This window comes from Confluentibacter lentus, from assembly GCF_002806995.1.
Classification (GTDB): Bacteria; Bacteroidota; Bacteroidia; order Flavobacteriales; family Flavobacteriaceae; genus Confluentibacter; species Confluentibacter lentus.
Map to the genome: position 1 here is coordinate 1 of NZ_NIHE01000003.1, position 57,671 is coordinate 57,671.

At 35.5% G+C, this 57,671-nt stretch carries 56 protein-coding genes and 1 tRNA gene (1 of these 57 running past the window's edge); 26 read left to right on the forward strand and 31 right to left on the reverse strand.

The window, feature by feature from the left end; genetic code table 11:
• Positions 1 to 305 precede the first annotated feature (305 nt).
• The 6 genes from CDH50_RS06850 (at position 306) to CDH50_RS06875 (ending at position 5,299) form a co-directional block, all read left to right on the forward strand.
• On the forward strand, positions 306 to 1,019 hold the full coding sequence (locus CDH50_RS06850; RefSeq protein ID WP_100611285.1) for a membrane or secreted protein: 714 nt from the start codon (positions 306 to 308) through the stop codon (positions 1,017 to 1,019).
• Between the two features lie 201 nt (positions 1,020 to 1,220).
• On the forward strand, positions 1,221 to 1,733 hold the full coding sequence (locus CDH50_RS06855) for a DinB family protein (protein ID WP_100611286.1): 513 nt from the start codon (positions 1,221 to 1,223) through the stop codon (positions 1,731 to 1,733).
• Between the two features lie 134 nt (positions 1,734 to 1,867).
• Positions 1,868 to 2,971, forward strand: coding sequence for a DUF2891 domain-containing protein (locus CDH50_RS06860; protein ID WP_100611287.1), 1,104 nt, complete (start codon positions 1,868 to 1,870; stop codon positions 2,969 to 2,971).
• 11 nt (positions 2,972 to 2,982) lie between these two features.
• Complete coding sequence (pxpA, locus tag CDH50_RS06865; protein WP_100611288.1) at positions 2,983 to 3,723, forward strand: 5-oxoprolinase subunit PxpA; 741 nt, start codon at positions 2,983 to 2,985, stop codon at positions 3,721 to 3,723.
• A gap of 6 nt (positions 3,724 to 3,729) precedes the next feature.
• Positions 3,730 to 4,461, forward strand: a complete 732-nt coding sequence (gene pxpB / locus CDH50_RS06870) for a 5-oxoprolinase subunit PxpB (RefSeq protein ID WP_100611289.1) — start codon at positions 3,730 to 3,732, stop codon at positions 4,459 to 4,461.
• Positions 4,454 to 5,299, forward strand: coding sequence for a 5-oxoprolinase subunit C family protein (locus CDH50_RS06875; RefSeq protein ID WP_100611290.1), 846 nt, complete (start codon positions 4,454 to 4,456; stop codon positions 5,297 to 5,299). Before pxpB ends, CDH50_RS06875 begins: the two co-directional genes overlap by 8 nt.
• Here CDH50_RS06875 and deoC read toward each other — a convergent pair.
• Positions 5,296 to 5,961 carry a deoxyribose-phosphate aldolase gene (gene deoC, locus CDH50_RS06880; protein ID WP_100611683.1) on the reverse strand — a complete coding sequence of 222 codons (666 nt, stop codon included), beginning with the start codon at positions 5,959 to 5,961 and terminating at the stop codon, positions 5,296 to 5,298. The two genes, CDH50_RS06875 and deoC, sit on opposite strands and share 4 nt — an antisense overlap.
• A gap of 473 nt (positions 5,962 to 6,434) precedes the next feature.
• Positions 6,435 to 9,044: an ATP-dependent chaperone ClpB gene (clpB, locus tag CDH50_RS06885; protein WP_100611291.1), complete on the reverse strand. Its 2,610-nt coding sequence runs from the start codon at positions 9,042 to 9,044 to the stop codon at positions 6,435 to 6,437.
• Between the two features lie 257 nt (positions 9,045 to 9,301).
• On the opposite strand from clpB, the gene ytxJ reads away from it, so the two are divergent.
• The 4 genes from ytxJ to CDH50_RS06905 all read left to right on the forward strand — a co-directional run bounded on the left by ytxJ (position 9,302) and on the right by CDH50_RS06905 (position 13,066).
• A complete protein-coding gene (ytxJ, locus tag CDH50_RS06890) occupies positions 9,302 to 9,691 on the forward strand; it encodes a bacillithiol system redox-active protein YtxJ (protein ID WP_100611292.1) in 390 nt (129 codons plus the stop codon).
• A 5-nt stretch (positions 9,692 to 9,696) separates the two neighbouring features.
• Complete coding sequence (locus CDH50_RS06895) at positions 9,697 to 10,089, forward strand: gamma-glutamylcyclotransferase family protein (RefSeq protein ID WP_100611293.1); 393 nt, start codon at positions 9,697 to 9,699, stop codon at positions 10,087 to 10,089.
• Between the two features lie 148 nt (positions 10,090 to 10,237).
• The gene (locus tag CDH50_RS06900) at positions 10,238 to 11,428 is read left to right on the forward strand and encodes an endo-1,4-beta-xylanase (RefSeq protein ID WP_100611294.1); all 1,191 of its coding nucleotides are present in this window, start codon (positions 10,238 to 10,240) and stop codon (positions 11,426 to 11,428) included.
• Between the two features lie 111 nt (positions 11,429 to 11,539).
• Positions 11,540 to 13,066 carry a carbon-nitrogen hydrolase family protein gene (locus CDH50_RS06905; protein ID WP_100611295.1) on the forward strand — a complete coding sequence of 509 codons (1,527 nt, stop codon included), beginning with the start codon at positions 11,540 to 11,542 and terminating at the stop codon, positions 13,064 to 13,066.
• 43 nt (positions 13,067 to 13,109) lie between these two features.
• On the opposite strand, the gene CDH50_RS06910 is transcribed toward CDH50_RS06905, so the two are convergent.
• A complete protein-coding gene (locus tag CDH50_RS06910; protein WP_100611296.1) occupies positions 13,110 to 14,291 on the reverse strand; it encodes a hypothetical protein in 1,182 nt (393 codons plus the stop codon).
• A 124-nt stretch (positions 14,292 to 14,415) separates the two neighbouring features.
• Positions 14,416 to 15,699: a fumarylacetoacetase gene (fahA, locus tag CDH50_RS06915; RefSeq protein WP_100611297.1), complete on the reverse strand. Its 1,284-nt coding sequence runs from the start codon at positions 15,697 to 15,699 to the stop codon at positions 14,416 to 14,418.
• Between the two features lie 200 nt (positions 15,700 to 15,899).
• Here fahA and glyA point away from each other — a divergent pair, with 200 nt between their 5' ends.
• The gene (glyA, locus tag CDH50_RS06920) at positions 15,900 to 17,174 is read left to right on the forward strand and encodes a serine hydroxymethyltransferase (RefSeq protein ID WP_100611298.1); all 1,275 of its coding nucleotides are present in this window, start codon (positions 15,900 to 15,902) and stop codon (positions 17,172 to 17,174) included.
• 167 nt (positions 17,175 to 17,341) lie between these two features.
• Here the strand turns inward: glyA and CDH50_RS06925 are convergent, their stop codons facing one another.
• The 6 genes from CDH50_RS06925 to CDH50_RS06950 form a co-directional block, all read right to left on the reverse strand.
• A complete protein-coding gene (locus CDH50_RS06925; protein ID WP_100611299.1) occupies positions 17,342 to 17,704 on the reverse strand; it encodes a VOC family protein in 363 nt (120 codons plus the stop codon).
• 80 nt (positions 17,705 to 17,784) lie between these two features.
• A complete protein-coding gene (locus CDH50_RS06930) occupies positions 17,785 to 18,354 on the reverse strand; it encodes a Crp/Fnr family transcriptional regulator (RefSeq protein ID WP_100611300.1) in 570 nt (189 codons plus the stop codon).
• Positions 18,355 to 18,467: 113 nt separating this feature from the next.
• Positions 18,468 to 19,724, reverse strand: a complete 1,257-nt coding sequence (locus CDH50_RS06935; protein WP_100611301.1) for a tetratricopeptide repeat protein — start codon at positions 19,722 to 19,724, stop codon at positions 18,468 to 18,470.
• A 1-nt stretch (position 19,725) separates the two neighbouring features.
• Complete coding sequence (locus CDH50_RS06940) at positions 19,726 to 21,033, reverse strand: ATP-binding protein (RefSeq protein ID WP_100611302.1); 1,308 nt, start codon at positions 21,031 to 21,033, stop codon at positions 19,726 to 19,728.
• A gap of 132 nt (positions 21,034 to 21,165) precedes the next feature.
• Positions 21,166 to 22,731: a hypothetical protein gene (locus CDH50_RS06945; protein WP_100611303.1), complete on the reverse strand. Its 1,566-nt coding sequence runs from the start codon at positions 22,729 to 22,731 to the stop codon at positions 21,166 to 21,168.
• A 270-nt stretch (positions 22,732 to 23,001) separates the two neighbouring features.
• Positions 23,002 to 23,391 carry an acyl-CoA thioesterase gene (locus tag CDH50_RS06950; RefSeq protein ID WP_100611304.1) on the reverse strand — a complete coding sequence of 130 codons (390 nt, stop codon included), beginning with the start codon at positions 23,389 to 23,391 and terminating at the stop codon, positions 23,002 to 23,004.
• A gap of 148 nt (positions 23,392 to 23,539) precedes the next feature.
• Here CDH50_RS06950 and CDH50_RS06955 point away from each other — a divergent pair, with 148 nt between their 5' ends.
• Positions 23,540 to 23,863, forward strand: a complete 324-nt coding sequence (locus CDH50_RS06955; RefSeq protein ID WP_100611684.1) for a hypothetical protein — start codon at positions 23,540 to 23,542, stop codon at positions 23,861 to 23,863.
• A gap of 47 nt (positions 23,864 to 23,910) precedes the next feature.
• On the opposite strand, the gene galK is transcribed toward CDH50_RS06955, so the two are convergent.
• The 4 genes from galK to CDH50_RS06975 are packed head-to-tail and all read right to left on the reverse strand — an operon-like array spanning position 23,911 to position 28,324.
• Entirely contained in the window at positions 23,911 to 25,059 is a 1,149-nt protein-coding gene (gene galK, locus CDH50_RS06960) for a galactokinase (protein WP_100611305.1), read from the reverse strand.
• A 25-nt stretch (positions 25,060 to 25,084) separates the two neighbouring features.
• Positions 25,085 to 25,753, reverse strand: coding sequence for a 3'-5' exonuclease (locus tag CDH50_RS06965; RefSeq protein ID WP_100611306.1), 669 nt, complete (start codon positions 25,751 to 25,753; stop codon positions 25,085 to 25,087).
• 3 nt (positions 25,754 to 25,756) lie between these two features.
• Positions 25,757 to 27,673, reverse strand: a complete 1,917-nt coding sequence (locus tag CDH50_RS06970; RefSeq protein ID WP_100611307.1) for a DUF294 nucleotidyltransferase-like domain-containing protein — start codon at positions 27,671 to 27,673, stop codon at positions 25,757 to 25,759.
• A gap of 36 nt (positions 27,674 to 27,709) precedes the next feature.
• Positions 27,710 to 28,324: a fumarylacetoacetate hydrolase family protein gene (locus CDH50_RS06975; RefSeq protein ID WP_100611685.1), complete on the reverse strand. Its 615-nt coding sequence runs from the start codon at positions 28,322 to 28,324 to the stop codon at positions 27,710 to 27,712.
• Between the two features lie 376 nt (positions 28,325 to 28,700).
• Between CDH50_RS06975 and CDH50_RS06980 the strand changes: the two genes are divergently transcribed.
• The gene (locus CDH50_RS06980; RefSeq protein WP_100611308.1) at positions 28,701 to 29,699 is read left to right on the forward strand and encodes an SMP-30/gluconolactonase/LRE family protein; all 999 of its coding nucleotides are present in this window, start codon (positions 28,701 to 28,703) and stop codon (positions 29,697 to 29,699) included.
• Between the two features lie 159 nt (positions 29,700 to 29,858).
• Positions 29,859 to 31,178, forward strand: coding sequence for a serine hydrolase domain-containing protein (locus CDH50_RS06985; RefSeq protein WP_100611309.1), 1,320 nt, complete (start codon positions 29,859 to 29,861; stop codon positions 31,176 to 31,178).
• A 72-nt stretch (positions 31,179 to 31,250) separates the two neighbouring features.
• Here the strand turns inward: CDH50_RS06985 and CDH50_RS06990 are convergent, their stop codons facing one another.
• Positions 31,251 to 31,676, reverse strand: coding sequence for a hypothetical protein (locus CDH50_RS06990; RefSeq protein WP_157804946.1), 426 nt, complete (start codon positions 31,674 to 31,676; stop codon positions 31,251 to 31,253).
• A 171-nt stretch (positions 31,677 to 31,847) separates the two neighbouring features.
• Between CDH50_RS06990 and CDH50_RS06995 the strand changes: the two genes are divergently transcribed.
• The 7 genes from CDH50_RS06995 to CDH50_RS07025 all read left to right on the forward strand — a co-directional run bounded on the left by CDH50_RS06995 (position 31,848) and on the right by CDH50_RS07025 (position 41,786).
• Positions 31,848 to 33,614: an ABC transporter ATP-binding protein gene (locus tag CDH50_RS06995; RefSeq protein ID WP_100611311.1), complete on the forward strand. Its 1,767-nt coding sequence runs from the start codon at positions 31,848 to 31,850 to the stop codon at positions 33,612 to 33,614.
• Between the two features lie 6 nt (positions 33,615 to 33,620).
• A complete protein-coding gene (locus CDH50_RS07000) occupies positions 33,621 to 34,139 on the forward strand; it encodes a DinB family protein (protein ID WP_100611312.1) in 519 nt (172 codons plus the stop codon).
• A 6-nt stretch (positions 34,140 to 34,145) separates the two neighbouring features.
• Entirely contained in the window at positions 34,146 to 34,724 is a 579-nt protein-coding gene (locus CDH50_RS07005) for a Crp/Fnr family transcriptional regulator (protein ID WP_100611687.1), read from the forward strand.
• 175 nt (positions 34,725 to 34,899) lie between these two features.
• Positions 34,900 to 35,478 (forward strand): YceI family protein, encoded by a 579-nt coding sequence (locus tag CDH50_RS07010; RefSeq protein ID WP_100611689.1) that lies wholly within the window; start codon positions 34,900 to 34,902, stop codon positions 35,476 to 35,478.
• 170 nt (positions 35,479 to 35,648) lie between these two features.
• Positions 35,649 to 36,275 (forward strand): DEAD/DEAH box helicase, encoded by a 627-nt coding sequence (locus CDH50_RS07015; protein WP_100611313.1) that lies wholly within the window; start codon positions 35,649 to 35,651, stop codon positions 36,273 to 36,275.
• Positions 36,276 to 37,088: 813 nt separating this feature from the next.
• Entirely contained in the window at positions 37,089 to 40,232 is a 3,144-nt protein-coding gene (locus CDH50_RS07020; RefSeq protein ID WP_157804947.1) for a SusC/RagA family TonB-linked outer membrane protein, read from the forward strand.
• A 15-nt stretch (positions 40,233 to 40,247) separates the two neighbouring features.
• Positions 40,248 to 41,786, forward strand: coding sequence for a SusD/RagB family nutrient-binding outer membrane lipoprotein (locus CDH50_RS07025; RefSeq protein WP_100611315.1), 1,539 nt, complete (start codon positions 40,248 to 40,250; stop codon positions 41,784 to 41,786).
• Positions 41,787 to 41,939: 153 nt separating this feature from the next.
• On the opposite strand, the gene CDH50_RS07030 is transcribed toward CDH50_RS07025, so the two are convergent.
• Positions 41,940 to 42,013, reverse strand: a tRNA-Met gene (locus tag CDH50_RS07030).
• Positions 42,014 to 42,144: 131 nt separating this feature from the next.
• Between CDH50_RS07030 and CDH50_RS07035 the strand changes: the two genes are divergently transcribed.
• Together CDH50_RS07035 and CDH50_RS07040 are read left to right on the forward strand one after the other, a co-directional pair.
• Entirely contained in the window at positions 42,145 to 42,534 is a 390-nt protein-coding gene (locus CDH50_RS07035) for an START-like domain-containing protein (RefSeq protein ID WP_100611316.1), read from the forward strand.
• Positions 42,535 to 42,604: 70 nt separating this feature from the next.
• Positions 42,605 to 43,441, forward strand: coding sequence for an aminotransferase class IV (locus CDH50_RS07040; RefSeq protein WP_100611317.1), 837 nt, complete (start codon positions 42,605 to 42,607; stop codon positions 43,439 to 43,441).
• A gap of 1 nt (position 43,442) precedes the next feature.
• On the opposite strand, the gene CDH50_RS07045 is transcribed toward CDH50_RS07040, so the two are convergent.
• The 5 genes from CDH50_RS07045 to CDH50_RS07065 all read right to left on the reverse strand — a co-directional run bounded on the left by CDH50_RS07045 (position 43,443) and on the right by CDH50_RS07065 (position 48,067).
• Positions 43,443 to 44,003 carry a YqgE/AlgH family protein gene (locus CDH50_RS07045; RefSeq protein WP_100611318.1) on the reverse strand — a complete coding sequence of 187 codons (561 nt, stop codon included), beginning with the start codon at positions 44,001 to 44,003 and terminating at the stop codon, positions 43,443 to 43,445.
• Positions 44,004 to 44,126: 123 nt separating this feature from the next.
• Positions 44,127 to 44,399 (reverse strand): HU family DNA-binding protein, encoded by a 273-nt coding sequence (locus CDH50_RS07050; RefSeq protein ID WP_100611319.1) that lies wholly within the window; start codon positions 44,397 to 44,399, stop codon positions 44,127 to 44,129.
• Between the two features lie 187 nt (positions 44,400 to 44,586).
• Positions 44,587 to 45,534, reverse strand: a complete 948-nt coding sequence (gene fmt / locus CDH50_RS07055) for a methionyl-tRNA formyltransferase (RefSeq protein WP_100611691.1) — start codon at positions 45,532 to 45,534, stop codon at positions 44,587 to 44,589.
• A gap of 86 nt (positions 45,535 to 45,620) precedes the next feature.
• Entirely contained in the window at positions 45,621 to 47,525 is a 1,905-nt protein-coding gene (locus CDH50_RS07060; RefSeq protein ID WP_100611320.1) for a RecQ family ATP-dependent DNA helicase, read from the reverse strand.
• Entirely contained in the window at positions 47,525 to 48,067 is a 543-nt protein-coding gene (locus CDH50_RS07065) for an AAA family ATPase (protein WP_100611321.1), read from the reverse strand. The genes CDH50_RS07060 and CDH50_RS07065 overlap by 1 nt, the downstream gene beginning before the upstream one ends.
• A 133-nt stretch (positions 48,068 to 48,200) precedes the next feature.
• Between CDH50_RS07065 and CDH50_RS07070 the strand changes: the two genes are divergently transcribed.
• The 3 genes from CDH50_RS07070 (at position 48,201) to murA (ending at position 50,547) form a co-directional block, all read left to right on the forward strand.
• Entirely contained in the window at positions 48,201 to 48,494 is a 294-nt protein-coding gene (locus CDH50_RS07070; RefSeq protein WP_100611322.1) for a DUF493 family protein, read from the forward strand.
• A gap of 70 nt (positions 48,495 to 48,564) precedes the next feature.
• A complete protein-coding gene (locus CDH50_RS07075) occupies positions 48,565 to 49,227 on the forward strand; it encodes a DUF4290 domain-containing protein (RefSeq protein WP_100611323.1) in 663 nt (220 codons plus the stop codon).
• 9 nt (positions 49,228 to 49,236) lie between these two features.
• Positions 49,237 to 50,547 carry a UDP-N-acetylglucosamine 1-carboxyvinyltransferase gene (gene murA / locus CDH50_RS07080; RefSeq protein ID WP_100611324.1) on the forward strand — a complete coding sequence of 437 codons (1,311 nt, stop codon included), beginning with the start codon at positions 49,237 to 49,239 and terminating at the stop codon, positions 50,545 to 50,547.
• A gap of 180 nt (positions 50,548 to 50,727) precedes the next feature.
• Here murA and CDH50_RS07090 read toward each other — a convergent pair whose 3' ends face one another.
• The 10 genes from CDH50_RS07090 to CDH50_RS07135 all read right to left on the reverse strand — a co-directional run.
• Positions 50,728 to 51,642 carry a S1 family peptidase gene (locus CDH50_RS07090; protein WP_100611325.1) on the reverse strand — a complete coding sequence of 305 codons (915 nt, stop codon included), beginning with the start codon at positions 51,640 to 51,642 and terminating at the stop codon, positions 50,728 to 50,730.
• A gap of 487 nt (positions 51,643 to 52,129) precedes the next feature.
• A complete protein-coding gene (locus tag CDH50_RS07095; RefSeq protein WP_100611326.1) occupies positions 52,130 to 52,423 on the reverse strand; it encodes a GIY-YIG nuclease family protein in 294 nt (97 codons plus the stop codon).
• Positions 52,424 to 52,782: 359 nt separating this feature from the next.
• On the reverse strand, positions 52,783 to 53,829 hold the full coding sequence (arsB, locus tag CDH50_RS07100) for an ACR3 family arsenite efflux transporter (RefSeq protein ID WP_100611327.1): 1,047 nt from the start codon (positions 53,827 to 53,829) through the stop codon (positions 52,783 to 52,785).
• Between the two features lie 2 nt (positions 53,830 to 53,831).
• Entirely contained in the window at positions 53,832 to 54,449 is a 618-nt protein-coding gene (locus CDH50_RS07105; RefSeq protein ID WP_100611328.1) for an arsenate-mycothiol transferase ArsC, read from the reverse strand.
• A gap of 29 nt (positions 54,450 to 54,478) precedes the next feature.
• Entirely contained in the window at positions 54,479 to 54,946 is a 468-nt protein-coding gene (locus tag CDH50_RS07110; RefSeq protein WP_100611329.1) for a DUF6428 family protein, read from the reverse strand.
• 72 nt (positions 54,947 to 55,018) lie between these two features.
• Positions 55,019 to 55,348, reverse strand: a complete 330-nt coding sequence (locus tag CDH50_RS07115; RefSeq protein ID WP_100611330.1) for an ArsR/SmtB family transcription factor — start codon at positions 55,346 to 55,348, stop codon at positions 55,019 to 55,021.
• Between the two features lie 86 nt (positions 55,349 to 55,434).
• Positions 55,435 to 56,739 carry a cryptochrome/photolyase family protein gene (locus tag CDH50_RS07120; protein WP_100611331.1) on the reverse strand — a complete coding sequence of 435 codons (1,305 nt, stop codon included), beginning with the start codon at positions 56,737 to 56,739 and terminating at the stop codon, positions 55,435 to 55,437.
• A 3-nt stretch (positions 56,740 to 56,742) separates the two neighbouring features.
• Entirely contained in the window at positions 56,743 to 57,204 is a 462-nt protein-coding gene (locus CDH50_RS07125; protein WP_100611332.1) for an SRPBCC family protein, read from the reverse strand.
• Positions 57,204 to 57,665 carry a TspO/MBR family protein gene (locus tag CDH50_RS07130; RefSeq protein ID WP_100611333.1) on the reverse strand — a complete coding sequence of 154 codons (462 nt, stop codon included), beginning with the start codon at positions 57,663 to 57,665 and terminating at the stop codon, positions 57,204 to 57,206. The genes CDH50_RS07125 and CDH50_RS07130 overlap by 1 nt, the downstream gene beginning before the upstream one ends.
• Positions 57,662 to 57,671, reverse strand: partial view of a glutathione peroxidase gene (locus CDH50_RS07135; RefSeq protein ID WP_100611334.1) — the final stretch only. 530 nt of this gene lie beyond the right edge of the window; 10 of the gene's 540 nt are visible here — the last part of the coding sequence; the start codon falls outside the window, past its right edge — the gene reads right to left on this strand; it ends in the stop codon at positions 57,662 to 57,664. Before CDH50_RS07135 ends, CDH50_RS07130 begins: the two co-directional genes overlap by 4 nt.

Genomic DNA, 57,671 nt, shown 5'->3' on the forward strand with positions numbered 1-57,671 from the left:
GTGCTTTTTCGTATTCCCTGCACCAGCTAAAGAAAGTATTTTATCCATACTAAAAATTTTGAAAACGAATATAACCATAATAAATTTAAATTCCATTATAGGGATAGGTGCGTAATATTATATACAATAAAAAAGATTTTGTAAAAATTGAGATGTCTAAGATTCATTATAATCAATAGCAATATAGACTATATCACGCCATCGTAAGCCTCCTGCTCAGTAAGACAAAATTTGCTATCGCAATATTTTTCAAACCAAAAAAACTCTATTTTAGCACTAAACAATTCATCATAAACGATTTAGACATGAAACATATATTTATTTTACTGGTTTGTACTTTGTTGTCCGTTGCGGTTAAAGCACAAAGTTTTATTGGCGCTTGGGAAATGTACCATACCACACCGTTGGGCGAAAAACTAAAAAGCGTGGTGATATTTGCCGATGGCTATCAAGTAATAACAACCTATGAAGCAGAAACTGGTAAGTTTATGGGCACGAATGGCGGCACATGGAAACTGGAAGGCGATACCATGACCGAAAAAGTAGAGTTTGATACCGATAATCCAGAGCGGGTGGGGAGTGAAGTGAGTTTTAAAGTCACAAATGATGGCAAGGTGTTTTCTATCGTTGGTCAAGATGTGGAAATGAAACGTATTGATGATGGCACACCGGGCGCATTACAAGGCGCGTGGCTCATGTCTGGACGCATGAGGGATGGTCAAGAAGAAACCCGAGATACTAGTGGTCCAAGAAAAACCATGAAAATACTATCTGGAACCCGATTTCAATGGATTGCCTATAACACCGAAACAAAACAGTTTTCGGGAACTGGCGGAGGCACTTACACCACTATAGATGGAAAATATACCGAAAATATAGAATTCTTTTCAAGGGATAATTCTAGGGTTGGAGCGAGTTTACCATTCGATTATGAATTAGTAAATGGTAAATGGCATCACAAAGGGCTGTCCAGTGCTGGCGCGCCTATTCATGAGATTTGGAGTATCAGAGAGGAATAATTCAATTTTAAACTAGTTCTCGATGCTATTCGCTTATGGCGACTCACTCGAACTGACAGATGAATGAACTATAAATATAGTAAACTACCTAAATGTCACTTCGAGTGATTTTCGAAGTATGAGAAAATTTTATCGAGAAGCCATGTAATCAATTTGGTGTATTGGAGACAATAATAATTCAACAACCTTAATTTATAATATATGAAACATCTAGTAACCCTTTTTTTATTTATGAGTACACTTGTGGTCTCTGCGCAAGACCAAATAGTACAATCTAGTCTCAAAGGACTATTGAGTAACAATCAAAATCAAATCAGTTCTTTGGCAGATGCTTTTTCTGAAGAACAATTCGAATGGCGGCCTGCCGAAGGCGTTAGGTCTGTAAGAGAAGCCGTTTTACATACGGCAGCGGCAAACTATTTTCTGGCATCAAAATTAGGGTTTGCACCACCAGAAGATGTAGATATGATGGGCATGGAAAAAATAATGGGAAAAGCCAATGTTTTGGATGCGTTAAATAAATCGTTTGTGTTTATTTTGGATAAAATAGACCAAATTAATGCTGATAGTTTTGGTAAAGAAGTTGATTTGGGATTTGCTAAACTCAATACCTTATCAACATTGTTAGTTATTTTAGACCATTCAGGCGAGCATAAAGGGCAATTAATTGCTTACGCCAGAGCTAATGGTATTGCGCCACCATGGAGTAATTAGACATTCAATTTAAAGTAAAACGAAAAGTCTTTAACCAAATGCGTTAAAGACTTTTCGTTTAAATATAAGCAACTGTTATTTTTTGCATAAATTAGGGTGTTGGTTTTAGAACTTCAGATAAATTTTTAACTTTTATGAAATACTACGCGCTCTTACTAGGTGTTTTGCTGTTCAGTTGCAACAATTCACCTAAGGAAACCCCATCCGCCAAACCAGAAATCAAACAAGTACCCGTGCCAGTTTTAAATCTGCAAGAAGCCAATCGGTTGGCACAATTGCCCTTGCATTGCATGGATACCGAATATCCCAATAGATTATCGCAAACCTTGGGGGGCGATGTCGATTTGAAATCTCCTAAGATTTTACATCCTGCGTTTTATGGGTGTTTCGATTGGCATTCGTCCGTTCACGGCCATTGGAGCTTGGTGAGTCTGTTAAAGCAGTTTCCGGATATTGATCATGCCGAAGCCATTAAAGAAAAGTTACTTCAAAATATGTCCGAAGCAAACATCAACACCGAAGTCGCTTACTTTTTTGGAGAACACAACAAATCCTACGAACGCACCTATGGTTGGGCATGGTTACTAAAACTATCCGAGGAATTACATACTTGGGATGACGAAACCGCAAGACAGCTAGAAAAGAATCTGCAACCTTTAACCGATTTAATTGTTGGTAAATACATCGAGTTTTTGCCAAAGCTACAATACCCCATCCGTGTTGGCGAACACCCCAATACGGCATTCGGATTGAGTTTTGCTTGGGATTATGCTAATACTGTAAATAATATGGTTCTGAAATCCACTATCGAACAGCGCGCCAAAGATTTTTATTTGAATGACAAAGAATGTCCGATGACCTGGGAGCCCAGCGGCACCGATTTTTTATCACCGTGTTTAGAAGAAGCCGCTTTAATGAAACGTGTGCTTGCTAAAGATGAATTTAAACCTTGGTTAGATACCTTTTTACCACGGTTAAAAGAGGAACATTTTACCTTAGAACCAGGCATAGTATCAGACAGGACCGATGGTCATTTGGTGCATTTAGACGGTGTGAATTTCTCAAGAGCGTGGAGTTTGAATAAAATTGCAGAAGACTTGCCAGAATACGCCCATCTTAAAAATATAGCCAATCGGCATATCAATTATTCCTTACCAAGCATTGTGGATGGAAATTATGAAGGCGGTCATTGGTTAGGTAGTTTTGCGCTGTATGCTTTGAATTCTACTTCAGAATAGTTATATTGTCGATGATGCCATATACAATTGACATAAATGCCGATGTGGGTGAAGGCGTGGGCAACGAGCCAGCATTAATGCCTTACCTATCGTCGTGTAACATTGCCTGTGGCGGTCATGCCGGAACTCCTGAAACCATGCGCACTGTAGTGACATTAGCAAAACAGTATGGTGTTAAGATTGGCGCACATCCATCGTTTCCAGATATCGAAAATTTTGGAAGAGAGCCCATGGATCTATCTTGTGCGGCGTTGTTTCTAGCTATAAAAAACCAGATAGAAAGTTTAGAGGTTATACTACGAGACGAGCAGGTAAATCTAAATCATGTGAAGCCACACGGCGCGCTTTATAACATGGCTGCTGTGGATGAAAAAACAGCGATGGTTATTATTGAAGTTATGAAACGATTTATACTTCCTGTTAAATTATATGTGCCTTACAAGTCCATTATAGCGGATTTGGCCATCCAAAATAACATTCCCATAGTGTATGAGGTTTTTGCGGATAGACAATATAATGCCGACTTAACATTGGTGTCCCGTAGAGAAAAAAATGCTTTAATTCATGAACCCAATATGTTGGTTGACCATGTTTATAACATGGTGGTAAACCAAAAAGTGAGAACCATTAGCGGGGAAGAAGTGCCTATAAAAGCAGAAACGTGTTGTGTGCATGGCGACCATCCAGATGCTATAAATTTGCTTAAAAATTTGAGGCAATATTTGGAAGAAAAAGGCATAGGTATTTTATAAAAATAAATGACATTTAATCTAACATATAAACCCTTTGGAGCGCGTGCTATTTTAGTAGAATGGCCATCAAAAATCGATGTCCTTATATTAAAGGATATCATCAGATTTAAAAACACTATTCAAGAAAATAATATTAAATCTATTGTTGAATTAAAATCCGCATATAACTCGTTATTAATAATTTATGATACTATTTGTAGGAATTTTGAAAACGAGATAAATCTATTAAAAACCATATATAATTCCCATGGTTTGCAATATGACAGTTTGTCAACACTGTGGAAAATTCCCGTGTGCTATGATGTGTGTTTTGGGATTGATTTGGAAGCTGTGTCGGTAGAAAAAAACCTTTCAAAAGATGAGATTATTAAGCGACATTTCCAAGCCATTTACACGGTTTATTTTATTGGTTTTTTACCTGGATTTTTATACTTGGGAGGCTTAGATGAGGTGCTTCATATCCCAAGAAAATCGACCCCAAGATTAAAAATTGAAAAAGGTTCAGTGGCAATTGGTGGTAACCAAACGGGAGTATATCCCATCGAAAGTCCCGGTGGTTGGAACATCATCGGGAATTCGCCAATAACGTTTTTCAATCCTAAAAGTAATCCACCTTGTTTCGCAAAAGCAGGTGATAAGATCAGTTTTAAGCCCATATCGCTTAGCGACTACCATGATATTAAAACCTTGTCGGCTGCAGGCGTTTACCAATTGGAAAGTGAGGTGATTCGTGATTAAGGTTTTAAAGCCCGGATTTTATTCTACCATCCAGGATATGGGGCGTTTTGGATTTCAGGGTTACGGTGTGCCCTATGCCGGCGTGATGGATACGTATGCTGCTTCTGTGGCCAATATGGTGCTTGGCAATGATGAAAGCGCTGCTGTTTTAGAAATGACCATGATGGGACCAGTCTTACAATTTGATAGTGAGACCATCATTTGTTTGTCTGGTGCAGATATGTCTCCTATGCTAAACAATGAGCCTGTTGAAAATAATCGAGCCATTCATGTTGCTAAAAATGCGGTCTTGTCATTTGGAAAATTGAACAGTGGCTTTAGAGGTTATCTGTCGGTTTCAGGTGGGTTTAAAACGAATAAGGTTATGGGGAGTAGGAGTATGTTTAAAGCTATAACGGGGAGCTTCATCCTTGCAAAAGGTGATGAATTACTAATTGATGATCATGTTGAAGCCATACTTAAAAAAAATGCTTCTATTAAAATGAATTACAAATATTTATATTCAAATATAATAGAAGTTTATAAAGGTCCAGAATTCGAGAGGCTTTCAAAAAATCAACAGGATATGCTATGGTCACAAGAGTTCATTATTTCAAAAGATAACAACCGTATGGCGTACCAATTGGAGCAGCTTTTGGATAACGATTTAGAGCCCATTATCACCTCTTTGGTGCTTCCGGGGACTGTGCAATTAACACCTTCAGGAAAGCTCATTGTTTTAATGCGCGATTGCCAAACCACGGGAGGTTATCCAAGGGTATTGCAATTAAAAGAAAGTGCCATGAATATCATGGCACAAAAATTTATGGGAAATAAAATACGCTTTAAACTGATTTAATAGGTGCTGGCATTGGATAATGACATATTAAGAATATCGACCCCAGAAGACGTTCCAATTCTATCGGCACCTGCTTCAATATATTTTAGCGCCATATCATAATCTTTTATACCTCCAGATGCTTTTATTTTAGCATTGTCCCGAACGGTCTTCTTGATGATTTTTACAGCTGTTAATGTGGCGCCACTTTTGGAATAGCCTGTAGATGTTTTTATGAATTCAGCTTTAGCGTCCATGCAAATTTCACAAATTTTAATTACTTCGTTTTTATTTAATTCTGAAATTTCAATAATGACTTTCAAAGGCGTTCTTCCAATAGCTAATTTTACATCTCTAATATCTTTAAATACTAGCACATAGTTTTTGCTTTTAAGATAGCCTAAGTTGATAACCATGTCTATTTCATCAGCACCATCTTCTTTAGCTTTTTTTGCTTCAAACACTTTGGCTTCAGTGGACATGCCTCCCAATGGGAATCCCACGACCGAACATACTTTAATATCTGTGTCATGCAATAATTGCTTTGCCAATGCCACATAGCAGCTATTGACGCAAACAGCATAAAAATTATTTTCAATGGCTTCTTGGCAAAGATTTATGATTTCTCGTTCTGTTGCAGTAGGTTTTAAAAGCGTATGCTCTATGTATTTAGATATACTCATTGCTATAAGTAGGGTTTTTAGTTTGTTCATTATCTTAATTGTAAAGAAAATGACAAAGGGTTTTTAATAAATTATTAATATCTAGGTTGGGGGCTAGTAGTTATGCAAATTTACGAAAAAAAGCAAAAAACGGATTATGATATTTTGTATTTCATCGAATTTAACTAAAAAAAATGCATATTTCATAATAACGCATTCATTATAAATAAATTGGGTAGTGGGTTAAATTTAGTTGTTTTTTAACAAATGAATTGATCTTTATGAAAAATAATTATAATTAGCTATTCAGTAAAATTCATTTAGAATAGCGGGCTATTTGGCGGCTTTGGTAGGTTTTGCCTGCGTTCTAACTGACAATTAATTTATTAAATAAAAAAGCAACGATTGTTTTCAACAAAATGATTTGTATCCAACGCTCGTTGCTTCACTAACCAACCAATAATAAGACTTCAATTTTTATAAATTGTTACAACTTAAATGTTCTTTGTTATCAGGTCACTTTGGTTTCTAAAAACCAATTCATCATCAAAAGCATCGAGTAAAATAATGCTATCGGTTGTTACTTTTCCTGATAAAATCTCTTTGCTCAAGGCATTCAGCACTTCTTTCTGGATTACACGTTTTACTGGGCGCGCCCCATATTCTGGATGATAGCCTTTGTTGGCTAAGTATGCTACCGCCTCTGGTGTTGCATCAAAGGTAATACCTTGTTTGGCAATCATTTTGGTGATGTTTTTAAGCTGTAAACGAACAATGCTTATAATATTATCCTTTGTTAAGGGCGTGAACATAATAATGTCGTCAATCCTATTTAAAAACTCAGGCCGTACACTTTGTTTCAATAAAGCAAGCACATCCAATTTGGCAACTTCAATAGCGGCATCAATGTCTTTTGTGGCTTCAAACCGCTCCTGTATGATATGACTACCAATGTTGGACGTCATGATAATGATCGTATTCTTAAAGTCCGCCACACGTCCTTTGTTATCCGTCAAATGGCCTTCATCCAATACTTGCAATAAAATATTAAACGTATCAGGATGCGCTTTTTCAATTTCATCTAACAGTACAACAGAGTATGGTTTTCTTCTCACGGCTTCGGTTAATTGCCCACCTTCGTCATAACCCACATACCCTGGAGGCGCACCAACCAATCGGCTCACGGCATGGCGTTCTTGGTATTCGCTCATATCTATTCTGGTCATGGCATTTTCATCATCAAACAAATATTCCGCTAAGGCTTTCGCTAACTCCGTTTTCCCAACACCAGTCGTTCCTAAAAATAGGAAGGTGCCGATGGGCTTTTGCGGATTTTGCAGTCCCGCGCGACTTCTCCTAACCGCATCACTCACGGCAATAATAGCTTCTTGCTGACCCACAACACGTTTATGCAATTGATCTTCTAGTTTTAATAATTTTTCACGCTCACTCTGTATCATTTTAGAAACCGGAATGCCAGTCCATTTGGCAACCACTTCAGCGATATCTTCATAAGTCACTTCTTCTTTAATCAAAGAGTTTTCAGATTGATTTTCGTGTAACTCCTTTTGAAGTTTTTCCAATTGTTCTTGGGCCTCTTTGATTTTTCCATAACGCAATTCGGCTACTTTTCCATAATCGCCATCACGCTCAGCACGTTCAGCTTCCAGTTTAAAGTTTTCTATATTCAGTTTAATAGTCTGAATATTATCAACGACTTCTTTTTCGCTTTTCCACTTCGCATTGAGTTCGTTACGTTGCTCTTTTAAATTGGCTAAATCGGAACGTAAAGATTTTAATTTAGATTCGTCTTTCTCACGTTTAATAGCCTCAATTTCAATTTCCAACTGCATGATTTTTCTATCCAACACATCCAATTCTTCGGGTTTTGAGTTGATTTCCATGCGTAATTTAGAAGCTGCTTCATCCATCAAGTCAATCGCCTTATCGGGCAAGAAACGGTTGGTGATGTAGCGTTGCGATAATTCCACGGCCGCTATGATGGCCTCGTCTTTAATGCGCACTTTATGGTGCGTTTCATATTTTTCCTTGATGCCTCTAAGTATGGAAATGGCACTTTCGGTATCAGGCTCATCTACCATCACTTTTTGGAAACGACGTTCCAGAGCTTTATCCTTTTCAAAGTATTTTTGATACTCATCTAAGGTCGTTGCTCCGATAGCACGTAACTCACCACGAGCCAAAGCAGGTTTTAAAATATTGGCAGCATCCATGGCACCTTGTCCGCCACCAGCCCCCACCAGAGTGTGGATTTCGTCTATAAACAGGACGATATCGCCTTCGCTTTCGGTGACTTCTTTGATGACGGCTTTTAGTCGCTCTTCAAATTCACCTTTGTATTTCGCGCCTGCAATAAGTGCGCCCATATCTAGGGCGAAGATTTGTTTGTCTTTTAAGTTATCGGGCACGTCGCCATCAATAATCCTGTGCGCCAAACCTTCGGCAATGGCGGTTTTACCGGTACCGGGTTCACCAACGAGAATCGGATTGTTTTTGGTTCTACGTGATAAAATTTGAAGAATTCTTCGTATTTCCTCATCACGTCCAATCACGGGATCCAATTTTCCATCTTTGGCTAACTGATTTAAATTTTTAGCGTATTTGTTTAGCGAATTATAGGTTTCTTCCTGACTTTGCGAAGTCACTCTATCGCCTTTGCGTAATTCGGTAATACCAGCGCTTAATGCTTTTTCTGTAACACCTTGGTCTTTTAACATTTGCGCTATTTTGCTATTTGATTTAAAAATGGCGATGATTAAATGCTCTACAGACACATAATCATCATTCATTTTTTTAGCAATAATAGCCGCCTCGTTAAGCGTTTTTCCCGCTTCCCGGGATAATAGGAGTTCGCCGCCAGATACTTTAGCAAAACTTTCCAATTGTTTGTCTAAAGCTTGTTCCAAAACAATGATGTTTACATTCAATTTTTTTAAAAGGAATGGTAACACGTTTTCATCAACCTCAAAAATACCTTTGAACAGGTGTTCATTTTCTATTTGTTGATGTCCATAACTTTGCGCAATCTGTTGCGCTTGCTGTATGGCTTCTTGCGATTTTATGGTATAATTATTTAAGTTCATAATGATTTAGTTTTGCATTCCTGCGTAAGCAGGAATCTCATTAATTATATCTTTACTTTTTTTGTTATTTCTATGTAAACAGGAATCTATTATGTAAACAGCAATCTATATTGTACTTTTACAAAGTGATTCAGTCAATAATCTTACCAGTTCATTTTACAGGACAAAATGGCGTTTAAAACCTTATAAATACTGACTTTTAGTCAGTTGTAAGATTGTAAAAACTAAAGAGACTAACCACGTATAAGATACAAAATATGGGATTATTTAACAAGCTATTTAGCAATTCAGTTGAACACAAAGAAGAAAAAACTCTACCCTGGGTAGATTTAAACACAATTAATCAGTTACAAGCCATTAAAGATAAATCTAGCACAAAACCACAGGTGATTTTTAAACATTCTACACGATGCGGTATTAGCCGGATGGTTATGAAACAATTTGTTGAAGATTATGGATTTTCTAAAAATCAACTCGATTTATACTATCTGGATTTAATCACTTACCGAGAAGTTTCCAACGCGGTTTCGAATACATTTAATGTTGTTCACGAATCGCCACAATTGTTGGTCATTAAAAATGGAAACGTAGTCATGCATGAAAGCCATGGCGGTATCAACGATTTGGATTTAAACCGTTTTATTTAAAGTATATGGACTATCTATTTGTTTATGGCACTTTGATGAAAACCGTAAGTAATGGTATGTCCCGCTTTTTACATTCCAATTCCGAGTTTATAGGGAACGCCTATATACATGGGAAACTTTATGATTTGGAGGGTTATCCTGGAGCTGTTGTAAGTGATGATCCTTCCGAACGTGTGTACGGTAACATCTTCAAAATTAAAGATACTCAAGTTGTTTTTAAAGTGTTGGATGATTATGAAGGCATTGGCGATGGCAATCCAATCGATTATGAATATTTACGTACCCAAGTAGTGGCATATTTGGAAGATGGTGCTGAAGTGGCCACTTGGTTTTATGCTTATAACTTTCCAACGGAACATTTGCGCTTAATTCCTTCGGGAATGTATTTCAGCATTTAGTTTTATTGAAGTAATATAAAATACCTAAAAATTAGCAATGCGTAAACCTATAAGTTTCGTTAAATTCTCCACAAAACACCTTTATATACCTGAAAAAAAGTATATTTAAAGTCACAAAATATACAACAAAAACTAAAGAAACAACATCATGATTACCAAACATTTAATTACAAGTTTTATCCTGACTGCAGCACTAGGTATCAGTGTTTACGGTCAGAACACATCCCAAAAAACGTTAAAAGAAGCTTATGCCGGTAAATTCCTTATAGGGACTGCAACCGATATGAGAGGACTTTCTGATGCGGAGTTTGCAAACGTTAAAGCGCAATACGACATCAATACACCAGAGAATTGCATGAAACCGCAGCCCATCCATCCTTCGGAGGACAAGTACAATTTTGAAACGCCCGATGCCATGATTGCATGGAGTAAGGAGAATGGTTTACAAACTTGGGGACATACCTTGGTATGGCATTCACAAACTGCTCCTTGGTTTTTTCAAGCAGTCAATCCAAAGGTTGAAGAAGGTGCCGAACCGGTAAGAGCTCCTAGAGGCCCTAGAGACCCTAACGCACCTCGCCCTTCTATGAGTGAGATGTGGCGTAACAGCATTCAAGGTGAAATGGCAACCAAAGAGGTGGCTCTTGCACGTCTTAAAGACCATATCATGACCGTTGCCGGACGCTACAAAGGAAGCGTTATTGGATGGGATGTTGTGAATGAATCTATTGAAGATGGTGGTGATGGTACTACAGAAAACCTTCGTGATTGGAGTTGGTATAAAGTTGTTGGGCCTCAGGTGTTAAACTTGGCTTTCAAATGGGCAAGAGAAGCTGATCCTAATGCTCAGCTTTACTACAACGATTACAATATAGAGCAAGGCGCTGTTGAAAATAAAGGAAAACACGCCAGTTCTATGTTATTATTAAAACGTCTTATTGCTGAAGGGGCACCTATTACAGGTGTGGGTATCCAAGGGCATTGGCATTTAGATACCAATCTGGCTGATGTTGAAAAAGCCATTGAAAACTATAAATCTCTTGGTTTGAGAGTAGCTATAACAGAATTGGACGTTACTGCCACTGGTAATAATAGTGGTGCTTTTGGTGTGAACCAAGGTGATAGAACCATACCAGCAGGGAATTATGAAAAACAAGCGGAGGTTTACAAAAAACTGTTCGAGATTTTTCAGCGCCATGCAGATGTGATTGACCGTGTTACTTTCTGGGGCATTAGCGATACCAGATCATGGAGAAGAGGGCAAGATGCTCTAGTGTTTGATGGACAATTGCAACCAAAACCAGCATTTAAAGCTATTATTGAGGCTAGTTCAAAATAAATAAACATCCTTACGGTAATTATACACATAAAAACTCCTGAAAGCCATATCGGGAGTTTTTTGTTTTAAAAGCCTTAACTTTGCATGATTGCTAATAGAAAATAAAAAAACATGATAAATAGTATTGAAAACATAGAACTAGCATTTTTAACGCTTAACGATTACCAAGAGCTTAAAAACGCCATGTTGGAAGCGTATTCGTCAAACTTCCCAGATTCTTATTGGGATGAAGCGCACATCAAACTATTAATCGATAAATTTCCACAAGGGCAAATAGTTATTAAAGTCAATAATGAATTGGCAGGTTGTGCCTTGTCCATTATTGTAGATTATGATGATTTTGACGAACACCATACCTACAAGGAGATAACAGGTAATTATACATTTGATACCCACAAGCCACAAGGTGATGTGCTGTATGGCATTGATGTGTTTATTAAAACGGAATACAGGGGTTTGCGCTTGGGACGTCGGTTATACGATTACAGAAAGGATTTATGCGAAAAACTGAATTTAAGAGGGATTGCTTTTGGAGGCAGAATGCCCAATTATAATCAGTACGCCGATAAAATATCGCCTAAGGAATATATTGAAAAAGTGAAGAGAAAGGAAATCCATGACCCGGTATTAAATTTTCAAATCTCCAATGACTTTCACCCAACCAAGATTTTAAAAGGCTATTTAGCTGGTGATGAAGCGTCCAATGAATTTGCGGTGTTGATGGAATGGGACAATATTTATTATGAAAAGCAGTCTAAAAAAGCGGTCAATAATAAAAAGGTCATACGTCTCGGACTCATCCAATGGCAAATGCGTTTGTATAAGGATTTAACCGAACTTATGGAGCAGGCGGAGTATTTTATAGACGCCGTGTCTGCCTATCGTTCAGATTTTGCCTTGTTCCCTGAGTTTTTTAATGCACCGTTAATGGCAGATAATAACCATTTACCAGAAGCGGAAGCCATTAGGGAATTGGCAAAGCATACACCAGAGATTGTACAGCAGTTTTCAAAATTGGCCATTTCGTATAATATTAATGTCATTACAGGCAGTATGCCCGAAATGCGAGATGGGTTATTGTATAACGTTGGGTATTTATGCAAACGTGATGGTACCACCGAGCGTTATGAAAAACTACACGTTACACCAGATGAAGCAAAGGTTTGGGGCATGCAAGGCGGCAAGGAATTGCGCACGTATGACACCGATTGTGGAAAAATCGGCATTTTAATTTGTTATGATTCCGAATTCCCAGAGTTGAGCCGATTGTTGGCCGATGAAGGCATGGATATATTGTTTATTCCGTTTTTAACCGATACCCAAAACGGGTATTCCCGTGTGCGCCATTGTGCCCAAGCCCGTGCCATAGAAAATGAATGTTATGTGGCGATTGCTGGTAGTGTGGGGAATTTACCAAAGGTGAACAATATGGACATTCAATTTGCGCAATCGATGGTATTCACGCCTTGCGATTTCTCATTTCCCGCCAACGGCATCAAAGCCGAAGCGACCACGAATACCGAAATGATTTTAATTGCTGATGTAGACATTGATTTACTGCGCGAACTGAACCAATTTGGTAGTGTGCGTAATTTAAAAGATAGGAGGAAAGATATTTTTGAGTTGCGGAAACGGTAAATATAAATAATAGAAAAAGCTCCCAATTTTGGGAGCTTCTTGTTTATCGTCTAATCGTATAACTATTTATAATGCGTTTTAATTGGGCTTTTAGATCTTCGCCAGTATCATAAATCATTTGCTCTTCCGTAGGGAAGGGAACACTTCTTCGGTCTAAAAACGGCAATAAATCGGTGTCCAAGGCACGTTTGTCACCTCTATAAGTCGCGTAAACATGTTCAAAAACAAACTCGCTGGTTACAGGAAAGGCATCTTCCAATTGTTTGGTGTTTAGGTTAACATATTCCACATTGCCTGTGACTTGCACCGATTTAAATTGACGGAATTCATAATACTCGCAACGCACGGTTTTCATATTATCAACCTGAATGGTTTTGCCTAGGCTATCTTTAACCACGTTCCCCTTATTGTCCAATAAATTCTTTTTGCCATCCACAATTTGTCTTTCCTTAATAATCTGACGTTCTTTTACTTGCTCGGGCGAGATGTTGATTTGCCTTAAATTCACCAACATATTATAATCATATTTCACATCATTTGTTGGCGTGTTGTGGTAAACCGTCCAAAGATTGTTAAGTCCGTAGGTACTGAAATTCAATAAATCCGCTTCCAATCGGTTAGGAATCACTTTCTGGGTATCGTTTCTCATATCAACAATAACGAAGTCCGTTCCTTTTTGATGGGCAACTTCCATAAGTTGTCTAACATCCTTGAAATTGGGATTGATATTTTCTATCTCTTGAAATTCATCATAGGCATATCTAAAATCCATTTTGTTATTAGATTTTAAAAGAGCCGATGCGTTATTATAAAGATGTTGGGAAGCTTTGTCTTTATTGGCGATGATCTGATTGGAGTAATCTTTCATATCCAATCGCACCTCTCTGTTGTTTATATACAATGGGAGTAAGGGTTTTATGCGTTCTTGACGGTTATCAAGCCCCACATACATATCGTATATTTTCAAGTAATTTTCAGGATTATTGTCTTTATTCAAATAGTCAATCGTGTTCAAGTCACGTTCGGTAGCTTTATTGAAAGCATCTTCCAGCATGACGATGAATTCCGCTTTACTTTTTTTGTCTTTGTTAGTTCGTAATTTACTAATGGCATCGCTAATAGCTTGGTCGTAATTACCCGAACTCACGGCTTTTTCAATCTGTTTGCTGGTACTACAGGAAATGATAAGGATGATGATGATTGCAGAAAGTAATGATTTTTTCATACACTTAATAAATTTGGTTGTTTGATTTGGTTGCCAAATATAGTGCCAAAATATTTAAAATATAGACAAAATACGAATAAATCCGTTTAAATGTATTTTATCTATATAATATATAAGTTTATTCTTATTTTTTAGTAAAAACAGGAAGTAACTGAGAAGACACTTCACCAAAACCAATACGTGTACCATCTTTTTCACAATACCCACGCATAATCACCGTATCGTTGTCATTGATGAATGTACGTTCGCTACCGTCTTTCATTTTTATGGGTTTTTCGCCGCCCCAAGTCAGTTCCAACATAGAGCCATAACTATCTGGCGTTGGTCCAGAAATAGTGCCGCTACCCATTAAATCGCCAGCATTAATGGGGCAACCATTGATGGTGTGATGTGCTAATTGTTGCGACATGTTCCAATACATGTGCTTAAAATTGGTCTTGGTCACGATGGTTTCCTTGGCATTTTTTGGCTGAATGGCAACCTCTAAATTGATATCGAAACTCTTTTTGCCCGTAAAATGTAAATAAGACAATTGCGGTTTGATGGGTTTAGGCCCTTCAACCCTAAAAGGTTCTAGAGCATCTAAAGTCACAATCCAAGGGGAAATAGAAGACGCAAAGTTTTTGGATAAAAACGGCCCTAAAGGCAAGTATTCCCATTTTTGGATATCGCGTGCGCTCCAATCGTTCAACAGGACCAAGCCAAAAATATATTCTTCTGTTTCATCTGCAGGAATGGGTTCTCCCAAATCGTTGGCAACCGTTGTTATAAAGGCCATTTCCAATTCAAAATCAACTGCTTTTGAAGGTCCGAAAACAGGTTCAGTAGCACCATCTGGAAAGGTTTGCCCTTGTGGTCTGTGAACTGAAATCCCCGAAGGAATGATGGAAGAACTTCTACCGTGGTATGCTACAGGTATGTGCAACCAATTGGGCAATAAAGCATTATCAAAATCTCTGACCATAGCGCCAATATTGGTGGCATGGTCTATACTGGAATGAAAATCGGTATAATCACCAATTTGAACCGGCAATTGCATTTCTATCTCATCTAAACGAAATAGTACGATTTCCTTATGTTTTACATTGTTTTTTAAAGTCTTGTTTTCTGCATCAAAAATTTGGGCAATCTTGTTTCTTACTGCACGCCATGTTTTTCTGCCATCAGCAATAAAATCATTCAAGGTGTCTTGAAGAAAAATATCATCGGTTAATGGAATGTCATCAAAATAGCCCAATTGATGCAAGGCACCAAGGTCGATGGCGGTATCACCAATCCGCGTCCCAATGGTAATGATATCATCACGTGTTAGGAATACGCCAAAAGGAATATTCTGAATGGGGAAATCAGAATTCTTATCTACGTGCAACCACGATTTTCTATCCGGATTGTTAGCTGAAAATGGCATAACTTAAATTTAATTAGTGATATTTATTCTACCCAAACCTACATATTTTTTTCTTTACTATTGATAAAAAAATGTAAAATATGATTTAATTTAAAGGTTGATAACCTCGTTAAAAACTTATAAGTAAATATATGTTTTTTCGCGTATTTAACTAATCTATTTGTTATTTTTGCCGAATATTTAAACTAGAATTTAATTTTATGCAACGCGACGAACAAATTTTTGAACTTATACAAGCTGAAAAAGAACGCCAACTACATGGTATTGAACTTATTGCCTCAGAGAATTTTGTAAGTGACCAAGTGATGGAAGCTGCTGGCTCTGTGTTAACCAATAAGTATGCAGAAGGCTACCCAGGCAAACGTTATTATGGCGGTTGCGAGGTGGTTGATGAAGTAGAGCAAATAGCGATCGATAGAGCAAAAACATTGTTTGGAGCTGAGTATGTGAACGTACAACCACATTCTGGAAGTCAGGCAAATTCAGCGGTTTATCATGCGTGTTTAAACCCTGGTGATAAAATTTTAGGATTCGATTTATCTCACGGAGGCCATTTAACACACGGCTCGCCAGTAAATTTTTCAGGTAAATTATACAATCCCGTATTTTATGGGGTAGAGCAGGAGACAGGCGTTTTGAACTATGATAAAATTCAAGAGATAGCGACTAAGGAACAACCAAAATTAATCATTGCTGGTGCATCAGCCTATTCCCGTGATATTGATTTTAAACGTTTTAGAGTCATTGCAGATAGCGTGGGAGCTATTTTAATGGCGGACATTTCGCATCCTGCGGGATTGATTGCTAAAGGGATTTTAAACGACCCGATTCCTCATTGTCATATTGTGACCACCACCACCCATAAAACCCTTAGAGGGCCAAGAGGAGGTATTATTATGATGGGTAAGGATTTTGATAACCCATTCGGAATTACATTAAAAGATGGTAGTTTGCGTAAAATGTCTTCGTTATTGGATTCTGCGGTGTTCCCAGGGAATCAAGGAGGCCCATTAGAACATATTATTGCAGCGAAGGCAATTGCTTTTGGCGAAGCCTTAACCGATTCGTTTTTAGAATATCAATTACAGGTAAAACTAAATGCAGCTACTATGGCAAAAGCTTTAGTTGGTAAAGGCTATAATATTATTTCTGGTGGTACTGATAACCACTGTATGTTGATTGATTTACGTAACAAGGACGTGTCTGGTAAAGATGCCGAACAAGCCTTAGTAAAAGCTGATATTACCGTAAATAAAAACATGGTACCTTTTGATACTCGCTCACCGTTTGTAACATCGGGTATTCGTGTGGGAACTGCTGCGGTGACGACGAGAGGTTTGAAAGAAGCTGATATGATTGCGATTGTGGATTTGATTGATGAAGTGATTATGAACCATCAAGATGAAGCGGTTTTAGAAGCCGTAAAAGATAAAGTAAATGCGATGATGGCTGGCAGACCTTTGTTTGTGGCTTAATTGGCTTGTCATTGCAAAGAGAGCAGCGATGAAGCAATCTGTTTAATTTAGTTCTACATCATGAGATTACTTCGTCATACTTCCTCGCAATGACAAATAACATAAAAACAAAAAATCCCGCTTTTAAAGCGGGATTTTTTGTTTCGTTTCATATTCTTTCAAAATAGTTACCATTGCTGAATAATGATACAAACTTGGTGATCCCGAAGTGCAAATTCTTTTGCTCCCCAAGGACGAAGCGTGACTTTATTAAGATTTGGATGCAGAAATTCGGGATGTGATGCACTTACTTTTTTGTAAATGTCATCTATACTATTTGTTACAAGTCTAAATTCAGGATTATGTTCCTTTGCTAGATCTTTATGCTCAAAAAGGAACATTTGTAAGCCGTTCTTTTCTATCACACAAAACGGATTTTTTGACTTCAATTCTTCGTGCCCCATATTAAATTCAAGACAATCCATAAATAGTTTTAATCCGTCATTAATATCTTGATAATAGACATTAGGAATTAATTTGGTAAAATTCATAATTGATTAAATTTTTGATTGATTTATGAATACAAAGTTATCCTTTATTTTATTTCTTGTGCTTGATTACAATCAAGAAATTACTTGATTCTGGCTCTTACTCTGCTTAATGTTTCAGGTGTCATTCCTAAGTATGAAGCAATTAGCATTTGAGGAAAGCGATTTATCCATTGTGGGTGTTTCAATAAGAGTTCTTGATATCTTTCGTCTGGGCTTTTAGAATTGATTGTTGCTATATATGATGTAGAAATTGTCAAGTCGGTCAATAAAGCATTTAGCATACGAAAACAAGGATGAATGTCCATAAGCCTGTGAATGTCTATTAAATTAATTGAAGCAATTTCTGAATCCTCAATGGCCTCTATATAATTTTTGGAAGGTTGTTGATTTAATAAGCTTTCAAGGTCTGCAATCCAATTGTTTTCTACAAAAAACTTGATAGTCAATTCACCTTCGTCAATTTTTTTAAAGAACCGAAAACTGCCAGTAAGAATAAAAGTGATACCGTCTGAAACTTCATTTTCTTTTAAAAGGAAGTCCTTCTTTTTAAGATTTTTATAAATAAGTTTATCAGTAAAGAGACTTAGCTGTTCTTCTGAAAAAGGGTGAATTTTAGAAAGAGATTTTTTTATCTCGGAAACACCTGTCATATTTTATACATTGAATTTAATAATATAAAATTGTTTGAATGTTTTATATCAGACGGTACTTTATTGACAAATGAGCAGGGTCTTAAATATTGACACTAGCTTTTCTTTCCCTTTTATTGGTTGTCTTCCTTGATTAACATATAGTTTGCAACCCATTGGAATGCAACAAATCCAAAAATGAATATTACTGTCATTAAGTTGAACATTTCACCTATCGAAAATGTCAGCCCGATTGCAAGTAAACCCACAACCGCTAGAGCAGTTGTATAAATTAAAAGTCCATACTTGTTTTTTGATGGAGAAAACATAGCCCCTAGCGGTAACATCATTGCAAAGCCATAAACAGCAATAATTAGCATTTTTTCGTCAGACAATACAAAGTATAATAGCAGTTCAATAAAAAACAAACCCAAACTTACAGCAACAAAGTTTGAACTCATTTTTTCTTTTTTATCAAGAAGCAGTTGTCCGTATTTATTAAACCTAAGGAATAGATTGCTTATAGGGGCAATTATCCAAGTTGAAAATGCAAATAAGGCAAGTGTGACAATCAGCGGAGTTAAGTATGGTTGTAGGGCTTCATTATTTTTCGCAAATGTTCTCAATATTTTAAAACCTATGTAAAAACCGATTATAACACCCCACTGGTATTTTGCGGTTAGATTGTTAATGAAGAATGAATACTTTATAAAAACACGATAAATAGGGTTTGTTGCTTTAATCGCTTCAAGCATTCCTGATTGAGCATATTCAAAAGTTGGGTCATTAGATAGTGATTCCTTAAAATGTTCTAATGCTTTTTGGTGATTTCCTTTTTCTAATAAACCCCAACCATAATTAGCATGTGTGTAAGCATTGTTTGGGTCTTCACGCAATGCTCCTTCAATGGTTTTAAAAGATTCTTCGCTTCTATTTAGTTTGTTTAGGGCTGTACCTCTAGTATTTAAAGCTAATAAATTTTCAGCATCTATTTCCAGTGCCCTGTTAGCAGTTTGCAGTGCCTTTTCAAACTGTTTTCTCCCCAACTTAATGTGTGCCAGCAACGCAAAGTAGTCCGCATCGTATGGGTCAAGCTCAATTGCTTGATTTATGTTCTTTTCTGCTTCATTTAACTTGTCTTGCTGAATAGCAATGCGGGACTTGACATAGAATAAATGTGGAGTATCGGGCGATAGACCAATGGCATTTTCAATTATGCTATTTGCATTTTCAAATTTGTCTTGTTGCAAATTTACTTCTGCAAGTAAAGAAAGAAAATGAGTATTATTTGAGTCCTCTCTAAGCAAGCTAGAAAGTATATTTTCAGCTTCTGCGAATTTTTTTTGTTGAATTAGGATTTCAACTTTGGAAAGCAAGTTATCTTCTTTCATTTTATTTTTTAATTTTCATGTAAGTTAGAATATCGTCATACAGTCCTGAGTCATTCGCAAACATTGCAAAATTTTTCGCTGTTGAAAACCATTCTTGGGTGCTTGGCTTATGCTTCTTCAAAGCATTCAATAAATCATTTGTTTCAAGTGGTTTGGGAATACCATCACTAAATGAAGATTCAAGTTTTTGTTCAATTGCAATGTCAATAATTGCATCAATGTCTGCTCCCGAGTAATTCTCGGCTTTCTTGGCAACTGTTTGCAAATCAATTGTGCCAGTTGGTTTGTTATTGAGTTTTAATTTTAAAATGGATTCTCTTGTGGTTGTATCTGGAGGTGGAACAAATACAATTCTGTCAAACCTTCCTGGTCGTCTAAATGCGGAGTCAAGATTCCAAGGTGTATTTGTAGCACCAATTATTAAAACACCTTCGTTTGTACTTTCTATTCCATCAAGCTCTTGTAAAAATTGGTTAATTAAATGTCTGCCACTTGATTGTTTCATGTCGCTTCTGCTGGCACCTAAAGCATCAATCTCGTCAATGAATAAAACACAAGGCGTGTTATTCCTTGCTAACTCAAATATTTCATGTAGATTTTTTTCACTATTGCCAATCCACATATCTAAAATATCATTCAAACTAACACTTATGAATCTAGCATTCACTTGTCCTGCTGTTGCTTTGGCAATAAATGTTTTACCGCAACCTGGAGGGCCATAGAGCAAAATACCTCCACCTATTTTTTTCCCATAGGCTTTATAAAGTTCAGGGTGAAGTAAAGGTTTGATTATTTTTAGTTCAATTTCTTTCTTCACAATTTCCATACCACCAACATCGCTGAAGTTGATATTAGGTTTTTGTAAAAAGCGATTATCAAGTTCTTCTTCTATTTCTCCAACTTCAACAATTTCTCTTTGTCTTAATTGGCTGTCAAGTTCTTCATCAAAATATTTTGGGTCTATCGCCAATGCTTTTTTATATGTTTCAATTGCTTTTGCTATTGAATTTTCTTTTAAAAGTCCTTTAGCATAAAGTGTGTAAACATTTATCTCATTCGTTCCTTTTTCTATTACTTCCTCTAGAATAACATTACATGCTGAATAGCTTCTCTTTTTGTAAAACACTGTTGCAAGTCCAACTTTAGCTTTGTTGTCGTTTGATATTTTAAGAAGGGTAGAATATTCTGTTTCTGCTTCTTCAAGTCTGTTCAAGGTTAATAAAGTATCTGCTAGCAAAAGTCGTAAAGGAGTATTGTCAGGTGAATGTTTTAATGCTTCACGTAAACTATCTATTGTATTGTCGTTCATATTTTCAATGTTACTCTGTCCTTAAATAAAATTACCGTTAACTTTTTAGATATAGATAGTTTAAATCATCTATGAAAGTTAGTTAAACGAATCTAGATAATTTTTCACACAAAAAGAAATTAATTAATACTATCAATCCTCATTCACAAATGTCACATGCTGATAAGCTCCCAAATCTGGAGAACCCGTTCTATTCACGTTTAAAATATCAGTCGGCACTTGACTAGCAAATAGGGCAGAGCCTTCATTATTGGCGGGAGAATCGTCACCAATCATCAGCTGGTTTTTAGAAGCATCTTTAAAATTGGGATTCAGATTAAAAAGGTTGTCTTCGTAGTGTACGGTGTTTGTTAAATCGTAATTCGGTCCCGTAAAATTGTTATTGTCGTTTTGAAAACGAATCAAGCAATTGGTAAATTTAAAATTGAAATCCACCGCAGTGTCTTCCACTTCATCCAAAAGAATTTCAGGATTGTCGTTACCGTAAATAATACAGTTATTAAAATTAGCTTCGGTTAAATCTGCTAAAATAACATTGTCATTTTCATCGGTCACAAAATTATTTAAAAGAAGAGCAGGGAATTGTCTGGAACTGGTATTCCAATAATTGACAATGGTGCTATGTGTAACATTGTATTTTCCGCCAAGCGTACCTGCAAATGATGATTGCCCGCTGTTATTTATAACCACATTTTCAGCTTTAATGGAGGTATTTCTACCTAAAACACCAAAATTACTGGAGTTGTAAATTTGCGAATTGGTGATGGTTAATTTGTCGTTTACCGCATTCGGATTCCCATCACATAAAATCCCCACGGAGGCGTTTTTGATGGTGGTGTAATTAATGGTGTTATTGATACTGCCATCAAATAACCAAATGGTGCCCCATTGTCCGGGTACATCAGAAAACGACGGTTCTAAACGGTCACCTTCTAAAATAACTTCATTTTCGAGAGCCACTTGGTCGGTACTCAAAGCCCCATTAATGTTGAGGGTCGCACCTTCTGAAACTATCAACCCAGAGTTATCATGAAAATGCAATCTAGCACCAGCATTAATGGTTAAGGTTTCACCATTGGGTACGGCTGCAAAACCGTAAATAACATAAGGTTTTTGGTTGGTAAACGTGAGTTCGCTTGGTAATAACTCCCGACCTTGTATGTTGGTTTCCACATTTTGTCCGCCCACATTCAGCGTTAAGGTTTCAACAATTTTGGTGGTATTATCCCTATCTGGATAAATAAAAATGGCATCTTGAACCAAGGTCACCAATTCTACTTTTTGAAGGTTGGAGCTGGTATCAAATTCAATATGGTCTGTATACAAATATTTACCTTCTGGATTCGGGAAATTATTAATATTAATAGTAGTTTCAACAAAAATAAACATGCTGTCTTTGGCTAATATCTCCACATTTTCAAAGACTTTACCAGCCCTGCCGTCTACATTCAATCGGTATTGAGACGCTTCACCCAAACCTAATTTCACAACGGGAATGACGATATTCTCGTTACTTCTGTTATAAACCTTTAAATTGTAGGTGCTTGAGCCAATGTTGGTAAAAACAGTATCTAAATACACGGTATCTTTGGAAAATTCCAAATTCCCAGTGCTTGCGGAGAATTCAAAATCTTTTCGGCAAGAGCTCCAAAGCATTAAAAAAAAGATGGTGAGTGAAAAGTAGAGGTACCGTTTCATTTAAAAATGATAAGTTTTATAGGCTAAAAATATAACTTTTGAGAATGACAACGCGCATGAAGGCAAATTAATTATTTAAACTGTTTGCATTTTGAATGAAGTTTGATTCTCGATACTAATTTTACACAAAAAAATGTGTAAAATTCACTCGAATTGACAGGCTAACTAACTAAAAACACAATTAACAACCTAGATGTCACTTCGAGTGATTTTCGAAGGATGAGAAAATTATATCGAGAAGTGGTTAGTGATAAATTTACCAAATGCAAACTATTCAAATAATTCTGAAATTTCCTTGGTGATTCGCGTGGGGCGTTTTGTTTCGGCATCTATCAAGCACCATTTGGTTTCAGAGGTTGCTAAAAGGGTGTTAGTAGTTTTGTTTGTTATTTCAACAATACGATGGCACACAGCCCCTTTATATTTGGGGACATAGGTTTTCACATGGATTTTATCCCCTAAAAAAGCGGAATTTTTATATTCTATGAAATGCGTGGTTAACACCCAAAAGTATCTTTTTAAAATAGAATCTGTAGCATTTCTTTCCCAATGTAATTTAGCGACGTCTTGTACCCATTGCACATAATGTACGTTATTTACATGCATGAGATCATCCAAATGTTTTGCTTCAACAGTGATAGCAGTTTCGAATATTGGCATTTTCAATTTTTAAGGTACTAAAATACTTTTATTTTGTATATTTCAAATTATTTAGTTGAATTATATAAAGTTTGATGAAAATGATGTAATTAGCTATCATTCTTTAAAATTTAGATTTGTAATGTTTAATAATTTAAAAACGCAACCAATGAGAAAATCAGTTATTTTATGTTTAGTGATGCTATCTTTAGTGTCATTTTCGAGTCCGGTAATGGCTTCAGAAAAAGAACCAATGCCAATTAATTCAGCAACAACCAATAAAGTAGAAGAAATTCCAGCAGATGTTCAAATTTTATTGAACCGTTTGGAGGCGATTAAGGCGATGGATAAATCGGATTTAAAATCTGCCGAAAGAAAAGAACTTCGTGCCGAGGTTCGTGAAATTAAATCAACGCTTCGTGCTAAAGGAAATGGACTTTATATTTCTACAGGTGCTATTATCATCATTTTATTGTTGATAATCATCCTATAAATAAAAAGGTATTTAAGAGAACTTATATAATTGCTATATAAGTTCTCTTAATTTTTTATAACATGCGTTCCATTAGATAACTCTACAAAATAAACTGAACACGCTTTGTTGAATTTCTTTTCATAAGCTTTAGATGCACTTTCGGTAAAATCTTCAATGCCATGTTTTGCTACCAAATTAATGGTACAGCCACCAAAACCACCACCCATCATTCTTGCTCCCAAAACATGTTTGTTTAATTTGGCTTGTTCAACTAGAAAATCCAATTCCTCGCAACTGACTTTATATTGATGTTGCAGTCCGTCGTGCGAGCCATAAATGAGATTTCCTAAAGTCACTAAATCACCCTCTTCAATAGCTTTGGAGGCTTTAATGGCTCTGTTGTTTTCTTGAATAACAAAAAGTGCCTTTTGATAGTTTTCTGAAGTAACTTGGTCTTTTATTTTTTCTAAATCTGCTTCATTAGCATCACGTAATGCTTTTATGCCCATTAATCCTGAAATGTGTTCACAAACGGAACGCCTGTCGTTATAAGCACTATCTGACAAACTGTGTTTTACATTGGTGTTAATGAGTACGAGTTGGTGGTCTTTAAAGTCAATTTCATAAGGCTTCGATTCCACCGTTCTACAATCCAATAACAGCGCATTGTTTTTAATGCCAAACATACTCGCGTATTGATCCATAATTCCACAATTAACACCCACATAGTTATGTTCTGCTTTTTGGGAAATATGAATCATATCATGTTTGGATAAACCCAAATTGAAAAGTTCATTTAAACCGTAAACTACACTATTTTCAAGTGCTGCTGAAGATGACATGCCAGAACCAGCAGGAATATCACCTTTAAAAACGAGGTTGAAATTGCTAACTGTCTTATTTTTTTTTTGAATTTCGGCAATCACACCAAACACATAATTTTCCCAATGTCCTTGTTTGGAAGGTTTTAAATTTTCTAATGAAAATTCAATGGAGCTGTCCATATCCAAAGCATAGACGGTGGAGGTTCCTGAATCACTTTTTTGAAAAGCGGCAAAAATGCCTTTATTTACTGCTGCGGGAAATACAAAACCATCATTATAATCAGTGTGTTCGCCAATAATATTAATCCTTCCTGGAGAAAAAATGAGTAAAGGTTCTGTTTTAAATTTGTTTATGAATGCTGATTTTACGTTGCTAACTAATGTATTCATTGATTTTAAATAGTTTGATGAAGGGCTACTTCAATAAATAATCCCATTTTAATACGTTTCTTTTATCGAGTCGGGCAATTGTTTTTAAGAATACCAAAGCCGTAATAAGAGCATCTCCAATAGAGGTATGCCTATCTGCCATAGAGACGTTGAGTTCTTTGCACAAATCGTCTAAAGTATAATGTTTTTTTAAATTCTCACGGTAAATAATATGCTTCGATTTAGAAAACAGAACACCCGTGTCTATAAAGGCGTTTTTTAATTTTCCCAAACCGTGTCTTAAAAGCATCTCGTTTACCATACCATAATCGAAACCAGCGTGATGGGCGATTAAAATATCGTTTTTTATATAGGCTAAAAAGCTTTGAATAGCCTCCATTTCTGAAACTTTCTCCAAATCACCATCTTTTAAAATCCCGTGGATTTTTACCGTTTCAGGATTGAAAACATCTTGTTTTATGTAGATTTCGAATGTATTGTTTGTTTTGATGGTTTTATTGATAATTTCTACGGCGCCAAGGGATAATATGCGGTCTTCTTTTTTATTGAATCCTGTAGTTTCGGTATCAAATGCAACAAAACGGGTTTCGTGGATTGGTTTTTTGATTTTCTTATCAAACCCATCCACATAATTTTTCCAGAATTCTGGATGATTATCATTATATTTTTTACGAAACCAAGAAGTCCAAGCCATACATTAAAAATTTGCTAAATCAAATCGTAATTTAAGGGATTCTTGAATATCGTGAAGCGGTTTAAAACAACGTTTCAATTTTAGCTTTTCTTCTTTAGTCAACGCTTCTAAGTCTATCAATTTTCCAGAATCGTTGTGAAGAATACCTTGTTTCGTTTTGAATTTTAAAAGGGCTTTAAAGGCATAGGCACATGATTCATAAAGTTCTTTATTGTTGGGTTCCAATTCCGCCATTTTTTCAAAACGCTCATAGGTATTATTAACGCCTCGTACTTGTTTGCTTAAAATAAGTAAACGGGCGGCGTCTATTAATGGCATCAACGCCCGGTATTTTATATTAAACAAGTCTTTTTGTTCACCATCTTGTTCCACTAAAAACTGCTTGAAGAATCCTAGGGGTGACGGATTTTTAAGGGCATCTCTTCCTAAAAATCTAAAGAACACAGCTGTTTTACTAAGTGTGTCGTAAATACTATCCGTTAATTCATTGGCAAGTTTTTGGTTTCCATAAATATGACTGAAATCAAAAAAAATGGATGATAACAGTATGGCTTTTTCATCTGTATTTAGAATCCAATCCTTAAATTGGGTTTTCCATTCGGAAATGGATTTGCACCATGCAGGATTGCTTGCCATCATGTCGGCTTCACAATATTCAAATCCGACTTTGTTTAAGGATTTGCTGACTAGTTTTGATAATTCTAAAAAATAATTTTGTGTCTCTTCGTATTTATCTGCTGGAACATCTTCAAAAACCAAGGCATTATCTTGGTCAGAAAACAATAATTGCTCTTTTCTGCCTTGACTTCCCAAAGCCAACCATGAAAAGGTGACTGGTGATGGCGTAGGCATTTTTTCCAGAGCAATTTCTATGGCCTTCATGGTTACTGCATCATTTATTTGGGAAATGATGTTGATGATGTGCGTTAACGGAATATTTTGGTCCAAGTAACTTACCAACAAACCATTCGCTTTTCTTCTGGCAGCTCTTAGTGTTTTGGTTCTACTAGCGCGCTTTATTTCTTTAAGAATGGCAGTGGGGTTGTTTCCTAAGGCAGCAATCACATCATGGTTTGTTAAAACACCTACAAGTTTGGAATTAGGTGTGCCGTCTTCTGTGATGCATAAATGCCCAATATTGTATTTTATCATTTTCAATTGGGCATCAGCAACGGTTAAATCTTTTTTATCTGAAATAACTGGGGAAGACATGATATTGGTGACAACGGTTGAGATAGGAAATAATCCCGTAGCAATTTTATTTTTTATATCACTGCTTGTAATGATACCTATTGGATATTTTTTATCGTCCACAACAATCATACAGCCAATTTTGAATTCACTCATTTTTATGGCAGCCTCTTTTAGTGTCGCATTTTCTTTACAACAAACAGGGTTTTTAGTATAATTAGCCGTTTGAAAATTTGCAATGTCTTGCGACGTATTTGGCAAATAATCTACAAATATTTTAGTATTTTCTTCGGCTGTGTAAGGGTCGTAGGCATTTGACGCAAACGACGTGATTAAATATTTATGAACCTTGACGTTGTTTTTTGTCACCGATTGAAAAATATCTATAGGTATGGCATATACAATAGATTCTTCATTAGCAATGGCGGTAAGTTTATAGTTTTCCTTGGTTATTAAAGGTCGGACACCAAAAATATCTCCTGCATCATTAATGTTAACCATGTGCTTATTATTATCGGTATCGTGATGGTATAAGCTTACCCCACCATTCCTCACAATATAGAAATAGTCATGGTAATGTTCGTCTTTGGCATACAGCACATCGCCTTTTTCCAAATAAATAATATTAACGTCCGTGGCAATTTCAAGAAGGTGTTTTTCCTTTAAAAGATTAAAAGGAGGAAAGCCTTTTAAAAAATCGCTGATACGTTCTGCAATGGAATTTTTCATCTATTAATTAACTTCAATAATAAACAAAAGAGATGTTTATATCATTTTAAAATCCAATAATAAATCACCTTCAATAGCTGCCTGTAAGTGGTCGCCTTTAAAAGTGGAGCCAGCACCAATGGCTGGTGTTCCTGTAAAAATAAGATCGCCAGGCATTAAGGTCATGTATGAAGATACAAAAGCAATAATTTCACTAAAATTATAAATCATGAAACTAGTGTTTCCAACTTGTTTTTGTTCACCATTGATGAGTAAATCAAAGTTTATGTTATTTAAATCCGGAAAATCTGAAATTGATTTAAATGCGGACACAGGAGACGCCCCATCAAAACCTTTCGCCAACGCCCAAGGACCCTTGTCGTTTCTGCTTAAGGTTAGCACATCTTTAGCTGTAAAATCAATACCTACACCAATGTCTGATATATAGGAATCGGCATCTTTCAGAGCGATATTTTTACCTTGTTTCCCGATTTTAGCAACCAACTCAACTTCATAAATCAATTCTTTAGTAATGGCTGGAAATTCAACATGTTTGTTGCCTGTTACTAACGTGGTATCTGCTTTCAAAAATATAGTTTGAAAGCCAGTTTTTAATGCATTTATTTCTGCTTTATCGCTCACATAATTTTTACCAATACCTATAATTTTCATGATTAAATTTTTAATATATATGATTTGTTTTTGAATCATTAAAAGTAATAAATTAGCAAAGTAAAAGTCTATTCTTTTTTTGATTTATTTAAAAGAATTAGCGATATTTATTTACTGGTTTAATTTTCAAAAATTTATAAAAATCATGGCAAAATCACTAGATGCTAAGAAAAATGTTAAAAAAGAACCACTTTTAACACCAAAGGAAAAGAAAGCTGCGAAAATTGCTAAAAAAGCTAAGCGCACTTAGTTTTTGTTTCTTTTTAATGTACAGAAAAGCACTCTTTTATGAGTGTTTTTTTGTTTTCAAAAAATATTTTTTGATAGGGATAAGTTCTATTTGTTATTTTCGTTAAAATTAAAATCCGACTTAATAATGAAAAGTTTACTTCAAACCATATCTTTTTTATTAGTTTTTTTTATTGGCCATGCTCAAAATATTAAGCCAGAAGGGAAATTAATTGTAAAAAATCCTTTGATAACTAAATTGATTCCAGAGAACCCTCAGATAGAGATACTGGGAGAGGGTTTTAATTGGTCTGAAGGGCCATGTTGGATTCCCAGTGAGAATAAATTTGTGTTTTCTGACGTGAAAGAAAATACCATTTTTGAATGGACAGAGGAGGGTGGAATTAAACCTTATTTAAAGCCATCAGGATATACTGGAGAAAAAGAAAGAGGAGGCGAAATGGGTTCTAACGGATTAATAATCAATCAGAATGGTGAATTAGTTATATGCCAGCACGGCGATAGAAGAATTGCCAAGATGAATGCCGATGTTTCAAATCCGAAACCAGATTTTGTAACGCTTAGCAATGGTTTTGATGGAAAAAAATTCAATAGTCCGAATGATTTAGTATATGCTAAAAATGGGGACTTGTTTTTTACGGATCCGCCATATGGACTAGAACGAAATAATCCAAATGTTGTTAAAGAGATGGATTATCAAGGTGTTTATAAAATTGATAAAAGCGGACAGACGATTTTATTGACTAAAGAGATCTCTTTTCCAAATGGTATAGCCATTTCTGTTGATGGTAAAAAATTGTATGTTTCTAATTCCGATTTCACAAAACCTTTATGGATGGTTTATGATTTAACTGCGGATAATACCATTGAAAACGGAAAAGTTTTTTGTACCGCTGAAGGCTATGATAGGCAAAAAATGCAAGGAGGACCCGATGGGATGGCGGTTCATAAATCAGGATGGCTGTTTGCTTCAGGCCCAGGTGGTATTTGGATTATTACAGAAGAAGGAGAGCATTTAGGAATTATTTATACGGGTGAATATACCTCAAATTGTACCTTTAATGAAGATTATTCATATCTCTACATGACGGCAAATCATAAAGTGCTTAGAATGAAATTAAAGTAGCATTTAAAATAATTTAAAATAAAGGGTTAAATAGTATCAATACCTAATTATTTTAACAAAAAAATGCATTTTGTCGTTTATTTATGTGTTTTTGTCGTTTATTTAAGTATTTTGACGTATGTTTGATACGTTGTCCACAAATCTAACCAATACATAACTATGCCTAAATTCAAAATTCTGATAAGTCTTGCGGTTTTTTCTTTAATATTTATCGCTTTTAAATCAATCTCCAATTCTGAACCCAATAATTTAACTTCAATAGCTGAGCTAGAAGGGACTCGTTTACTAGAAGGGACTCGTTTAGTTGACCACGATGAGTTGGAGTTATATAAATGGCGTCAACAGGAATTAAAAATGGCTTTGGAATCTTATTTCAGCAAAGCCATTGCTTCTGGTACCATTGTTGGGGCTGGGGTAAGTATTGTCAAGGGAGATTCTATTGTAATTTCAGATGGTTTTGGTAAAAGAAATATCAATTTAAATAAGGTTGTTGATGCAGAAACCGTTTTCAGATTGGGATCTATATCTAAAGGATTTGCCGGGATTTTATCTGCTAGTTTAAATAGTGAAGGCACATTGCATTGGGAAGATAAGGTTAGTGATTTTATACCAGAATTTCAGTTAGGCGATGCAACAAATACAGAAAAGGTCACATTAGCAACTATATTATCACAATCGTCTGGTATTCCCCAGCATGCATATACCAATATTTTGGAAACTGGATTGCCATTAAAAGATATTGCCAAGCGATTTAAAAGTATTGTGCCTATAAGTAAACCGGGTGTAACATACAGTTACCAGAACGCTATGTTTGCACTTTGCGGAGATATGATGCATAAAGCAACGGGGCAAACTATAAACACATTATTAAAGGAGAAGATTTTTACACCGCTAGACATGCAAAATACATCAACAGATAATGAAACCTTTAGTCATAACGAAAATATTGCGACACCACATTCCCAAGTTAGTCATAGTTTTAGAGCCTTAAAGCTTAATACTAAGTATTATAATGCTGTTGCGGCTGGGGGTGTTAATGCCAGTGCCATAGATATGGCAAAATGGATGCGATTTTTACTAGGTCACAATCCAGAAATAATGGATAAATCTGTTTTTCAGCAAGCTTTTGTGCCTTCTGTTGAAATTAAAGAACAAAACACATATTACCAAAAATGGCCAGGTCATGTAGCATCTTTTTATGGTTATGGATGGAGGATTCACAAATATATTGATGCTACCAATAAAGAGGAAAAAACGATTTGGCATCATGGCGGAACGGTTAACAATTACCGAAATGAAATTGCTCTTTTCCCTGAAGACGATTTAGGGATTTGCGTGCTTTTAAATAGTAATTCTAAACTTGCAAAAACCGTTATTCCAGACTTGCAAAAAATTGTGAACGACATCTATAAATCAAACACATTAAAATTAGCTGCGAACGCCACTGAAGAAAAAGCAGAAACCGTTTTTATGAAATAATGTTTTAGTTTGTTGTAAATTTTTAGAACAATTTATATAATTAACCATTATTTTAAAGTCGCGATATAGTCCTTAATACTCATAAAGTATAGTATCAAAAGAATTGGTTATGTTCAGTTGTACCTGATTGCCACTGACTTTTAGATTAGAAATATCAAAAGTCAATTCTTTTGTAATATAGGCGTAACATAATTCTTCATTTTTTAATGATAATCTTAAGTTTCTTTGTGCCGGAAGCGATTCTGAGATGTCCTCGGAATCAATCAGAATGATTTCCCAACTATTACCGTTACATCCGCCCGCACTAAAATTGATTTTCAAACAATCGCCGTTTATTTCTAAACTATTAATAGCTACAAGGTCTGAAGGAGCATTTTGGTAGGCTTCTGAGCTGATTAGTGTTGTAAATTTACAGTCTATTGAATTATCGTCCTCATCTTTATTGCAACCTAAAAGGGCAAGAGATAATACAATTATCATTAAAATTCTGTAGTTCATATATTGTTTTTTTTAATTAGATGTAAGATTTTATAATTGGTTGCGTCAACAAGTTAGAATTACTATGGTGTTTTTAATAGTAAAATGATTTCTTAATCAATAAAATTAAGATATGATTGATTGTAAAGTTTGGTTATTTTAGCAGACTATTCCAACCTATAAACATAATGCATGCAACATCATAAAACCACCCAAAAATCTAAAACCAAAGGAAAAGTAACTCTAGTAACCGCATTTAAAACCATTATTTGGCCACGACGAAATCTGGTGTTTATCGGTTTAATTCTTATTGTATTAAGCAGATTGGCCAGTTTGGTATTGCCATGGAAAAGTAAGGCTTTGTTGGATGATGTGATTCCCAATAAGGATTATGTAGAACTCCGTAATTTATTAATCATCGTAGGATTGGCAATTTTAATGCAGTCGGTAACGTCTTTTTTATTGACGAAAATTCTAAGCGTACAAGCACAATATCTAATATCGGAATTACGTGCTCAAGTACAAAAAAAAGTATTGTCATTACCCATCAGTTTTTTTGATAACACAAAATCAGGTGCTTTGGTTTCTCGCATTATGAGTGATGTTGAAGGTGTTCGTAATTTAATAGGTACGGGCTTGGTACAAATGGTGGGTGGCACAATAACGGCTGTCATTTCATTGATTTTATTAATACGAATTAGTCCATCGATGACCTTATTTGTGTTGGTTCCAGTAGCTGTTTTTGGTATCATCGCCCTGAAAGCTTTTGGTTATATAAGACCGATTTTTAGAACTCGTGGAAAAATAAATGCCGAAGTGACGGGTAGATTGACTGAAACTTTAGCGGGCGTTCGTGTTATTAAAGCGTTTAATGCCGAAGAACAAGAAAACAAAACCTTCGAATTGGGAGTAGATAGATTGTTTCAGAACGTAAAAAAGAGTTTAACGGCCACGGCTTTTATGACGAGTTCATCCACTTTTTTGCTCGGAATTGCTTCTACAGGAATTATGGGTATTGGTGGATACAAAATCATGGTTGGAGAATTAACCATTGGTGATTTTTTATCGTTTACCCTCTTGCTTGGATTTATGATTGCGCCCATTGTACAGATGAGCAATATTGGAAGTCAGCTTACGGAAGCTTTTGCAGGTTTAGACAGAACCGAAGAGCTTATGAATATGACTGCCGAAGAAGATAACGAACAAAGAACCATCACATTAGATAACCTAAAAGGAGACATTGAGTTTAAGGACGTTTCTTTTTCTTATGAAGCAGGTAAGGAAGTGTTGCATAATATAAACTTTAAAGCTCCAGCGGGTTCCGTGACGGCTTTGGTAGGGAGTTCGGGTTCTGGAAAATCAACAATTGCTGGATTATCGGCTACCTTTTTAACACCTAAGTCGGGAGTGGTGTCTATCGATAATCAAGATTTATCAAAAGTAAAATTAAGCAGTTACCGTCAATATTTAGGGGTGGTACTTCAGGATGAATTTTTATTTGAAGGTACCATCCGGGAAAATATATTATTCCCAAGACCAGATGCCAGTGAAGCAGATTTACAAAATGCTGTAAAGGCAGCTTATGTTAACGAATTCACAGATAGATTTGATTACGGTTTAGATACGTTAATAGGCGAGCGAGGCGTGAAACTTTCTGGTGGACAACGTCAGCGTTTAGCTATTGCCAGAGCTATTTTGGCGAACCCAAAAATTATCATTTTAGATGAAGCAACGTCTAATTTAGATACCGAAAGTGAAGGCTTGATTCAGAAAAGTTTATCGGAATTAATGAAAGATAGAACCACCATCGTGATTGCACATAGATTAAGTACCATTAGAAAAGCAGACCAAATTTTGGTTATTGAAGCAGGCAAAATCGCAGAGCGTGGTACCCATGACGAGTTGATTGCCTTGCAAGGGCGTTATTATGATTTATATACCTATCAAGCTAAAATTTAATTAGTTATGAAAGTATCAGATTTACAACCACAAGAGTTTAGTCCAAATAATGGTAGATACATAAGCATACTTCCTAAAGATTTGGAACTTATTAAAAGTTTTAGAGACGATTTTGATGCTATTTTGGACTTATTCCAATCCATGCCAACCGAAAAACTGGATTTCAGATATGCAGAAGGAAAGTGGAATCTTAAAGAGGTTTTTCAGCACATCATTGATACCGAACGTATTTTTATTTACCGTTGTTTCAGAATATCTAGGCACGATAAAACGCCGTTGCCAGGATTTGAGCAGGATGATTATGTATTGCCTTCACAAGCAGATAAAAAAAGTCTTGAAAATTTGATTGAGGAGTTTAAAGCCGTCAGACAACATTCCATAGTATTATTAAAAAGTTTAAACGACACCGATTTAAAATTCATAGGCATTGTCAATGGAAATCCTATTTCCGCAAGGGCAGTAGCTTTCAATATTATTGGGCATAATTTGTGGCATGTTAACATCATCAAAGAGCGTTATTTATAAATGTCAATGAAAATAGAACCCCTTTTAAAGTACATTGATAAGTATGTTTCCTTAACCCAAGAGGAAATGGATGTTCTTGTTTCCAAAGTTATTTACAGGAAATATTTAAAAGGTCAGTATTTGGTTCAACAGGGTGATGTCTGCAAATATTCTTGTTTTGTTATTTCTGGCTGTACCAAAACATTTTACATGGATGATGAAGGTCAAGAACATATCATGATGTTTTCTGTAGAAGATTGGTGGACCTCAGATATGAGCAGTTTTATTAATCAAACGCCAGCCGATTTCAATATTCAATTCTTGGAAAACACCGAATTGATTATGATCCCTCGTGATATTATTGAAGAGTTGTATGAACGTATTCCAAAATTGGAGCGTTTATTTAGAAAAATCATTGAAAAAGCGTTTATAGCATCCCAAAAACGAATCGTTAGAAATTTAAGTATGACGGCCAAGGATAGATATATTTATTTTAGAAACCAATATCCTTTAATAGAGCAACGTATTCCTCAATATATGGTGGCTTCATATTTAGGCATCACTAAAGAGTTTTTAAGTAAAATAAAAAGCCAACTACTTACTTAAGAGTAAAAATGTTAAACTAAGTTAACAAAATTTAATAAAATAGATTATTTTCTATATTCGTACGTTATTAGAACTTTGCATTGTAAAATTAGCATAGTTTTTGATAAGTATTTTGCAATTAAAAACAATACAAACAAATATCATTAAAACCAAAAAACAACAAAACAATACAAACATGAAAAAAACGATTAAAAATTTGGCAATTGTAGCTTTAGTAGCTTTTACAACATTATCTTTTGTAGCTCTTACTGCTGAAAAAAAACCGATTAAAACAGACCAAAGTAAATTAGTTTGGAAAGGTTATAAAGTTACAGGATCTCATGATGGAACCATTAACATTAAATCGGGTTCATTAACTTTTGAAGGCGATAAACTTACAGGCGGGGAGTTTGTGGTAGATATGCCTTCTTTAATTAGTTTGGATGCTCAAGGCGGTATGAAAGACCGTTTGGAAGGTCATTTAAAGAATGATGATTTCTTTGGTGTTGATAAATATCCAACATCTACATTGGTGTTTAAAAAGGTAGAAGCTGCTGGAAAAAATAGATATACTGTAACTGGCGATTTAACAATTAAAGGTATTACGAAATCTAATACATTCACCATTTCTATTTACGGAAACAAGGCGACTGCAAACTTAAAAGTTGACAGAACCTTGTACGATATTAAATTTAGATCTGGAAGTTACTTTGATAATTTACAAGACAATCTTATTTATGATGAATTTGATTTAGTAGCAGATTTACAGTTCTAAATCCAAAAATACTTCAATACAAAGAAAAAAAGCGTTCAGAAATGAGCGCTTTTTTTGCTTTAAAATACATGCCAAAAAATAATTATGAATCTATGTACACACATACATTTATAAAAACGGATTAAAGTTTTAAAAGCTATCTTTACACCTTACTAAATATAAAAAGTTAAATGTCATTTAAAAAATTAATAGAACCTCTCCAGGAAGCAATAAAACATAAAGGTTTTACAGGCATGTTACCATTGCAACAATTAATACTCTCAAAAATAAAGGGAGGGGCTAATTTGTTTGTTATAGCACCTCAAGGAAGTGGAAAAACAACAAGTTTGATTATGAGCGTTATCAATAAACTAAATGGAGAAGCTTTTGAAGATGCCCCTCGAGCATTGATTTTTGTAAAAGATAAACAAGCGGCATTAAATCTGGAAGCTGAGTTTAAAGAGTATACGAAAGGAACCGATTTGCGAATCTATTGTGCTTATGAAGAACATAATATAGAATTACAACGTGAAGAGCTTTATTTGGGTACAGACATTGTTATAGCAACGCCCAAAAGGTTGAACAGAATATTCTATTTAAATGGTGTTAATTTGAATAAATTACAGCTATGCATTGTTGAAGATGCTGAGTTTTTATTTAGAAACAACCATTTTGCGGAAGTTACAAGAACACCAGAAAGCATATCCAAATGCCAATATCTTATTTTCTCAATCAAATTCGATGATCGTTTTGAGCGTTGGCAAGATTCTTTTATGTATAATTCCCAAATTATAAAGTATCCAGATTTGTCTAGCTAATCTTCTTTGCAAACTTGAGAGAAGACTTTGATAATTCTCTAAACTGTTGTATTAAAAAAAAAAATTATTGAAAACCTAAAACGGTTGTTGTTAAAAGTATTTTATAAAAATTCAATAGGTATAAATCCTTATATCTAAATGTCCTACAATCCTTATTAAATAATATAATTAAAACGATATGTCCTTTATGGCAATAAAAGTCTTTAAAGTATCATGACATATACCATGGGCAATTTTTTCCAATCCAACAATTGTTTCAAGCTCAATTTGGAATTTATAATATAGAGTAAGAAAAAAATCATAATGCACAAAAAAAATAGAAAATATTGCGATATCCATTAAAAACACAATTCGGAATATGTGTCAAAAAAAAACTTTAAATTTTTTTTTAAAGAAAAAAAATTGTAAGTTCGATAAATCAAATGGTTATAAAAATTTCAAAAAAATAAGGAATGGTTAAAAAATTACTCTAAAAAAGCCCCTGAATTAATTAAAGATTAAGGGTTTTTTTATCAAAAAAATAGGGCTCAAAAGTAAACGTAAAGTTTTTTTTAATACATAATAATATCCAAGTTATTTTAAATCTTTTTTACCTATTTATTATAAAATCAGTATCAATAAAATTAACAGTCTTGTTATATAAGTTTTATGTATTGATTTTAACCTTTTCCTTTTTTTAGCAAATTCTAATTATCATTTAATATCAACTATTTATTAACTAAATTTTTATTAACTAATTTAAAAACAATTAAATCAATGGAGAGTAAATTTACAATTTATTGTAGTCCGAGGCGATTGATGCGAAACGCAATCATGCTTCGAACAATTATGTTTAGTGTTATGATGCTTGGCGTATTTGGTTTTGCACAAGCGCAAACAGTTACTGGAAAAGTAACAGATGCTAACGGAGTGCCACTATTAGGTGTAAACGTTTTATTAAAAAACACGAGCACTGGTACTGTAACAGATTTTGATGGTCAATACCAACTACAAATTGGAGGACAAAGTAATGCAACTTTAACATTTTCATATATTGGTTATGAAACCAAGGATGTGGCTGTTGCAGGTAAAACAGTTATTAACGTAACGCTTGCTGAAAGCGCATCTGCTTTAGATGAGGTTGTGGTAACAGCACTAGGTATTAAGAAAGAAGCCAAAAAGTTGTCTTATTCAGTTGAAACTGTTCAAGTAGAGGATCTTCAAGCAAACAGAACCAATAATATTGGTTCTAGTATGATAGGTAAGGTTGCTGGTTTGGATATTTCACCACCATCTTCTGGTGCTGGTTCAAGTACAAAAATCCGTTTACGTGGTCAGGTTTCGTTCAATGGAGGAACCAACTCACCACTTATTGTCATCAATGGTCTTCCAATGGATCAAGGAAACCGTGGTGCCAGTGGGGGTAACACTCGTGACCGTGGTGACAACATGACGAATTTTAACCCAGATGATATTGAGAGCATGACTGTATTGAAAGGAGCTACTGCGGCAGCGCTTTATGGCTCTAGAGCTCAGGCTGGTGCGATTATCATTACAACTAAATCTGGTGCTAAAAATCAAGGTATTGGCGTAGAGTTAAGTTCGAGCTTTACTGCAAATACGGTTTTGGATTTTACAAATTTCCAAACAGAGTATGGTATAGGAGTTAATGGTGTTAGACCTGCAACTCAAGGACAAGCGCAAGGTCAAGGCCAGTTTTCATGGGGAGAAAGGCATGATGGTGTACCAAGTGTTCAATTTGATGGTGTTTTAAGACCTTATTCAGCTTTAGGAGCAAATAGAATTAAAGAATTTTATAGAACTGGAAATGCCATGACTAATTCCATTGCCTTATCTGGTGGTGGTGAAAAGGGAAGCTTTAGAGCATCATTTGCACATACTGAGTCAGAAGGTATAGATCCTATAAATACCTACCTTAGAAAAATAGTTAATTTAGGATTAAATCAAAATATTACTGATAAGCTTAGTTTGTCTTTAAATATCAACTATACACACGAGAATAATAACAACCCGCCGCAAGTGGGACAACAAGGGCAAGGTGCTCCTAACTTCTTATATAGAATGTCTCAAACCATTCCAACAAGTGCTTTTAGGGATAGTAATTATGACCCTGTTACCACTACAGAAAGACAAACTTCTGGGTTTCAAGGAACATTAATTAATCCATATTACTTATATGACCGAATCTTTTTTCTTGATACCAGAGATCGTTTATTAGGAACAGCAACTTTAAGGTATGAGTTTAATGATTGGTTGTATGCACAAGGGAGGATTAATTATGACCATTCAACTACTTTTAATGAGAGAAATAATCCAACAGGTGTTGGTACTAGTACGCCTCTTAATAATGCTCAAACAGGATTTGCAGGGTCTTATAATGTAGAGAATGGCACTGGAACCGATTTAAATGCCGATTTCTTATTAGGTGTAAACAAAGAATTTGATGATTTTTCAGTAGATGTGAGTGTGGGTGGTAACATTTTTAAAGTAAAGGATAAAAATGTGGGTGCTGGTGCAACAGATTTTATTATTAGAGACCTGTACTCTATTGGGAATGGGGTAGCCAACACACAATTTTTTAATTTTGGTAGAAGCCAAGTGAATTCCTTATATGCCTATGCGGATTTAGGTTATAAAGACATTTTGTTTTTAAGTGCAACTGGTAGAAACGATTGGTATTCTGTATTAAATCCAGACCTTAATAGCTATTTTTATCCATCTGTAGGTGGTAGCTTTATTTTCTCGGAATTATTGGATTCCAGTTGGTTGACCTATGGTAAGTTAAGAGCTTCTTATGCAGACGTAGGTTCCGTGAATGGTGTTACAGGACCGTTTAGTGGTGTATTAAATTATAGTATTAACAACAATGCTTTCGATGGGCAAAAAGTAGGTGGTGTTGCTGGTAATGGATCTCCAAATCCAAACCTTAAGCCTTTTAGTGTATCTGAAAAGGAAATTGGTGTGGAATTAAGAATGTTTAAAAGCAGGGTAAACTTAGATGTTGCTCTTTATGAAAAAACAACTACTGACCAAATTTTGTCAGTTGACATTTCACCATCAACTGGCTATACATCAACTCCGCAAAACTTAGCATCGCTGCAAAATCGTGGAGTGGAGATGTTATTGGACGTAACAGCAGTACAGACAGATAATTTTACCTGGAATAGTACGTTTAATGCTGCTTTTAATGAAAGTGAGGTATTAAAACTATCTCCAGTATCCGATCAATTTTTAGTTGCTGAATACGGTGGTAACGAGTTTTTAGGAAGGTTATACTATCAAGTAGGTATGCCATTAAACCAATTAGCTGCTAGAACGTATTTAAGAGATGCTCAAGGACGTATTCAAGTTAATGCCAATGGAAGAGTTCTTGCCACACCTCCTAGTGACTATAGATATTTTGGTAGTGCACTTCCAACATGGACAGGTGGTTGGACTAACACTTTTAAGTATAAAAACTTAAGTCTTTTAATTCATACGGATTTTAAAGCTGGTGGTAAAGTAATATCTTCAACAGCTTTAAATGGTCTAAGACAAGGTTTCACACAAGCCTCTTTAGTAGGTCGTGATGGTTCAGTGCCAATTCCAGATGCGGTTATTCAAGGTACTGATACACCGGCAATAGCCCCTACAGGTGGTATTGGTGGTCTAGCAGGTTATTATGCGGATTTTAGGAATAACCAAATTGGTGATCCGTTCATCTTTAAATCGGATTTTATCAAATTAAGGACTATTGCATTAACGTATGATATGAGTGGTATTTTAAGAGATCAAAATAGCTTTATAAAAGGACTTACATTATCAGCAGCTTGCCGCAACGTAGCCATTCTTTATAAAGATATACCAGATTTAGATCCTGAGGCTTTTGCGTCTTCTCAAGATTCAAGGGTAGGTTACGAACAAACCACATTGCCTACCACTCGAGACTTTACTTTTACCGTAAATGTTAAATTTTAAAAAAAAAATATTTTTATGAAAACAATAAGAAATATTATTATTACCTGTTGTGTCTTTATGGGGCTAACAGCGTGTGATAAGGGTTTTGAAGAGCTTAACATAAACCCTTATGCCATAAACGATCTTGATGCTTCAATTATATTTGCTAGAACCCAAATTGATTTGAATTTTGGATCTTGGGAAGGTGAAGCCACAATTGTTCAGTATTTTCAAAATGGTTATGATGAAGGTGCTACCGCCGGATTTCAATTCAATAGAAACAATAATAATTTCAATGGAATACGTTGGAATAATTATTCTGGGGCTATTAAAAACCTAGTTCAAGCACTTCACAATACAGAAGGTGATGCAAGTAAAACGAACTTGAGAAGTATGATGCGTATTTGGAAAGCACTTATTTTTATGAATATGGTGGATACGCATGGTGATGTGCCTTACAGCGAAGCAGGCAGGGGCTATTTGGATGGTAATTTTACACCAAAGTATGATGATGATACTGCTATTTATGATGACCTATATAATGAAATAAAAGAGGCATCAGCTGCTTTAAATCCTTCAGGAGACATTGTTACTGCAGATCTTATTTATGATGGTAATATCACCAAATGGAAAAGAATGGCTAACTCGTTATTGTTAAGATTGGGCATGCGTTATTCTAAATTAAATCCGACAAAAGCTGCCAGTATAGCTTTAGAGGCATATAATGCCGGTGTGATGCAAACCAATGCTGATGATTGCGTGTTGTTCTACAATGCCTTATATACTAATGGTATGAATGGTATTAGTAATAACAACCCACGTTTCTATTATCTTGAAAAGCCTTTAATTGATCAATTTAAGTTAACTAACGATCCTCGTTCAAGATTCATAGCTGGGAAGTATCCTAACCCGAACAATGTATTAAATACCCCTCCAGATGTTACTCTAGCGAATCAACAAGGGTTTCCTGTTGGTTACAGTAATCTTACTGTTGCTACTTCGCCAGGTGCGCCAGTTCCAGTTATAAAAGGAACGGGTATGGATTTTTCTCAACCAAATTATTTTGCTTTGTTTAGTCAGACATCTCCACGATTTTTCATTACGAATTCCCAAACCAAATTACTATTAGCTGAAGCAGCTTTTAGAAATTGGATTCCTGGTAATGCACAGGCTTTGTATGAGGAAGGTATTAGAGCAAGTATGGCGCAGTTTACACTTTACCCAGGTGGATATGGCCCCATTACTACTGCTGAACAAGATGCTTATATAGCAGATGCTGATGTTGCCTATAATGCTACTGATGCTCTTAGGTTAATTAATACTGAGTATTGGGTATCTAACGTTAACAATCCATTAGAAGGATGGGCAAACTTTAGAAGAAGTGGTTTCCCTGGATTAACTCCAAATCCTTTAACTGGAGATCATCCTGTAGGAGGCTTTATACGTAGAGTGCCATATCCTACCCAAGAAAGTGGATCTAATCCAGATAATTATCAAGCCGCTCGAGCTGCCATGGGAATCGCTGCTGATAATAGCAACGATATGGGTGTTAGAGTATTTTGGGATAATCCTTGATATCAATAACATTCTTTATAAAATTAAAGAATATATAATAAAAGACCTTTCAAAAATTGAAAGGTCTTTTTGTTTTCAATACAACTTGATTTTAGACATAAAAAAACGGTTTAGAGTGAACTAAACCGTTTGTTTTGAAATGATTCTGATTTGTAGCGAGAGGGGGGCACGATCCCCCGACCTCCGGGTTATGAATCCGACGCTCTAACCAGCTGAGCTACCTCGCCTAATTTAAGGCTGCAAATATAAAAACAATATTCATGCTTACAAACTTTACTCATGTAAAATATTTTTAAAAATAATTGTTAATCTTACCAATTAATGTATATATTGAGCACCGTAAACATTTAAATTACTTATGGACGAAAAAATTAGATTTGATATTGAGTTCCCAATACATGCCTCTCCTCAACTGTTATACCAATACATATCTACGCCTTCTGGATTGTCTGAATGGTTTTCAGACAACGTAAACTCTAGAGGTGAGTTATTTACCTTTATTTGGGATGATAGTGAAGAACAAGCCAAATTGCTAAGCAAAAAAAGTGATGAACGTGTTAAATTTAGATGGGTTGCAGATGAAGATGATAAGGCTGTGTTTTTTGAAATTAAAATCCAAGTGGATGAAATCACAAAAGATGTATCTATTATTGTAACCGATTTTGCAGAAGAAGATGAAGTTGATCAAGCAAAAATGCTTTGGGAAAATCAAATTTCAAGTTTAAAACAAGTATTAGGCTCGGCTTAATTCCAGCAAAAGGAATATAAATTATATATTTGCTCTATTCCAAAAAAAAACTAAGGAATAGGGCTTTTTTATGATTAATTTTAATGGCACAGCTGTAGAAGAAACGAACATATTATCCATAAATAACAGAGGCTACACTTACGGTGATGCCCTTTTTGAAACCATCAAAGTTTCTAAAGATAAAATATTGTTTTGGGAAGATCATTATTTCAGGTTGATGGCTTCCATGCGTATCATGAGAATGGAGATTCCCATGAATTTTACTATGGAATTTCTGGAGAACCAAATATTTAAAACTTTAGAAGCTAATAATCTAAAAGATACTTCAGCCAGAGTTAAATTGCTTATTCATAGAAATGAAGGCGGATTGTATTTGCCAAACACCAATATCATTAGTTTTATAATCACTGCCAAGCCACTTGAAAATCAATTCTATGGAATTAAGGACGATGTGTATGAAGTGGATTTATTCAAAGATTATTTTATAGCACCTGGTTTGTTATCTACTTTAAAAACAAACAATAAAGCTTTAAATGTCATTGCTAGTATCTATGCCAAGGAAAATAAATTGCAAAACTGCTTGCTTTTAAATACCGATAAACAAGTTGTAGAGGCTTTGAATGGCAATATTTTTCTTGTAAAAGGGAATACGATAAAAACACCACCCATTTTAGATGGTTGTTTAAAAGGAATCATGCGGAAACAAGTTATGGCGATTGTAAAAAGTATGCCTGAATATGTTTTAGAAGAAACGTCCATATCGCCTTTTGAACTTCAACAGGCCGATGAATTATTCATTACGAACGTGATTGTAGGCATTCAACCTATAACGAAATATAGAAAAAAAGCATTTGTAAAGGATGTGTCAACAATGCTTTTAAATCTCTTAAATGAAAAAATAAGTTGAATTAATTGTAATTCGGATTTTCTGGAGCATTGGACCAAATACTGTATTCGCCACCAAACTCCAGCATTTTTTCTTTCCAAAAAGATTCGTAGTCCTTGGCAATAATATCTTTTTTATAAATGTTTTCGGTGACTAGCCAAGAGTTTGTTTTCAATTCATTTTCCAATTGATTCACCTCCCAACCAGAATATCCTAAAAAGAATCGAATATCCGTTTCCTTGATTTCATTGTTGGCAATAAGTTCGGCTACATTATTAAAATCGCCTCCCCAAAATACTCCCAATGAAATTTCAACACTATTTGGGATTAATTCTGGAACTTTATGTATAAAATATAAATTATCTTGCTCAACGGGCCCTCCATTGTAGACTTTAAAAGGCGCTTCAATTTCAGGCACTAAATCACTAATGTTATATTCTAAAGGTTTGTTAAGTATAAATCCAATAGAACCTTCTTCATTGTGGTCTGCTAAAAGAATTATGGAGCGATTGAAAGAGGAATCGCCTAGAATGGTAGGTTCGGCGATTAACAGGTTACCTCTTTTAGGTTTAATAGTTATCATGCCATTAATTTTTTTTAATTAAATCTAGCATATATTTATTAAAAAAACAACAAGGAATGGATTAAAATAAAAAAAGCCTTCTAAAGTATAGAAAGCTTATTTACATATTAAAGAGGTAAACAATTAGTTTACAGCGTTTGATAAATCTGCACCAGCTTTAAACTTAACAACGTTTTTAGCTTTAATTTTGATAGTAGCACCAGTTTGAGGATTTCTTCCTTCTCTTGCAGCTCTTTTAGAAACTGACCAAGAACCAAATCCAACTAAAGATACTCTTTTGCCTTTTTGTAAAGCACCTTCGATATCAATTAATAAAGAATCTAAAGCTTTTTTTGCAGCTGCTTTAGTGATTCCAGCATTTTCTGCCATTCCGTCGATTAAATCTGTTTTGTTCATAATATAAAGTTTAATTATTAATAAAAGGTTAAACGTTTTGTTAAATCCTATTACAAATTTATACGGATTATGCAATCTTGCAAGTAATAACGTGGTAAATCCATATTATTGTTGATAACTTAATTTATTTGTTAATAAAGGCAGGTTATTTCATCGATTAATTGAAAATGTCAATGATACTAAGGGCTTAGAGCATTTTTGCATCTGCTTCAAATTTATAACCATTTAAAAATGATTTGATGTCCATCGTGCGTTTTCCAGGAAGTTTAATCTCTTTAATAATGATGTATCCATTTTCAACAGCTACTTTTAATTCATTTTTGGTTGAAACAATACTCCCTATGCTTTTGGAATGATGGGCGATTTCTTTTTCGGCTTTATAAATTTTCACATCCAGTTCATCAGTTCCATTAATTAATGTACACCAAGCGGCGGGATACGGACTCAATCCACGAATATGGTTGTAAATACTGTCTAGGGAACCATTCCAATCTATTTTACAGTTGTCCCTGTCCAGTTTATAAGCGGTTTTTATATTTGCTGGATCTTTTTGTGGAACGGTTTCTGGCTGTCCTTTTTCAATCAACGCAACTGTTTTTAAAACCAATTGACTGCCCAATTCCATCAATTTATCGTGTAAACTCCCTGCATGTTCTTCGAAATCTATTTGTATTTCTTCTTGAAGAATCATATCCCCAGTATCAATTTTATCATCTATAAAAAAGGTAGAGACCCCTGTTTTTATTTCCCCATTAATAATCGCCCAATTAATAGGTGCTGCACCTCTGTAATTAGGCAATAATGAGGCATGTAAATTAAAAGTACCATATTCTGGCATCTTCCAAACGGCTTCGGGCAACATTCTAAAAGCGACCACAATTTGCAGATTGGCGTTTAAGGATTTCAATTCCTGTAAAAAAGCTTCGTTTTTTAAATTAGTTGGTTGTAAAATTTTTAGGTTCTGCGATGCAGCATATTGTTTCACGGCACTTTCACTAAGCTTTTGTCCGCGACCCGCTGGTTTATCGGGCGCCGTTATAACGCCGACTACATGATAATGGTTTTCGACCAAGGCTTTTAAAGTCGCTACGGCGAAATCGGGCGTGCCCATAAATACAATCCTTAAATTTTTCATCTGTTGGTATTTTATTGTTTTTTTAATGGTCAGAAGCAATTCGCATATTATAATCCCAAAAAAGACAAATATTTTGGAAGCTCATTTCATAAATGACTTAATTTGTAAGTATTCGTTTTTGTTATCGATATGATGTTATGTTCCAACATTAAGAGTAATACAGGTTTTAGGTCTTTATCCGAAATCCCTAAAGTAGTTTCAATCATCCGAGATGACTGGTCTCCTGTTTCCAATAATTCAATAATACGGTTTTTTATGGTTTTGGCATCTTGGGGTGGCGTTGTTTTTTTAGTATTGGCACACACCGAACAAATGCCACAAGGTTCTATCTTTTTTTCACCAAAATAGGCGAGTAGCTGCATACTTTTACAAACCGAATCATTTTCAACATAATCCAACATCGCCTTCACTTGTTGCTGTTTTAGCTCGTTTTGCTGATTGATGATGTAAGCAATCCGATTGATGGTTTTATCATCTTCCCGAGGCTCAATAAACGTGATTTGTGCATCTGTTTTCGCTAAATTCAGCTTAATAATACCATCTTTTTCCAGTTGAATCAAAGCCGAAATCAATTCAGGTTCCGCCACAGATGCTTTTTCCGAAACAATGGACGTATTTATTTTAGTGTCGTGGTCAAAAATACCACCATAAATACGGAGCATGGATTTCACAATAATATTTAAATTTTGATGCCTTTCCAAATAACTGAAAAGCGCATTATTGGCTATGATAAATTGAACCGATATGTTATTTTTAAATTGTTTGGATAACCCAATGACGCTATTTCTATCCAACGCCAGCAACGCATTATAAGAAAGAACACTATTAAAATCATAGGTTTTACAAAACGTATTAAAGTCGAAATCAAACGTTGAATATTCTCCTTCACCATAAGGGATTTGAAAATAATTACACAGTTTTCTATAGACTTGCTTGATGAAATCGACCGTGGGAAGCACATTTAAAAACTGACTTTTCACCATACCTTCATCGCTATTATTCTTTAAAATAACAGCAAAGGCTTTGTCGCCATTTCTCCCAGCCCTTCCCGCTTCTTGAAAATAGCTTTCCATACTTTCAGGCAGATTTAAATGGATGACTGTTTTTACATCAGGTTTATCAATGCCCATCCCAAACGCATTGGTGGCAACCATCACTTGTTTTTTGTTGTTCAGCCAAAGGTTCATGTGCGTATCTTTTTCAGCATTGGAAAGTCCACCATGATAATACGTCGCCAAAATACCTTTCGATTCCAAAAATCCACTCAATTCCAAAGTCAATTTCCGATTCCTAACATAAACAATGGACGCCGATTTATATTTCTTTAAAATGGTTTCAATACGATAGTATTTGTCATCTTCATGACATACCATGTAAGCCAAATTGGGTCTGTAAAACGATTGCTTAAAGACTTTCGGATTGATAAAATCGAGTTCCTTAATAATATCCTCAACTACTTTTGGAGTTGCCGATGCCGTCAACGCAATCATATTCACAGTCGGCTGAATCTGCCGTAATAAGGCGATGTTTTTATAAGCTGGTCTAAAATCGCTTCCCCATTGCGAAATACAATGCGCTTCATCAACTGCGATCAAACTCACGTTCATTTGCTTGATGCGTTCTTGCACCAGTTCTTGTTGTAACCTTTCGGGCGATAGGTATAAAAACTTATAATTTCCGTAAATGCAATTATCCAAAAGCGTGTCTAATTGCGCATAACTAATGCCACTAGTCAAAGCCATCGCTTTAATGCCTTTATCCTGCAAGGTTTGTACTTGCTCTTTCATCAAGGCAATTAAGGGTGAAATAACAATACAAATACCCTCTTTAATTAACGCCGGTACTTGAAAACATAGTGATTTTCCACCGCCCGTTGGTAATAAAAGAAACGTGTCTTCACCTTTCAATACGGCATTGATGGCGTCTTCTTGAAAAGGCCTGAATTCTGTAAACTTCCAGTAACGTTCTAATATGTTTACAGGGTGCGTCACTAAAGGATGTTTAAGGTTTTTAAAATATAATTCGTTCTGTTTTCAACGGTGTCAAAAGGCACATCCAACAACTTGTAATCGTATTTTTGATACGTGTTTAATAAATGTTCATGGATTTGCATGGCTTGTCCGAAATCCTCGTATCGTTCATTATCACTGGTATAAATGGCTTGCCACGGTTTTAAAATAAACACATAATCGTACACGCAATCTTTACAAGCGTCAATAAAATGTTGTGGATAATCTTCTCCTTTAAAATCCATGTAAGCAACAATATCAGGCACACCTCTGTCAAAAAAAACAGGATTGGCGGTTTCATTCAAAGCATCTGCATATTGTTGTTTGCGTCCATTTAAAAGGCGTTCGCTAAATAACAACGGATTCGTTAAAAACAATTGTTCAATGCCTTGTTTTTGGGCTTCCAATATAATATCCCTAGAAATCTCTTCAAGACAGGTAAAACCGCGTTGCATCAAGTCGTTTATAATAGATGATTTTCCTGTACCAGGGCCACCTGTAATAACAATTCTTTTCGTGTTCAAATGGGTAAGATTTTAGCTGTAAAAATCGGAATTAAAATGAAGACTACCAATTTCGAGTTAAAATTATATCAAATCCTATGGCTGCCTCTATAAATTAAATGGAAACTGTATATTTGTAGCTTAGAATTATATTATGAGTACACCGCAAAATTCGGATGAATTTTACAATAAATTAAGAGAGCAATTACGACAAAGTGCCAATTGGCCTGCAGAATATCTATATAAATTCATTATCCCCACAGATGTGCATAAAATAGCCGTTTTAGAGGCTATTTTCGATAATATGGGCGCCGTTATCAATACGACGGAATCTAAAAACGGCAAGTACACCAGTGTTTCCATCAATATTTTAATGAGAAATCCAGATGCTGTTATAGAAAAGTACCTTGAAGTTGCAGAAAAAGTGGAAGGCGTCATAAGTCTTTAATTTTTTTTTGTATTTTGCGGCAGCATAACAACTACATGCAGCAACATTTAACTCTACACACACTTTAATTTTGACGATAGACGATTTAGAATACAATACCGAGCGTGAACATTTAATCATTCCAGAATATGGTCGCCATATGCAAAAAATGATTCATTACGCTAAAACCCGTGAGACCAAAGAAGAACGCGATAAAGTGGCAAAAGCCATTATTGCGGTTATGGGAAACATGCAACCACATTTACGCGATGTGCCCGATTTCCAACATAAACTTTGGGACCAATTGTTTATTATGGCGGATTTTGAATTGGATGTCGATTCACCATACCCAAAACCATCTCGGGAATTGCTGGCAGAACGTCCTGATCCGTTAAAATACCCACAAAATTTTCCTAAATATCGTTTTTACGGAAACAATATTAAAACGATGATAGACGTTGCCAATACGTGGGAAGAAGGCGATCTTAAGGAAGCGCTTATTTTTACTATTGCCAACCACATGAAAAAGTGTTTTTTAAATTGGAATAAAGACACTGTGGAAGATGATGTGATTTACGGTCATTTATATGAGCTTTCAGGCGGAAAAATAAATTTACAGAATTCCGAAGAAGATTTGTCCGATGCCACCAGTTTAATGCGTAGTAAAACCAAATTTGCCACCACCAATAACAACAAAAAAGGAGGCCATCATAAAAAGAGTAATTTAAGCAATCGCCCAAGAAAACGTTACTAACCACCACCTATGGGAACATTTAAAATTGAAGGAGGCCACCAACTAAAGGGAAGCATTCAGCCTCAAGGAGCTAAAAACGAAGCGTTACAAATTTTATGTGCCGTACTTCTTACTCCAGACCTCGTTACTATACATAACATTCCAGATATTGTTGATGTCAATAAACTGATAAGCCTACTTAAAAAGTTAGGTGTGAAGGTTGAAAAAATCAGCAAAGGAACCTATACGTTTCAAGCGGATGACGTTAATTTAAAATTTTTGGAATCCGACGAATTTAAAGAAGATGGCCGTGGATTACGTGGTTCCATTATGATTGTCGGCCCGATGCTTGCCAGATTCGGTAAAGGTTACATTCCGAAACCGGGAGGTGATAAAATCGGGCGTCGCAGATTAGATACCCATTTTGAAGGCCTTATTAATTTAGGAGCCAAATTCAGATATAATAAAGAAGACCAATTTTACGGTGTTGAAGCCGATAGATTAAAAGGCGCTTATATGCTCCTTGAAGAAGCTTCGGTAACTGGGACAGCCAATATCGTGATGGCTGCGGTGCTTGCCGAAGGCAGAACCACCATTTATAACGCTGCTTGCGAACCCTATTTACAGCAATTATGTAAAATGCTGAACCGCATGGGCGCACAAATCAGCGGTGTAGGATCTAATATGTTGATTATTGATGGGGTTGAAAAATTAACAGGGACGCATCATACCATGTTGCCTGATATGATTGAAATCGGTAGCTGGATTGGTTTGGCGGCGATGACCAAAAGTGAACTGACCATTACCAATGTGTCTTGGGACGATTTAGGTATTATTCCAACCGTATTTAGAAAGTTAGGCATCACGGTTGAAAGACGTGGCGACGATATTCATATTCCAGCACATACCGATGGCTATGAAATACAAAGTTTTATTGATGGTTCTATTTTAACCATTGCCGATGCGCCTTGGCCAGGGTTTACACCCGATTTATTGAGTATTATTTTGGTTGTGGCCACACAAGCTAGAGGCAGTGTCCTTATTCACCAAAAAATGTTTGAAAGCCGTTTGTTCTTCGTGGATAAACTGATTGATATGGGTGCCAAAATTATTTTGTGCGACCCGCATCGTGCTACGGTAATTGGACACGACTTTAAATCCACATTAAAAGCAATGACCATGACCTCGCCCGATATTCGCGCCGGGGTGTCGTTATTGATTGCAGCCTTGTCCGCCAAAGGCACATCAACCATACAAAACATCGAGCAGATTGATAGAGGTTACGAGCATATTGACGAACGTTTACGTGCTATTGGGGCTAGGATTGAGAGGTTGGAGTAAAGTATTAGTTGCGCTTATCGTTTTGGCTATGGTTTCGTTGCGTGAAAATCCGCAAGGATTTTCCGCCGCAAAACGAAGATAGCAAATTTGCGAAGACTTTCCGAGAGGAAAGTCAGAAACAATGAATTATAGCCAATGTTAGCGAACGGTTTTCCATTCTACCCACCCTAAAATATTAGGTTAATATTCTAAACCTATCAAATCCAATAATTCTCTTAGATGATAAACATTAGTAAAAATTGGTATTTGTGTATTCGAGAGCTTTAAACTATTTAGAATAATATATTTCTCAAAAAGTTCACGATGTTCAGGTAAATCTATATTAAAAGTGTCCTTTTTTGAAACAATATCATTAAGTTTTTCCTCATAAAATATTAGAAGACTACTAATATCTTGGTTAAGTGCTTTTCGACCACCCCAAACAATTCCCACAATACTATCTTTATCCTTTGTATTTCCAAGCTTAATAACTGGCCCTCCAGAACTCCCTGGAGCATTGATAAAATCACTTTGACCATACCATGGACGAGCAAAAGGAATTAAGGATGATATCTCTTTTGGCACAAAAGGTCCGAAAAATTCGTTTCCCACTATTCCTGAGCTAATAGTTAAGTTTTGTAATGCTAAAGGAAATCCTGCTGCTATGACATCATCTCCACGAAAATAATTTTTTCTAGAAATTGGTAAATACGAAGTAAGGTTTTTGTTATTTGGTGATTTTAAAATAACCAAGTCAGAGTATTTACCATAATTGTAAATTGTGTCGTTTTCAAAAAAATTCGAAAGTACAAATGCTGGGTTTCTTGTTCTATCATCCTGAGATTCTAGTTCATTATGAAGAGAGGGATTATAATAAATCGTATCATTTATTTCTTCCTTGTTTTTTTTAGATTCAATAATCTGCTCCACAAGATGGAAATTTGTGACGATGTAAAAGTTTTTAATTACAAAACCACTGCCAATTGGTTTGCCTTTATGAAATAATTTCACAACTGACATATCTAATTTTAAGAATCTAAATCTATCAGTTTCCGACTGGGAAAATAATTGTTCGCTAAGTATGGCGAGTATTATGAGTATTACAATCTTCTTCATTTATGGTTTTTAAAAAAAAATGATTAAATATCGATTGTCCTATACATTCCTTTAATTTCATCTTTAGTTTGCACAACTGTTCGCTAACGAAATGATATGAATTGTTTCAATGAAATATCAACCGATAAACGAAGTTAGTTTTTTAATAGTAAGAAATCAATACTAATTTGTAAGTATTTTTAACATAGTTATTAACGCTTTTGATACACTTTGTCAAGAATCCAAAATGAAGTTAACTTAATTAATATTGGATTCCTGCCTGTGCAGGAAATCGAAGATTCGACGAAGTCAATGACAAGCACGATTTATATTAAGAAATAATTTTGGATAAGGTTTTCGCTGTTTTGCTTCTCGATACATTTTTTGTTCCGCTCGCTCCACAAAAAACACTCGAAGTGACATTTAGGTTGTTAATTGTGTTTTTAGTTGGTTAGCTTGTCAGTTCGAGTGAAATAGTGAGGCACGAGCTATTTTGTATCGAGAACCGTTAAGAGTTAAACTTTTTCTTAGCTAGGTTTGGAAGATTATCAAATTCACCATTAATCAATGCTTCTTTTTTAGCTTTCGACCATTTTTTAATTTGCTTTTCAGTTGCAATAGCAATATTGGGGTCTGTAAATTCAGCATAAAAGGCTAAATGAATGGGGCGTCTGGAATAGGTATAACAGTCTTTATGTTTTCCCGATTGATGTTCAATTAATCTTTTTTCTAAATTGGATGTAAAACCTGTGTAGTAAGTATCATCAGAGCATTTTAAAATATATACATAGTAGATTTTCATGCTTTAAATATAATATATAGTTGTATTTGTTAAAGCTTCTCGATATAAATTTGTTCCGTTGCACTTCATAAATCCACTCGAAGTGACATCTAGGTTGCTAATTGTATTATAGTTAGTTAGCCTGTCAGTTCGAGTGAAATACGGAGGCACGGAGTATTTTGTATCGAGAACCTTTTTTAGTTGTAAAGCTTCTCGATACATTTTTCGTTCCGCCCGCTCCACAAAAAATACTCGAAGTGACATTTGAGTTATTAATTATGTTTAAAGTTAGGCTGTCAGTTCGAGTGAAATACGGAGGCACGGAGTATTTTGTATCGAGAACCTTAGTTTAATAAGCTTCCCGATACATTTTATAGATTTTAAACCGCTTTCAAATAATACTTTTTCCGTAACCAAAAAGACACTTTTACCAATAAAATTAAGGCAGGCACTTCCACCAACGGGCCAATAACACCTGCAAAGGCTTGCCCAGAATTGAGTCCGAATACCGCTATGGCAACCGCTATGGCCAATTCAAAATTATTGCCTGCCGCCGTAAATGCCACTGCCGCTGTTTTATCATACTCGGCACCCACGGCTTTCGTGACAAAGAAGCCAATGATAAACATGACCGTAAAGTAAATAAGCAAGGGTACTGCTATGATTAAAACATCCATCGGGATTTCAACAATCAATTCACCTTTTAGCGAGAACATCACAATAATGGTAAACAAAAGCGCTATTAAGGTTAATGGCGAAATGGTGGGAATGAATTTTTGGGTGTACCAAGTTTCACCTTTTAGTTTGACGAGTATCAACCGACTTAATATGCCCAAAGCAAAAGGGATTCCCAAATAAATGGCCACACTTTCTGCAATAGTGGCGATGGAGATATCTACAATAGCACCTTCAAATCCGAAATAGGGCGGAAGCACCGTTATAAAAATCCAAGCATAAAAACTATAGGCAAACACTTGAAAAATACTGTTTAAGGCCACCAAACCCGCACCGTATTCGCTACTGCCATCGGCAAGGTCGTTCCAAACCAAGACCATCGCAATGCAGCGCGCCAAACCGATTAAAATGAGTGCGACCATGTATTCTGGGTAATCCCGTAAAAACGTGATGGCCAAAATAAACATCAACACTGGGCCAACAATCCAGTTAAGGATTAATGATATCGATAAAATTTTGGTGTTACGAAACACTTTTGGCAACAATGCATAGTTGACCTTTGCCAATGGCGGATACATCATTAAAATAAGCCCGATGGCAATGGGGATGTTTGTAGAACCACTACTAAAGGAATTAATGATTTCTGGAAATGATGGTACAAAATAACTTATACCAACGCCCAATGCCATGGCGATAAAAATCCAAAGCGTTAAATAACTGTCTAAAAAGCTCAATTTTTTATGTGATGCCATGTTTAATGATTGATTTTAGAGAATACGTAAAACAATTCGGTGGCGATTTGCAAACTGCGCTCATTGTATTTTTCAGCTTGTTGCGGTGTGCCGTCAAAGGCTTTTGGGTCTTCAAACGTGATGGGAATACGTTTTTCTGCCCCAGCAACAAACGGACAGGCTTCGTTTGCCGAATCGCAAGTCATAATCGCTGCAAACTCCGATTTCGGATTGAATTCATCATCCAACTTTTTTGAAAACCCCATAATAGGATGTTCATTATCCGCATATTTGATGCTGTAAATGGGATTGTTTCCTTCCGACATGGTTTTTATTTGAAAACCTGAGTTTTCCAATGTTTTTGCAGCCATGGGAAACAATGCTGTGGCTTCCGTGCCACCGGAATAGCAAAATATATTTTTAATATTAAAATGAAAGGCTAAGGTTTGCGCCCAAACTTGCGATAAATGGCTTCTCCGTGAATTGTGCGTGCAAATGAAATTGATACGAATCTCCTTGTTGTCATTGACTTTTGTTTGAACAAAATCAATCAATGGTTGCAAAGTCTCTTTGCGTTCTTTGGAAATGGTTTCAACATTTAGCGAGGAAATGATATTTTCTATTTTTTCAAATACTTTCATGGTTTATTGACTTTTTATATGAGACTTTCTTAACAACATCCGCTGTTTGGTGCACAACACGCTTCAGCTTTGATGTCAGAAAGTTTTACTTTTGGTTTTTGTGAAGGAATACCGCAATTATCTTTTGCCAAGCAATCGGTTTGTTTGGTAGTCAATAAAAAGTTGGTGCCGTTATAATCCAATCCGAATTTTCCAATGGTATCGCCTTGGTATTCCACTTCAATGTCTAAGTCCGAAATACCAAGAACCTTTTCAGAAAGTTCAATGATTTTCAATAATTTTTCAGGATGCAGTCTGTGGTTGTAATCATTAGCATTCCACAATTGGAAATTCACGATTTCTTCGTTACGAACCGTGCCACCACAATCAATAAAGTGTTTAGTTATTTTACCAACTTCTGTCACATGAAAATGATTTGGCACTAAGTCGCCGTTTGGTAATTGAAAAGCTATGTTGCTTGATTGGTTGAGGACGGATTTAATGTCTGATAGTTTCATAATATGAATATTAAAAGGTGATTTTATTATATTTGTTTATTGCAATCATGCGATGAATGCTATTAAATTTTTTTAACAACAGGTTCCTTTTGTGATATCTTGATCTAAAAACTGGAACATGGTGTTTTTCATTTTGGCCCAATTGTCGGTGTCGATGCAATAACACACGCTGGTGCCTTCTACATTTCCTTTAATGAGTCCTAAGTGTTTCAATTCTTTTAGGTGTTGGGAAATAGTGGGTTGTGCGAGTCCGATTTCATTAACCAAATCACCACAAACACAGGCATTTATTTTGAATAAATGTTGAAGAATGGCAACTCTGGCAGGATGACCGAACACTTTTGCTATGAGGGCAATGTTGTTTTGTTCATCGGTGAACATGGCTGTTTTAGTTAAACCCATAATTGTTTATATTGTTTAATTGCAATATTACGATTAATATGGTAATGAACAAATTTATTTAATGATTTTTTTTGAAGATTTGATTTTTAGTTCAAAGCTTCCTTGTAAACTTTTAAGCAGCGTTCCCGTGCAAAAGCATGGTCTACCATAGGTTGTGGATAGGTGAGTTCTTGAAATTCTGGCACCCATTGATTGATGTATTTTAAGTCCTTATCGAACTTTTCAATTTGCGTGGTGGGATTGAATATTCTAAAATAGGGGGCTGCATCTACACCGCAACCAGCCACCCACTGCCAATTGCCCACATTACTTGCCATGTCGTAATCATGCAGTTTTTCGGCAAAATAGGCTTCGCCCCAACGCCAATCGATTAATAAATGTTTGCATAAAAAACTCCCCACTAGCATACGCACCCGGTTGTGCATAAAGCCCGTTTCATTAAGTTGACGCATCCCTGCATCCACCAACGGATACCCTGTTTCGCCTTGGCACCATAATTTGAATTCGGCTTCATTATTTCTCCAAACTATACGGTCATATTGTGGTTTAAAACTTTGTGTAGCCGTTTGCGGAAAATGCCATAAAATTTGCATAAAAAATTCGCGCCAAATGAGTTCTTGCCAAAAAACTTCATTGTTTTCTGAAGTCGCTTTTCTAATCATGTCGCGAATACTCACTGTTCCGAAACGTAAATGTGGCCCTAATTTGGAGGTGGTATCTTGTGCAGGGAAATTCCGAGTGGCTTCGTAATTTTGAATTAATTTAGAATCAACTCGATAATCCTCAATGGTTTGCAATGATTTTTTAAAACCAATAGCGTTTAAAGTGAGGTTAGGCGCGTCATTGTTTTTGATTAAATTTTTAAAATAATCCTCGGTATTATAGGTTTCCAGCTTATGAGATTTGAACGTTTGCTTCCATAACTTCATGTATGGTGTGTAAACTACATAAGGCGTGCCGTCGCTTTTTACAAGTTCATTTTTTTCAAAAATGACTTGATCTTTATATGTTTTAAATGAAATTCGATGTTTTTCTAATAAGTACTTAATTTCAGAATCCCGTTCTTTGGCATACGGTTCATAATCATGATTGGTGTAAACCGCTTTGATGTTGTAGGTGTTTATTAATTGTTTGTAAACTTCTAAAGGATTTCCATGATACAAAGCCAAATTACTGTCATGCTTGTTTTGAAGTGTTTCACGCATCGTTTGAAGCGTTTCAAAAATAAACGAAACACGAGCATCATCTTCAGGAAGTGATTCTAAAATGTGTCTATCGAAAATGAAAATCGGTAATACGTTTTCTTCATTTTTTAAAGCTTCAAAAAAGCCTTTGTTATCATGCAAACGTAAATCGCGCCGAAGCCAAAATATGCTAATGGATTGCTGCATAATTTAAAATGTACCAAACAGTTCTTCCAGTTTTTTTGTTCGGTAATTGAAGATTTCCTCCAATTTCGGTTGAACTAAAATTGGTTGAACAAGCTGACCTAAAATTCCGAACGGCACTTTATAATCAATAATGTCTTCCATTTCCACGCCGCCATCAATCTCTTTTATAAAATGTTTGTGGTGCCATAAGGCATAAGGCCCAAAGCGTTGTTCATCAACGAAATATTCGCCATCAACCACATGAGTGATTTCCGTAACCCATTTGGTTTTGATGCCTAAAATAGGCGTGACGATATATTGAATAATCTGACCCGCAAACATAGGTCTGTCCGCTCCAGATAAAATATCGAAACCCATATAATCGGGTGTGATGGTTTTTAAATTTTTTGGGTCTGATAAAAATGCCCAAGCTTCCTTTTTTGAAATAGGTAAGAGCTGTTTTTTATAAAGAGTATATACTTTCATTAATTATTAAAAAGAATGTAGGCGTTAAGAGACGTCGCAATGCACAACCAAACAAAGTAGGGGAGTATTAAAAGGGATTTTATTTTAAGCTGTTTCATATAGGTAAACAAAAACACGGCTACGACTATGGTGAGCAAAATAATATCTAAAAGTCCCAAACTAATCAAGTGTTGATTGAAAAAAATAAAATTCCAAGAGACGTTCAATACAAACTGAATGAGAAATAATGTTTTCACTTTGGTGGTTGGTGATTCCGTGTACAGATATGCCATATATACCGAAAAACAAATCATTATAAACGACCAAGCCGCACCAAAAGCCCATCCGGGTGGTGTCCAAGGCGCTTGATTTAAATTGGTGTACCAAGCGGAAGTTGAGCCGCCATCCATTAACCATGAGCCAATGGCAAGTGCGCCAAAATTGATGATTAAAAATAGGACAATGAGTTTTAAAATTTTCATTGTAAG

Excerpts from the sequence above, each read along its gene's own strand:
- CDH50_RS06905 (WP_100611295.1), top strand. The coding sequence starts at position 11,540 with ATGATAAATAGTATTGAAAACATAGAACTAGCATTTTTAACGCTTAAC.
- pxpA (WP_100611288.1), top strand. The coding sequence starts at position 2,983 with ATGATGCCATATACAATTGACATAAATGCCGATGTGGGTGAAGGCGTG.
- CDH50_RS06965 (WP_100611306.1), bottom strand. The coding sequence starts at position 25,753 with ATGGCTTGGACTTCTTGGTTTCGTAAAAAATATAATGATAATCATCCA.
- pxpB (WP_100611289.1), top strand. The coding sequence starts at position 3,730 with ATGACATTTAATCTAACATATAAACCCTTTGGAGCGCGTGCTATTTTA.
- glyA (WP_100611298.1), top strand. The coding sequence starts at position 15,900 with ATGCAACGCGACGAACAAATTTTTGAACTTATACAAGCTGAAAAAGAA.
- deoC (WP_100611683.1), bottom strand. The coding sequence starts at position 5,961 with ATGAGTATATCTAAATACATAGAGCATACGCTTTTAAAACCTACTGCA.
- CDH50_RS07000 (WP_100611312.1), top strand. The coding sequence starts at position 33,621 with ATGAAAGTATCAGATTTACAACCACAAGAGTTTAGTCCAAATAATGGT.
- CDH50_RS07020 (WP_157804947.1), top strand. The coding sequence starts at position 37,089 with ATGCTTCGAACAATTATGTTTAGTGTTATGATGCTTGGCGTATTTGGT.
- CDH50_RS07110 (WP_100611329.1), bottom strand. The coding sequence starts at position 54,946 with ATGAAACTATCAGACATTAAATCCGTCCTCAACCAATCAAGCAACATA.
- arsB (WP_100611327.1), bottom strand. The coding sequence starts at position 53,829 with ATGGCATCACATAAAAAATTGAGCTTTTTAGACAGTTATTTAACGCTT.
- CDH50_RS07090 (WP_100611325.1), bottom strand. The coding sequence starts at position 51,642 with ATGAAGAAGATTGTAATACTCATAATACTCGCCATACTTAGCGAACAA.
- CDH50_RS06925 (WP_100611299.1), bottom strand. The coding sequence starts at position 17,704 with ATGAATTTTACCAAATTAATTCCTAATGTCTATTATCAAGATATTAAT.
- CDH50_RS06985 (WP_100611309.1), top strand. The coding sequence starts at position 29,859 with ATGCCTAAATTCAAAATTCTGATAAGTCTTGCGGTTTTTTCTTTAATA.
- CDH50_RS07045 (WP_100611318.1), bottom strand. The coding sequence starts at position 44,003 with ATGATAACTATTAAACCTAAAAGAGGTAACCTGTTAATCGCCGAACCT.
- galK (WP_100611305.1), bottom strand. The coding sequence starts at position 25,059 with ATGAATACATTAGTTAGCAACGTAAAATCAGCATTCATAAACAAATTT.
- CDH50_RS07010 (WP_100611689.1), top strand. The coding sequence starts at position 34,900 with ATGAAAAAAACGATTAAAAATTTGGCAATTGTAGCTTTAGTAGCTTTT.
- CDH50_RS06900 (WP_100611294.1), top strand. The coding sequence starts at position 10,238 with ATGATTACCAAACATTTAATTACAAGTTTTATCCTGACTGCAGCACTA.
- CDH50_RS06850 (WP_100611285.1), top strand. The coding sequence starts at position 306 with ATGAAACATATATTTATTTTACTGGTTTGTACTTTGTTGTCCGTTGCG.
- clpB (WP_100611291.1), bottom strand. The coding sequence starts at position 9,044 with ATGAACTTAAATAATTATACCATAAAATCGCAAGAAGCCATACAGCAA.
- CDH50_RS07125 (WP_100611332.1), bottom strand. The coding sequence starts at position 57,204 with ATGAAAGTATATACTCTTTATAAAAAACAGCTCTTACCTATTTCAAAA.
- CDH50_RS07105 (WP_100611328.1), bottom strand. The coding sequence starts at position 54,449 with ATGAAAGTATTTGAAAAAATAGAAAATATCATTTCCTCGCTAAATGTT.
- CDH50_RS06990 (WP_157804946.1), bottom strand. The coding sequence starts at position 31,676 with ATGAACTACAGAATTTTAATGATAATTGTATTATCTCTTGCCCTTTTA.
- CDH50_RS06940 (WP_100611302.1), bottom strand. The coding sequence starts at position 21,033 with ATGAACGACAATACAATAGATAGTTTACGTGAAGCATTAAAACATTCA.
- fmt (WP_100611691.1), bottom strand. The coding sequence starts at position 45,534 with ATGAAAAATTTAAGGATTGTATTTATGGGCACGCCCGATTTCGCCGTA.
- CDH50_RS06975 (WP_100611685.1), bottom strand. The coding sequence starts at position 28,324 with ATGAAAATTATAGGTATTGGTAAAAATTATGTGAGCGATAAAGCAGAA.
- CDH50_RS06930 (WP_100611300.1), bottom strand. The coding sequence starts at position 18,354 with ATGACAGGTGTTTCCGAGATAAAAAAATCTCTTTCTAAAATTCACCCT.
- CDH50_RS07040 (WP_100611317.1), top strand. The coding sequence starts at position 42,605 with ATGATTAATTTTAATGGCACAGCTGTAGAAGAAACGAACATATTATCC.
- CDH50_RS06910 (WP_100611296.1), bottom strand. The coding sequence starts at position 14,291 with ATGAAAAAATCATTACTTTCTGCAATCATCATCATCCTTATCATTTCC.
- CDH50_RS06980 (WP_100611308.1), top strand. The coding sequence starts at position 28,701 with ATGAAAAGTTTACTTCAAACCATATCTTTTTTATTAGTTTTTTTTATT.
- CDH50_RS07025 (WP_100611315.1), top strand. The coding sequence starts at position 40,248 with ATGAAAACAATAAGAAATATTATTATTACCTGTTGTGTCTTTATGGGG.
- CDH50_RS06995 (WP_100611311.1), top strand. The coding sequence starts at position 31,848 with ATGCAACATCATAAAACCACCCAAAAATCTAAAACCAAAGGAAAAGTA.
- CDH50_RS07070 (WP_100611322.1), top strand. The coding sequence starts at position 48,201 with ATGAGTACACCGCAAAATTCGGATGAATTTTACAATAAATTAAGAGAG.
- CDH50_RS07095 (WP_100611326.1), bottom strand. The coding sequence starts at position 52,423 with ATGAAAATCTACTATGTATATATTTTAAAATGCTCTGATGATACTTAC.
- CDH50_RS06855 (WP_100611286.1), top strand. The coding sequence starts at position 1,221 with ATGAAACATCTAGTAACCCTTTTTTTATTTATGAGTACACTTGTGGTC.
- CDH50_RS07050 (WP_100611319.1), bottom strand. The coding sequence starts at position 44,399 with ATGAACAAAACAGATTTAATCGACGGAATGGCAGAAAATGCTGGAATC.
- CDH50_RS07035 (WP_100611316.1), top strand. The coding sequence starts at position 42,145 with ATGGACGAAAAAATTAGATTTGATATTGAGTTCCCAATACATGCCTCT.
- CDH50_RS06945 (WP_100611303.1), bottom strand. The coding sequence starts at position 22,731 with ATGAAACGGTACCTCTACTTTTCACTCACCATCTTTTTTTTAATGCTT.
- murA (WP_100611324.1), top strand. The coding sequence starts at position 49,237 with ATGGGAACATTTAAAATTGAAGGAGGCCACCAACTAAAGGGAAGCATT.
- CDH50_RS07120 (WP_100611331.1), bottom strand. The coding sequence starts at position 56,739 with ATGCAGCAATCCATTAGCATATTTTGGCTTCGGCGCGATTTACGTTTG.
- CDH50_RS06955 (WP_100611684.1), top strand. The coding sequence starts at position 23,540 with ATGAGAAAATCAGTTATTTTATGTTTAGTGATGCTATCTTTAGTGTCA.
- CDH50_RS07130 (WP_100611333.1), bottom strand. The coding sequence starts at position 57,665 with ATGAAAATTTTAAAACTCATTGTCCTATTTTTAATCATCAATTTTGGC.
- CDH50_RS06950 (WP_100611304.1), bottom strand. The coding sequence starts at position 23,391 with ATGCCAATATTCGAAACTGCTATCACTGTTGAAGCAAAACATTTGGAT.
- fahA (WP_100611297.1), bottom strand. The coding sequence starts at position 15,699 with ATGCCATTTTCAGCTAACAATCCGGATAGAAAATCGTGGTTGCACGTA.
- CDH50_RS06935 (WP_100611301.1), bottom strand. The coding sequence starts at position 19,724 with ATGAAAGAAGATAACTTGCTTTCCAAAGTTGAAATCCTAATTCAACAA.
- CDH50_RS06970 (WP_100611307.1), bottom strand. The coding sequence starts at position 27,673 with ATGAAAAATTCCATTGCAGAACGTATCAGCGATTTTTTAAAAGGCTTT.
- CDH50_RS06860 (WP_100611287.1), top strand. The coding sequence starts at position 1,868 with ATGAAATACTACGCGCTCTTACTAGGTGTTTTGCTGTTCAGTTGCAAC.
- CDH50_RS07015 (WP_100611313.1), top strand. The coding sequence starts at position 35,649 with ATGTCATTTAAAAAATTAATAGAACCTCTCCAGGAAGCAATAAAACAT.
- CDH50_RS07115 (WP_100611330.1), bottom strand. The coding sequence starts at position 55,348 with ATGGGTTTAACTAAAACAGCCATGTTCACCGATGAACAAAACAACATT.
- ytxJ (WP_100611292.1), top strand. The coding sequence starts at position 9,302 with ATGGGATTATTTAACAAGCTATTTAGCAATTCAGTTGAACACAAAGAA.
- CDH50_RS06895 (WP_100611293.1), top strand. The coding sequence starts at position 9,697 with ATGGACTATCTATTTGTTTATGGCACTTTGATGAAAACCGTAAGTAAT.
- CDH50_RS07005 (WP_100611687.1), top strand. The coding sequence starts at position 34,146 with ATGAAAATAGAACCCCTTTTAAAGTACATTGATAAGTATGTTTCCTTA.